This is a genomic window from Spirosoma foliorum (assembly GCF_014117325.1).
GTDB classification, from domain to species: Bacteria; Bacteroidota; Bacteroidia; order Cytophagales; family Spirosomataceae; genus Spirosoma; species Spirosoma foliorum.
This window is the reverse complement of the sequence record NZ_CP059732.1, coordinates 57,672-115,342: the sequence shown is the minus strand read 5'-3', so window position 1 is coordinate 115,342 and position 57,671 is coordinate 57,672. Positions and strand designations below refer to the sequence as shown.

The window sequence follows — 57,671 nt, the reverse complement described above, 5'->3', positions numbered from 1 at the left end:
CTCGAAGATGGTCAGACAGCGCCCGAATTGTTCACCATTGCCCGCTCGTTGGGCCGCGAATTTGTCCTGAAAGCAACCGGGACAGTTATTGAACGGAAGTCTAAAAATCCGAATATTCCAACGGGCGACGTTGAATTGAAAGTGACCTCGCTGGAGGTGTTGAATCCGGCCAAATTGCCACCGTTCCTGATCGAAGATGCTACCGACGGGGGCGATGACCTCCGCATGAAATACCGTTACCTCGATCTTCGCCGGAATCCGGTGCGGAAGAGTCTGGAGCTTCGCCACCGCATGGCTCAGCAAACGCGGTTATTCATGGACGGCCAGAATTTCATTGAAGTTGAAACGCCGGTTCTGATCAAATCGACGCCCGAAGGCGCACGGGATTTTGTGGTGCCAAGCCGCATGAATCCGGGTGAATTTTACGCCCTACCTCAATCACCCCAAACGTTTAAGCAACTGCTGATGGTATCGGGTTTCGACCGGTACTACCAGATTGTGAAGTGTTTCCGTGACGAAGACCTTCGTGCTGACCGCCAGCCTGAATTTACACAAATCGACTGCGAGATGTCGTTCGTGGAGCAGGAAGACATTCTGAACATGTTCGAAGGGCTGGTTCGGCACTTATTCAAAGCCGTAAAAGGTATTGACCTGGACGCTGTGCCTCGCATGACCTATGCCGATGCCATGAAATTCTACGGTTCCGACAAGCCCGACACACGCTTCGATATGAAGTTTGTAGAGCTTAAAGGCACTTTCGACACCGTCGATATGACCTCGGGCAAAGGCTTTGGCGTGTTCGATTCGGCCGAGTTGGTCGTGGGTATCAACGCGCCTGGTTGCGCACACTACACTCGTAAGCAACTGGATGAACTGACCGATTGGATCAAACGTCCACAAGTTGGGGCAAAAGGGCTGATCTACGTTCGCTATAACGAAGATGGAACGCTGAAATCGTCGGTTGATAAGTTTTATTCGGAATCAGATTTGCAGGCATGGGCAACCCATTTTGGTGCCAAGCCCGGCGATTTGATGCTGATCATTTCGGGCGATGCCGCAAAAGCCAGAAAACAGCTGAACGAATTGCGTCTGGAAATGGGTACTCGTCTGGGTCTACGTGATCCAAACGTGTTCAGCACCTTATGGGTACTCGACTTCCCCTTGCTCGAATACGGCGAAGAAGATCAGCGCTGGTTTGCGATGCACCACCCATTCACATCGCCCAAGCCCGAAGATATTCCGCTACTAGACACCGACTTAGGTTCCGTTCGCGCCAATGCGTATGACCTAGTCATTAACGGCACTGAAGTTGGCGGTGGTTCTATTCGGATTTTCAACCGTGATTTACAAGCCCGGATGTTTAGCATTCTGGGCTTCTCGGACGAAGAAGCAAAAGCACAGTTTGGCTTCCTCATGGATGCCTTCGAATACGGTGCTCCTCCACACGGCGGTATTGCCTTCGGTTTCGACCGCTTGTGCTCGCTCTTCGGCGGTGCCGATTCGATCCGCGATTTCATCGCCTTCCCGAAAAACAACTCAGGCCGCGATGTCATGATCGACTCGCCATCGGTAATTAGTCAGGCGCAATTGAACGAGTTAAAAATCGCGACTGTAGCGAAGTAGTTTTTAGTAGCGCGGACATCCTGTCCGCATAGCTGAACCTCATCCATTTAGCTATGCGGACAGGATGTCCGCGCTACTTTTACTCAAACTCCCACTTACTTACCCAAGGGTCGCGCGTTTCTTTCTGAAATCGTTTCAATTTGACCTGCATCCGTGTTAATACCTCTCGGTATTTTGGATTACCGGCCAGATTATGCACCTCTTCGGGGTCGGTTTGCAGGTCGTATAGTTCAAAGCGTGGGCGGTGCAGGTAGGCTTCTACTGTCCGTTTGCCGTAGAATTTCTGCTTTGTCCGAAGAATATCCTGCCATGTGTATGACTGATACAAATCGAGCGCCATTGGGTAGGTTAGCTCATTGGCAATGTTGAAAATCAGCTTATACCGACGTTCGCGAACTACACGCATGGGATAGTACATCGTAATTTCATGCAACGAGTGCGATGCGTAGACTTCATCCCAACCAGCCACCCGCTCCTGTTCAATAATATCCTTAAACGAACGGCCTTGTTTGGCTACTTTGCCAGTTTCAATTCTGGCAAAATCCAGAAGTGTAGGCGTTATATCGACCCACGAGATCATTGCATCCTGGATAAAACCAGGCTTTTGTGGTTTGGGGAGCTTCACTAGCAAAGGCAACCGCATACCCGGTTCGTACAAATTCGTTTTCGAACCCGGAAATGGAGCGCCATTATCTGACAGATAGACAATCAATGTATTGTCGTACTGCCCCGTATCTTTCAGGTACTCAATCAAACGACCAACGCCCTGATCAAGCCGACTGATGGCTTCGTAATATTGAGCCAGTTCGGCCCGGCTAGCTTTTGTGTCCGACATATACGGCGGTACCCGAACCTCTCTCGGCTGATAGAAATGATCGCCTACCTGTGGATAGCCACCCGGTTTATTTCCAAACAAGTTTGGTTTCGATCCGTCAAAAATAGGTTTACCATCAGGCGCTACGGTATTGCTACGGTGCGGATCGTCAGTGGCGAAATACAGGAAGAACGGGCGATCTGACTTTTCCTCCAGAAACGAATAGCATTTCCGCGCCATCTCCACCGGACTCCGTCCAATGGAAGTAGGGTCATTGACGCCACCGGCACCAAGCACCGTCTGAAAATGATACACTTTCTCGGGGGCCACGTGCAGTTTCCCGATGCGTGCAGTTCGATAACCCGCCTGTTCGAGCAAAACGGGTAACGTTCGAACTGTATCGAACGAACTGAAATGATGTACCTGATGCTCCAGGCCATACATGCCATTCGCGTGGTTATGCAGGCCCGTCAGCAATACCGAGCGGCTGGGACTGCAACTAGCTGTAGTACAGAACGCATTCGTAAACCGGGTACCATCGGCGGCTAATTGGTCAATATTGGGGGTCCGGACGGTTGGTTTTGGTGCGTTCTTTTCCCCATAACAACCGAGGGCTTCACGTCCGTGATCATCGGCAACGATCAGGACAATATTTGGGCGCTTTGTATCCTGATGGTGTGTTTTGGCAGGCTGATGCGGATTATCTGTCACTTGGCCCACAAATTCTGGTGGTATGAACGTGTAAACTCCAGTCAGTAAGCCAATAACAACACTGCTAAACATATATTTCATAACAATAGCCAATTAATGTCTTTCTACAGGGCGCTCTGCTGAAAGACAAACTTCTTTTTAATTCGGGAGATTTCCCATACACCTCTTCCTTAAAGAAAACCTTCTCAATGATCACACAAGGATAAGAAGTTATGTAGAGACAAAGCCATTAAAATAAGGAGATAAAACAATAAAGAAAGGCATAAATATTGCTTACTTAATAATTGTTTTTATATACTAAATTATCCGCAAGCCACTTTTCTATGCCCATTTCTACTTGCTGTCGGCTACTCGTTGGCCTATTATTTATTTTCCAATCTTCACTTGTTTATTCCCAAAATCAACCAAGCCCTTCAGAACGCGATACCCTTCGTCGAATTGCCGAGGAAGAACAAAGACGATTGATCGACCCTGCAACTGGCACAGTACCTTATGAACGGCTCGACGAAGCTCGTCGGAAACTAAACAATCAATCGTCAACAGCTAATGGGGGGCCATCGGCTCAGAGTGGTATTCCCGGCATAACCTGGCAGGAACGCGGCCCCAGCAATGCTGGAGGTCGAACTCGCGCCCTTTTATTCGATCTGAATGATCCGGCTCATAAGAAAGTATGGGCGGGTAGCCCGGCAGGTGGCTTATGGTACACCAACGATATTTCCGACGCTTCTGCAACCTGGACATCTGTTAGTGATACATGGGAAAATACCGTTGTAACTGCTCTGGCCGCCGATCCCTCGAATCCACAAGTAATGTACGCCGGAACAGGTGATGGCTATAACTATGTAACAGGTGGGGGCATCTGGAAAACAACGAACGGCGGTACTACCTGGAGCCGGTTAACCAGCACTATTCCGAGTGGTAATTCGCCCAGCATCAACTACAGTTTTGGCTATATCCAGCAGATTATCGTCAACGGTAGTGGTCAGGTATTCGTGGCAACCCGATCAGGAATCGTGCGTTCGGTGGATGGCGGTACTAGTTGGACATATGCCTTAGCGCCCAATCAGGGTATTGGTGCAGGCAGCAATACCAACAACTATTACAACGACTTTGTTACAGACCTGGAACTGGCGACGGATGGCATTCTATACGCGGCCTTCAACCCTAGTCGAATATTCAAATCAACCAGTTCCAGCGGTACTGCTTGGAGTGAAATCACGCCTACTGGCATCACAGGCGAACGTACTGAATTAGCCTTAGCTCCCTCAACAAACGGAGCGAATCAAGTGATTTATGCCGTATCAAGAGCATACAATAATGTGAACTATGGTCAGGATGTAAAGTGGTTTAAGAAAAGTAGTAACGGGGGTACTTCCTGGACCGATGTGCCTATACCAACCTTTAGCTGGAATGATCATTTTACCAGTGGTAACGGGTATTATGCGCTCAATCTGGCTGTCCATCCTACTGATGCAAACACTATTTACGCAGGTGGTTATGACTGGTTAAGATCGATCGATGGCGGTACTACCTGGAGTGGTGCACTGGCTAACAGATACATAAACCAACAAGGCCTCTGGTTTCAGCCAGGCAGCAATATAAACGCAATCTTCGCCGACGATAAAGGCATTCGCTGGTCGACCGATTGGGGCAATAATGCGGTATCAGCGCCAACATTTGTAAATCGGAATACGGGCTATCGGGTGGCTGAAATTAGCTCCGTATCGATGAAAGCGAGTGCGGGCAGTTCTTATCTTTTGGCGGGAGCTCGCGGGTCTGGCTATTTTCAACAAACGACAGCGGGTCTTTCGACAGGGACAATGATCTGGAGCACAAATTACTCCACTGGTATTACCTTTATTGATGATAATGAACCTGATATCCAGATTTTCCAATCCTATGGTCAGTTTTATCGGTATGATGGTGCCAATTTCAGCCAGTTAGTTAGTTTAAATAGCTATTCTTATCCTAACCCATCAGACTACGATAGTCAATCGAATACACTCTACACAACCGACTTTACGAATAATCAAGCTGTCATTCGTAAAGTAGTCGGAATTGGAGGAAGTCCCTCAACGACAACATTAACTCTATCGGGGCTCACCAATTCTCTCACCTATCTTAAGTTAAATACAGATCGAACAGCCCTATTTGCAGGTTCTTATTCCGGTAAGCTTTATAAAATCACGAACCTCAACCAATCTACTCCTACTGTTACAGCTATCGACAACGGAGTATTTTCCCAATACGCAACCCTATCTGGCATTGACGTCGGAGCTACGGATAATGAATTGCTGGTAACGCTTTCGAATTATGGTGTTCAATCCGTTTGGTACACGAACGATGGCGGTAACACTTGGACAGGTAAAGATCAGTCCAATTATGGATTACCTGACGTACCCGTTCGAACAGCCCTATTTAATCCCCAAAATCGAAAACAGGTTTTATTAGGTACTGACGTAGGAATCTGGTCAACCACAGATATTACAGCATCTAATCCCGGCTGGACATTTTCCAGTAGTGGATTAGGAACCCTGCAAGTCAACCAGCTACGCTACCGGGCGTCGGACGGGCGTTTATCAGCAGCCACGAACGGACGAGGTATCTTTTCTTCCGATGCCTTTGCCATTCCGTACATATTGCCTAGTGTTGCCATCACCAACATTTCGAATGCAAATCTCTGTGCCGGAAACACATTTACAGTATCATTCAGCACGACAGGCCCAGCTTTTAGTACGGGCAACAAGTTTGAGGTTTGGCTATCCGATGCCACAGGAAACTTTGCCAACCCAACAAAAATTGGTAGTAATGCCACCAGTCCTATTTCAGCGACCCTACCAAGTGGTTACAGTGCGATGCCCTATGGTACAACTTATCGGGTTAAGATTATTGCCACCAATCCTGATGTTGAGAGTAGTCTGAGTGGTGTCTTAGCTATTGGTAACTTAGGCAGTATCAGTGTTTATGACCACCTTGCTGACTTTCAGGGGTATTATAGTGGTGGAACAATCTGTATAGGAGGCAAAACCACCCTTAAAGCCTATACCTATACCACTAACTATTCGAGTACTACCCCTGCCAGTTACCAGTGGCTATTTAATGGCTCGTCGATTAGTGGTGCCACGTCGGCTACTGTCTCGGCTCAGCAAGCAGGTACCTATGTGGCTACCGTACAGCAGGCTGGTTGTACGATTACCAGTAAGGCGTATACGCTAACAACGTCCTCAAATCCTTATGTTTCGTTTTCTTCACTATCCAATGGAGAACCACAGTGTGATGATCATCCACTAAAGCTTTTCTCAAACTATATTGGTGAAACCGCCAGTTATCAATGGGCTCGGGATGGAATTGATATTGCCGGAGCAACCAGTTATACCTACACGGCCAGCCAGACCGGGAAATATTCGCTTAGAATGACAGATGGTAGCTGTTATTATAGCGTATCGCCTTCCTATATCCAGTTTGGCCGCTCACTTTATGCAAGGGCATCTTTGAATACAATTGGCGACTCACTACTCTGCTCAGCGTCTCCAAATTATAGTATTTCAATGTATGCGTCTATCCCTTCATCAAACGATTATACAGTGCAATGGTATCGAAATGGCCTGATCGTTCCTGGGGCAACTTCTATGTATTATTACGCAACCCAGCCCGGCGCTTACTCTTTTTTACTGAAACAAGGTACCTGTCAAACGTTCAGCAATGCCGTAAGTGTTCGAATGGTTGACCAATTTCAGGCTAGCATTAATTATTCATTTGCCAGTAAATCAGCCTGTCCAGGAGAAGTACGCAATTTGTACACAAGTATCTACAATAATAGTAGCTATCAATGGCAGAAAGACGGAGTAGATATTGCAGGAGCCACGAGTTCGAACTACGGAGCCACTTCATCGGGGAGTTATACCCTGAAGTTAACACGGGGCTCGTGTAGTGCAATATCTGCGCCTGTATCGCTCACATTTAGTAACGCTATCGTGCCCAAAGTAATATATTATTCTTCTACAGCAGAGGGATGTTCTGGAAAAGATATATACGCGTGGGACTCCTATAATTTAAGTGGCTATCAGTTTCAATGGTACAAAAATGGTGTCGTTATAAATAATGCCAGCAGCGACTACTTTTATGCCACTCAATCAGGTGCTTATTCAGTGCGGGTTACTAATGGTAGCTGCACAGGGTTATCAAAAGAGATCTATGTTGATGCTGGTAATGGCAACATAGCCAAACCTGTTATTACCACTTCTCCCGTAACTAGTCAATTGTGTATGAATAATACGTTGCGATTATCCATAAATTCTTACAATGGCACTGTACAATGGAAACGCAATGGTGTTGCTATTGCGGGAGCTACCAGTTATCAATTCTACGCTACTGAATCCGGCTTATATACTGTCTTCAATCAGGACGGCTCCTGCACCGCTGAATCCGACCCCGTTGATATCAGAATTGGTGAACCCACCACCGCTACTATAAGTGGTCTTGCAATAGTTAACAGTGGTCAGTCAACCCTATTGCCCGTTTCCTTCACTGGTCCAGCTCCCTGGTCGTTTACCCTAACAAATGGGCAATCGGTGACGGCGACCTACCAGAATCCAGCGTTTATAGCGGTATCGCCAACCAGCAACACGATTTATCAATTGGCATCGGTAGGAAATGCTTGTGGTACGGGCACCGTATCGGGACAGGCCAGTGTATCGGTAGGGACCAGTAGTGCCGATGTGTCGTTGAATATGGCCGTTAGCAACCGAGTACCAAACGTAGGTGATGTGGTGAGTTATACACTAAGTGCAGCCAATGCTGGTCCACAGGATGCTGTTGGCGTACAGCTTAGCAGCTTGCTTCCAGCGGGGCTTGCGTTTGTCAATTCATCTTCACCTGGACTGAGTGCTGTCAATGGTGTAGTAAGTGCCAGTCTGGGGACGATTCCAGCCAACGGAGTAAGTAGTGTTAGCTTTCAGGTCACGCCAACACAAGCGGGTATCTTTGCAACATCAGCTCAAATCATAGCCAGCCAAACCCCTGACCCCGACAGTCAACCCGGCTCAGGTACAGGCGATGGTCAGGATGATGAGGTCACGGTTGATTTACGCACCCCCAACGGCGGTTCGCTCGTAACGTCAGCCAATCCCAATCAGATGCTGTTGCCCGTTGTTTTGGGCAATCAGCCTGCAACTGATCCCAATAAAATTGATCTAAGTCTAGGCATGTGGGTCGATAAACTGACACCCGCTGCCTCCGATATTATTTCGACAAGCCTGACTGTCAATAACAGGGGAGGCTCATCGGCATCATCAATCATTGTACAAGTTGTTCTGCCTAATGGGTCATTCAACGCACAAAGTCCGGCGGGGTGGATTCAAGTCGATAGCCAGACTTACAAACGGTATATTAACGCCCTGGCAGCTGGGCAGTCAGCAACGGTATCTCTAAAATGGCAACCGTCGGGTAGCGGCACACTAAAAGCACAAATTCTCGATGCTGCCGAAACTGATTCTGATTCCACACCAGGCAATGGCTATGCGAATGGAGAAGATGACGAAGCAGCTGTAACTGTTCGGGCACAATAAGAAATACTCAAAACCGAAGAAGGCTCCGTCGAAACGGAGCCTTCTTCGGTTTATTTGAATTACGAATGGCCCGTAGGGCCTTCACAGCGCAGTGTCGGTAGACTAATAGGTTTAGAGCAGTCAATGTGCCGTAGGTACATAACAATTGTGTACCTACGGCACACCTAGTTTTTGTACAGTGACTTTTTCTACCGACGCTACACTGTGAAGGCCCTACGGGCCACCCATAATCCCGAACTCGCGTTAGATCAAACAGCCTCTCGACTATTCTTTCCGGACAATTTCTTCTAGAAACGCCCGAAACTTATCGGCAAACTCGGGCCGTTTAAGGGCAAACTCAACGGTTGTTTTCAGGAAATCGAGTTTGTTACCAATGTCATGACGCTTCCCTTCGATGCGGTGGGCATACAGGTTTTCGCGTTTCAGCAACAACAGCAGGGCATCGGTCAATTGGATTTCGTTGTTCTTGCCGGCCGGAGTTTGTTCCAGCATCGAGAAGATTTCGGGGGTCAGAATATACCGTCCTGCAATTGCCAGGTTTGACGGAGCGTCTGCAATAGCAGGCTTCTCAACGAGGGTGGTCAATTCCAGAATCCGGTCGCTAATAGAATTTCCTCCCACAATACCGTAGCGATTTACCTTATCGCGAGGGACCTCTTCAACCGCAATCACCGAGCCGCCATATTGGGCGTAGGTGTCGATCAATTGTTGGGTTACGGGAATAACAGAGTCCATGATCGTATCGCCAAGCAACACGGCAAAAGGCTCATTACCAACGTGGTGCTTCGCATACCGAATAGCATCGCCCAGGCCGTTCAGTTCGCGCTGACGAACGTAGTGCAGGTTAGCCATGTCGGAAAGTCGACGCATCTCGTCCAACAATAGCTGATCTTCCTTTTCTTCTAATCGGGTTTCGAGTTCGTGGTTTCGATCGAAGTGGTCTTCGATGGCCCGTTTACCTTTACCCGTAATAATCAGGATATCTTCAATTCCCGAATCAACGGCCTCCTGCACCACATACTGAATGGTCGGGCGGTCGATAATGGGCAACATTTCTTTAGGTTGAGCCTTCGTAGCAGGCAAAAACCGGGTTCCAAATCCGGCAGCGGGAATAACGGCTTTCTTGATCATTTTTGAGTGATTGAGTGATTGAATGACTGAATGATTGAGTGGGTTATGCGCCAGCTAGTCAATCATTCAATCACTCAATCACTCAAAATTAAACTACATAAGGCTTAATAACGCGGGCATTAATTTTCTTGAGTTCAACAAAGAGACGATTCAGCATGGCATCATCGCGGTAGAGGCCGATGATGGAACCACCTGAGCCGGTAAACGACGATGATGCTCCGCAGGCTCGGGCGGTTTCAATCATTTTTCGGTTCCGATCGCTGATGTTATAAATCTGAGAGCGCAGGTCGAAATTACGGTTTACCAGCTCGTTCAACGCTTTGGTATCCTGGTTCATCAGGGCTTCACGTCCCTGACGGGCTACATCGGCAATTGAATTCATCGTTTCGATCACTGTCGTGTCCCCTTTGAGCCATCGAGACCGAACGTCGTTATGCACTTGCCCCGACTGTTTTCCCAGATCGGTATTATAGGCAATGTATAATTTCGGGAGCAGTCGAGGATCAAGTGGCTCGTACTGGCCATAGCCCTGACGCTCTAAAGTGCTGCGGTCAAAATCCATATAAACGCAACCTTCATAGCACTGAATAACCCGATCCTGCAATCCAGCCGTAATACCTAACTCTTCTGCTTCGGTAGCCAGCACCAGGTTTGGCAGTATCGGTTGAGGAATTTCAACGTTGTAAAACTGCATCAGCGCCCGGAACGTAGCCACAATAATGGCGCTGGAACCAGAAAGGCCCACTTGCCGGGGAATGGACGTATTGTACCGGATCGAGAAATTCTGATTAGGCAACCGAATCTGCTCCTTTTCGCAGTATTCAGCAAATTTCTTGATGGCCGCTTTCAGCAACGGAACGCCCCCATGATAGCCGAGCATACTAACAGAATCGCGCAGGTGGTGCAGGCTTCTGAATACGTTAGTATCCTGAAACTGAGGCTCAATATTCAGTTCGGGCGATTGGTAAAGCGTTACCGACGCTCCAAAATTACGGACGGTAATGGCGATTGTCTTACCAAAAAATCCGTCAGACGGGTTGCCGAGCATCCCCGCTCGGGCATAGGCACGGGTTTCGATGAGCAAAATAAAAGACGGACTGACTATCCGCTGGCTTAGCTAAACAATTAAACGACAAGTTTACGAAAGTTTCCTTAGCATCAGTTCAGGAAGACCAGATTCTAGGGTTGTATTGATTCTATGGACATAAAAAAAGCGACCGGGGTGGTTCCCAATCGCTTTTCAAACGAAGTTATCTCTTGACCTAATTTAGGTCATTCTTTTCAACGCTCGTCTTGTCTTTGTCGTTATATCCTACATTATGAGGATCATAGCCTTTGTTTGGGTCGTCGCCTTCTTCCAGATAGGTCGCATCAGCCCGATGTAGCAGCGCATCGTCGGAAGGGTTTTCGGCCACTTCGCTCAGTTTTTTCGCGGCTTCATCGCTCATCATATGTCCTTTAGGCACTTCAGAAATTGCATCGGCATCAACGTCCCACTCCTGGAAACCGCCCAGGCTTTCAGGAATCGCATCGATTGGCCGACTTCCGCTACGGTTAGCCTCACGACTATCGTGCGTCAGCATCATATTATCACTATCCATGTCCATACCCGACGTTGAGTCTTTATAGACATTTGTTCCAACCCCCTCTGATTCATGCCCATAATCGGACGTGCCATGCTGGTTCGGATCTTTTGAATAGTACTCAGGATCAATTTTATCTGGATCGAATGGTGATGTAGTTGCCATAACGTTAAGTGTTTTTTTACTATAACCAGAAATGGCCGTGGTTGTTTTTGAAGAAGGGAGGAAGGGGAAGAAAGGGAGAAGGGGGACGAGAGGAAAGAAAGAGATAGCGAATCAATCCCCCTTTACTCCCTCTCTTCCCTTTCCTCACTTTCCTCCCTTCTCCCCCTTCAGCTCCTCCAGCAACTGGTCATTAGTTTGCTGAAGTAAGGCCACCCGCTCATTAAGCTGAAAAAGCAGGAACTCCACATTCCGTAGTCGTTCCTCGGTCGTGATGGCTGCCGAAGGCGAATTAAGTGTCTTAAACATAAGTCCCTCCCCCCGTAGCAGCCAGTCGCCATTAACCTGTGGGAAGGCGATCAATATCTTTTCCAGGGTGTCGTAACGTGGCTTTAGCCGACCGTGCAAAATGTGGTATACTTTTTCGCCCCGATGTTCGCCCAACTGTCGGGCAAATTCGAGGACACTAATATTTAGCGAATCAATTAATTCTTGAAGGCGCAAATGAATTGTCATAATGAGCGGAGGGATACGGGACAGAGGGCATTGGGAGATGGCTACTAAAAGCTTATGCTATTTTACACAAAAACAGGTAAATATTTAGCAAATATCTTCCAAAAAGGCTTTGTTAATTACACAAAAATATGTATTTTTAACTCTATAAACAGGGGGCCTAAAAAGGCAAAAGGGACCGCAAAATGGGTCCCCTGCTTGAACAGTAAACAACAAATACTAATGAACACACAAAACAAAAGCCAAATCGAGACAAATCAAAGCGATAGCGCTCCGAAACTGGATCAAAAAATTCATGAATTGACAACTGAGGTGGTCAATCCGAGTGTTGTACGACGCTATAAATACCTCGAAGGACACCCTCGCCAGTATCGATTCGACGCTAAAGAAGGTGTGTTCAACATCAATGGTACCGAAAAATTAGGCCGTACGCTGACTTTTCAACCCATCGCCTGGCGCATTTTTACGGATAACATCCTGAATATGGGCACCAAAAACTGGGCAGAAATTTTCTTTATCGACGATAAAAACTGTGTGTCGGCGCTGCTTTTCCACGGCTATTCGGTCGATAATATTTTCCGCCTGATCGAACCGCTCTACTACGACGACCTTACCCTGGCCGATGTGGTCATTACGGCCGTTGCAGAAAAGAAAGAATACACGAAAGTCCAGCCTAAAGGTGTTTACTACATCGCTACCTTCTCGTACAAAATTGGCGATCCACAGAAAACTGCCGAACTGAAGCAGTTTGCGCAAGATGTGAAAATCTTCCGACAAGAAACGCTTACGGATATCGCCAACATTAAAACGGCTATGAACTACTACAACCCTTTCGTTAATCTGGCCGACGAGCCAGAGTTATTATCGGCGGGTTAATCAAGCGTTTGGTGTTTTTAAGTGCTTAGGCGTATTCATTTTGATCGTGAATACGCCTAAGCGCGTTCATGTATACAACTTTTTGTGTTTATGCAGACCTCCCCTATTTCGATACAAACGGTTCAATCACAACCTTTATACACACAAGGCGACTTTTATCGGGCACTGCCACGGGTGTCGAACTCGGATTTAACCCGCCTGAAAGAAGAGCATCTAGGCTATTGGTCTACGCCTTCAACCCGGTTTATAGCCGAAAAGACCAAAGTATTTGGCCGAGCGTTTCACCAGCATTTACTGGAGCCCGAAACCGTTGGCACTGTGTTATCTCAATTTTTGCCGGATATGATCGACTCGTCAAACCAGGTCGATGCAAATACGCTGGCTCCTGCTCAGGCAAAACAACTCCAGACACTCATGCATACGATTCGGCAGGATGCTTTCTGCCGTCGGTATCTGCGTCAGTCCGAGAGGGAGCGCGTTGTTTTGTCAACCGAACCCACAACGGGTATTGCCTGTAAAGCCCGTTTAGATTTGGTATACACCAGCCCTAAACGTCGGAATGCGCTGATCATCGATCTGAAAACAACGTCTGCCCGAACACAGGCGCAGTTTCTGGAATCGTGCTATACCTACGATTACGATCGGCAGGCCGCTTTTTATGTAGACAATCTGCGTCATGCCGACAATGGTGAGTGGGACACAACCCGCCAGTTTCGGTTTGTATTTATTGGCATCATGAAACAGCGTCCTCACAAGCTTTTTGCGGTCGATGCTACGTCTATTCCCGGCTTTCTGGATTATGGGCGCAAAAAATACCGTTTCTGGCTGCGTAAGTGGCAGGAAGAACAAACCCGACCGGATCTTGTGCCTTCTGCCTGGAGTATGAGTGCGTAATAATCGTTTATGGTATAAGGTTTACGGTGGTCCGGCGCTCAGGCTACAACACTGCTTACATCGGCCTACCGTAAACTTTACACCATAAACCCAATACCTTACATCGTTATGAACGCTTCTATAATCACCCTTACCACATCTGAACTCAATTTCAATTGGGGCACTGATGGGCTAGTACTTTGGATTGAGGAATTAGATAGAGTGGACAATGTAGCTGATCAGCTAAGTGATGTGATGGATCGGATCGCTTTTGCTATTGAGCTACAAACGGGCTGGGATCATCGTACGGATGGCAACACACTGCATCCGCTTTATGGTTATCGCTTGCTACTACGCGACGCATCGGGCCGCTGGAATGCCATCAAAACGGATGAAACTGGGCATTTCGCAGGCTTTATCCCGCTCGAAGAAATGGATTACGAACAGGCTTATGACAAAGTCATGTGGCTTGATTGAGTGATTTCGAATGATTGGGTTTAACTAACCCAATCATTTATCCCGTAGGGATCAAACAGCGAAGCGTTGGTAGATCAGGTAATTTGAGACCCTAGACCCTATTCAGCGTGCCGTCAGGTACGCAAATCGTCTCGTATGGCTCTGGCCACTCGGCTGGCGGCACGAAGGAGGTTGGCGCGAATCTTTTGCTACCGACGCTACGCTGTTAAGCCCCTAACGGGGCGAAAAGTACTCGCACTTAGTTATACCGACGGCCCTCGTCAATTGAATGACTGCCTGAATTCCAGTGGCGATAGGTTCGTCTTGGTTTTAAAGAGCTTACTGAATGACGCCAGGTGCTCAAACCCAAGTTCGTACGCAATTTCACTGACAGACAAATTCGTAGTCGATAACTTCTCCTTGGCTAGTTCGATCAGCTTATCATGCAGATGCTGCTGGGTACTTAGGCCCGTCAGTGACTTGAGCAGCCCACTCAAATAATTGGGCGATACATGCAACTCATCAGCAATGTAGGCAACCGTTGGCAAGCCCTGTTCGGCTAAAGCGCCACTGCTAAAGTATTGGCTCAACAGCTCTTCCAAACGGGTCAATATCTGGTGGCTCGATACCTTACGGGTAATAAACTGGCGTTGGTAGAATCGATCAGCGTAAGTCAATAGCAATTCCAACTGGGCAATAATCACGCTCTGACTGAACCGATCAATATTGGTATGGTACTCCTGCTCCATGTATTTGGCTATTCCCGTCAGCATCGATTCTTCTTTCTCCGAAAGATGCAGCGCTTCGTTGACGGCGTAGTCAAAATACGCATACTGTTTGATGGCTTTAGCCAGTGGCGTATTCCACAACAGATCTGGATGGAATAAAATCATCCATCCAGAAGGGTTATGTACCTGATTCTTTTCAAATTCTACGGTCAGCACCTGACCGGGTGCCATAAAATGTAACACGCCATCCTCAAAGTCGTGCGGCTGTTGCCCATACACCATTTTGACGTGAAAGTTCTTCTTCAAGGAGATCGAGTAAAAATCAAATACTCGCGTGAAGGAGCCTTCTGCCAACGGGCGTCTCAACGTTTCAAGATCGATAACGCTGATAAGTGGATGTTCCGGCCGTGGCAAACCTGCCATACGGTGAAACTCGCTAATGGTCTTGACGCGGATGAGCTGCCTGTTCATGGTATCACAAGATAAAGCAATTAACTAAAATAGACACTGCCTGCAAGATCATCGAGCAGTGATGGACCCACAGGATGCCAGTCCAAGCGCTCCTGAGTGATTTGGCTAGAGGCCGGGCAATCTACAGCCGCAAAGGCAGCAAACCAGCCGAAATGCGCCGGTGCCTCTTCGGGTGATATGGATACGGTTGGAATATTTAGTTTTTTCCCTATCGCTTCGGCAATGGCTCTCAAGGTAATGGCCTCATCACCAACGGCATGGTATCTGGCTCCTGCTTCGCCATGCTCCAGAGCCAGGCGGTACAAATGAGCGGCATCCAGACGGTGCACCGCATTCCAGCGATTGAGTCCTTCGCCAATGTACGCAGCTACGCCTTTCTGGCGGGCAATGTTAATAAGAATCGGGATAAAACCATGCGCATCGCCTTCGCCATGAACGGATGGAGATAGCCGGATAGCTGTGGCACGCACGCCTTGTACAGCAAAGGCCAGACCGGCAGATTCTGAAACGCGTGGAAATCTTGCAGGGTCAGGCTGGTTGCTCATGTCTTCGGTGGCCAGGACGCCAGGACGTACTAATGCAGTACCCGACGTAACAATAAATGGTCGGTTTGAACTAGCCAATACCGCGCCCATGGTTTCGATAGCAATGCGATCTATTTCGCAAACTTCTTCAAACCGAGAAAAGTCGTGGACAAATCCTGCATGAATTACGCCATCTGCACCAGTTGCGCCGTCGCGCAAACTATCCAGGTCCTGCAAATCTCCCCGATGAACCCTGGCACCCGCTGCCAGAAGTTTATTGGCAGAGGCTTCGGAACGGGCCAGGCCTACTATGCTGTGACCAGCACCGATCAATTCGTTAACAATAGCAGAGCCAACAAATCCTGAGGCTCCCGTGACAAATACGTTCATATCCTTTTGTTTTTAGTAAGACAAAGGTCCGTCGACGTACGCTGATCTATTTTGCCGTATCTCCTATTTGTTTAGTCAAATCGTAGCGATACTAAAAAGCGAACCCGCTCCCTACAACTTATCTTTCTCCTTCACGCAACCTTTAGCCGTTGATTTACATCTTTACCAAAAAGTCAAACAACATTAAGAAAACATCCATGAAAACCTTCGTTACATCCCTATTACTCGCGGTGGTTGCTATGGCGCCCACATTGGCCCAGTCGACTATTGATGCGAAAGATATTATCGCCAAAATCAACCGTAAAGAAGCTGTTTCTTACCAGAACGTGACCGTTACCGGCGATCTGGATCTGACCAACTTAGCTAACCGGAAAGAGATACGGGAAGGAAGCTGGAAAGGCGATTCGCATGAATTTTTAAGCGTAGTTGACGTGCCGCTTACGTTCAAAAACTGCACCTTCAAAGGCAAATTCCTGGCTTATCACACTGACGAACAGGATGGTAAGCGGATTTTCAATACCAACAATACGGTTTACAACGCCGATTTTACCGAAGCCGTAACCATTGAAGGCTGCACGTTCCAAGACGATGCGGCATTCAAATATTCGCGATTCACGCAGCGGGCTATTTTCACCAACAATACCTTTAGCGAAGAAGCCATCTTTAAGTATACCAAGTTCCGTAACGCAGCCGATTTCAACAGTTCGACCTTCCGGAGCTATGCCGATTTCAAGTACACCAACTTCGATGAATCGTCCTCTTTTCAGAAAGTATCGTTTCAACGGTCCGCTGATTTTAAATACACCAAGTTCGATGAAGTAACCGATTTCCGTCAGGCGCGTTTTTCAGGTAATGCCGATTTCAAATACACGCATCTGCCACGTGGTACCAACTTCGACGATGTTCGCTTCGAAGGCTCCACCGATTTTAAATACACGACACTCGACGGCCGTAAATTCTCACCAAGCCGATAGTTTTAGCCAGACCTATAAGGTTTTGAAAACCTTATAGGTCTATAATTGTGTTTATCAGAACGTTACCACCAATTACTCAACGTTTTGAAACGCACAACCAAAATTATACTCGCAATAATCATTCTGCTGGTTATTGCCCGCCTACTACTACCCTATTTCGTACTTCGGTACGTCAATAAAACGCTGGCCAATATGGGCGGCTATACAGGTCATGTCAAAGACATTGATATTCAATTGATTCGGGGCGCTTACCAGCTCGATGATCTTCGCATCCGAAAAATAAACGGCAAGATTAAAGAACCCTTTTTATACATTCCCAAAACAGATCTATCAATCGAATGGAAGTCGCTGCTAAAAGGCCGATTAGTTAGCGAAGTGGAATGTTACGAACCCGAAATCAACTTCGCTTTCAGTAACAATGCAGCCAGCAATCAGACCGGTGCCGAGGTCGACTGGACGGCCTATCTGAAAAAACTGCTGCCGATTAATATCAACCGATTTGCAGTTGTGAATGGTAAGGTGAAGCTAACCAGCCTGATAACCCAACCTCGGGCCGATTTATCCTTGCAGCGGTTTCAGGGAGAAATTAAAAATATCCGCAACGTTGAAGAAAAGAATAAACTACTCCCCTCGCCGGTTGTAGCTTCCGGTGACGTGCTTGGCTATGGCGGAACGATGAATTTTTCGGCCAATATGAATTTGCTGAAAGTTGTTCCTGACTTAGATTACAATCTTCGTTTCAGCGATCTCCAGCTTGTTAAGCTTAACCCCCTTGCCCGCCAGTACGCCAATCTCGATTTTGAGCGAGGTACTGTAAGCGTATATAGCGAGATGGCCATGCTCAACAAAAAACTCAATGGCTACATCAAACCCCTTACCAAGGGCATGCAAATTTTCAAAATGAACGAGCATGACAATCGATCTGTAGGCCGTTTTTTCACCGAACTCATTGCGCAGGTTGGTACCGATGTGCTTAAAAATCAGAAACACGACCAGGTTGCTACACGTATTCCCTTAAACGGAACGATCGATAACATTGAAACAGCTATTTGGCCAACTATTTTCGGTGTTCTACGCAATGCGTACATTCAAGCATTTCGGGGCGAATTTGACAATAACATCACCGTAAAAGACGCCTTAAAGAGTCTTAAAGATGATTTTAAAGCCAAGCGAGAAGAACGGAAGACTGAACGAAAAGAAAAACGAGCCGAGCGAAAAGCCAAACGCCAGGAAAAACGAGCCGAGCGAAAGGCCGAACGTCAGAAGAAAAAATAAAATAGTCTAATCAGCCCTGTAAGGGCGTCCTGTCAATAGCTACGGCACTTCGGGTTATGGACAATCCTCTGTTTTCTATTAACCGACCACTCCTAACGGAGTTTTGAAGGATATCAAAACCTCGCTTTCCCAAAGGTTTTGAGCAACCTCACACGTCAGGTTTGAGAACCTGACGCCACAACAAACACAGACGCTACCGAACGGTATCAACACGCGTAGCTCCTCCCCGACGCAGTGAATCAGGAGCCAATCGCCGTTGGTTACGGTTTTTAGGCGTCAGGGTATCAGTTTTATTTTTCTTGAGTTTAGGCCGGGTCGGATTAGCCTGACGTGTATCTGTTGTTGAGGCCGGTTGCTGGACAGCCGAAGATTGATCACTTTGGGCAAAAGCACTTCCCCAACTAAGGCTTCCTAATAAAGCAGTAAGCAAGAATATCCGTTTCATAGTATCGTTGAGTTTGTATCTTTATGTAACGATCCTGGTCAAGGTTCGGTTAGAATTATTACCATCATCCGGTTGAAACCAACCAAAATCAATCAGGTGATATGGAATTTAATCGGTTTACGCATCTAGGCAGTAAGCAGCCCTCAACCTATGTTTCTGAAACTGTTTCGTAAGCCTAAACCCTCGCCCGACCGCTACCGCAGCGATACTGCTGATTATGTAGCGGCTTATCGTGCCACGGGCGATCTAACCATTTTAGGGGAGCTCTATGAGCAGCACATGGAACTGATTTATGCCGTGTGCTTCAACTACCTGCGCGATGAAGATGAGGCTAAAGATGCGGTCATGAATCTGTTCGAACAGCTTGTAACCGACTTGCGTCGGCATGACGTACAGCAGTTTGGCCCCTGGTTGCATAGTGTAGCCCGCAATTACTGCCTGATGCAACTGCGTAAAAATCAGGCGCATCCTAAAACAGAGCTGGTTACTAATGCCACAGGTGAAGTAGAGGACGAACCAATGCTCAATTTACGAAGTGATGACGCAGATACGCTGGAGCTGGAGGAAGATCTTACCCGTATGGAATCCTGCCTGAAAACACTTCCCACCGAACAACAAACCTGCCTGACCTTGTTTTATATGGATCGAAAAAGCTATACAGAAGTAGCCGAACTGACTGGTTATGACCTAAAACAAGTGAAAAGTTATTTGCAAAATGGTCGGCGAAATTTGAAAATTTGTATGAGTAAACAAAGCTTATGAACGACCAACTAACATTTGACGAATTAAGGGCTTATCAGTCCGGTCGGCTAAGCGGACCGGCTCGGCACCGCGTTGAGCGGTTGTTGCTGGAAAACCCATTTTATGCTGATGCACTGGCCGGTCTGGAAGCGATGCAGAAAACGGCGACCAACGTATCGAGCGGTACAATGGCCGAGCAAATGGCTGACTTGCGCGATGCACTTCATCAGCGAATTCATGAGTCGGCCAATAAAAAACGGCTCTGGCCACTCTGGATTGCCACCACCACAGCCGCCATTCTGTTTATGCTGGCCATGGCGATCTACTTTATCTTTTTTGCGCCTAAATACTCCGTCAAACCTAAACCTGCTGTGCCAGCTAAAACGACTGTATTTCAGACTAAACCTGCCAATTCGATAGATCAGCCATTTAGTGTTTATAACCCCTCCTAATCGACTCAGCAGGTTATTTTTTAGAATAAAAATGCGTAAAGTCTTTTAACAAAATAAAACATTTGCCAAACCTAAGACGTTAAGCGGACATATCAACTTATTGCTTTTACCATGTTTCGCTCAAATTCACTACGCTCCGCTATTCTTTCATTTGTTCTTGTTTCTAGCTGTTTATCAAGCCTTTTCGCACAGCAACGCTTTAGCGTTGGGCCACGTGTTGGCTTGAATTTATCTAATTATTGGGGCGATGCCGATTATATGAAATTCACCCCAGGCCTGTCGGCGGGTGCCTTTGTTATGTATAGTTCGCTGAATCATTTCGGTATTTCTGCCGACTTCCTGTATTCGCAACGGGGCACGAGCTACAACGACAATACGAAGAAGTTTATTCAACGCGTCAATTACCTGGAAATTCCGGTTGTTGCCCGCTATTTCCTGACGCTCTCGGGTAATTTCCGACCCAATCTGTTCGTAGGTCCTTCGTTGGGCATCAAAATGAATGCAAAGCGCCTTAAAGGCGACTATCTTCAGGGAACGGGCCCTGTTCTGAATGGAGAAAACAGTGAAGATTTCAATAATCTGGATTTAGGGGCAACTGGTGGCTTTCAACTTAACTGGGGAACGGGTAGCCGTCAGCACTTTCTGATCGACGCTCGGTATACACTAGGCTTAACTGATGTGCAAACCAACTTGCCCAACGTCTGGAACCGACGTAGCTCACTGCAAAACTCGACATTCACCATAGCCCTAGGGTATAGCTTCGGCGTTGGCAAAGAATACCCAAGTCGCTACAAAAGATAATTACGAATTATGGTGCACGTTTTTTTGCCGAAGCAAGCTAACGTAAATCGTAAATCAAACTTCGTAAATCCCACATACGCCCTCGTCATTTCACCTTTTACGGGAGTGGCGAGGGCGTTTTTTTGTATTTTTGACACTTCACGACCCCAATTTATTTGACTCATGCCCATTTGTCGGTCTCTTCTTGTTGGTTTATTAAGCGTTTTATTGTCCATACCGGCTTTGGCGCAAACGACATCGCCCACTTTTCTTACACTTAATGCGCGCCAGAGCTGCTGGGTCGATTCGGTATTTACCAATATGACGCCCGACGAGCGAATTGCCCAGTTGATTATGGTAGCGGGCTATTCAAATCGGAAACCCGGTTACGAAGACTCGCTCGTGACCCTCGTCCAGAAAAACAAACTGGGTGGTGTCGTTATGTTTCAGGGTGGACCTATGCGTCAGGCTCGCTTAACCAATCGGCTGCAAGCCAACTCGAAAGTCCCGCTCCTGATTGCAATGGATGCCGAATGGGGCATTGCCATGCGGCTGGACAGTACGGTTCGCTATCCGTACCAAATGACACTTGGAGCGATGCAGGGCGCGGGTTCTGATTCGCTGATTTATCAGATGGGCGCTCATTTGGCAAAGCAGGCGCGCCGATTGGGTATGCACGTCAACTTTGCCCCATCGGTAGATGTCAACAATAACCCGAACAACCCCGTCATTAACTTCCGGTCGTTCGGGGAAAATAAATACGATGTGGCCCGTAAAGCACTCGCGTATATGCGTGGTATGCAGGACAATCAGTTGTTAACCAGCCTCAAACACTTTCCAGGGCATGGCGATACGGGTACCGATTCGCATTACGACCTGCCCCTAATTACCAAAAGCCGCGCTCAACTCGACTCTCTTGAGTTGTATCCGTTCAAGCAATTGATCAATGCGGGCGCTGCCGGGGTGATGATTGCCCATTTGAGTATTCCTGCGCTCGACACAACCCGGAATCGTCCCTCTACACTTTCACCAGCCATCGTTACCAACCTGCTCAAAAATGAATTGGGTTTTCAGGGATTGGTCTTTTCCGACGCCATGAATATGAAAGGCGTAACAAAATATTTTCCATCGGGCCGGGCCGACGAACTGGGGTTGGAAGCAGGTATGGACGTTTTAGAGTTTACCGAAGATGTTCCGGCTGCTCTTTCGTTAATCAAACAGGCTGTAGCCGATGGCCGGATGTCGCAGGCTTCGCTCGATGCCCGTTGCCTGAAAGTCCTGAAAGCCAAAGCCTGGGTCGGGCTGGATCAGTACAAACCTATTGTTCTGGAGAATCTGGTGAGCGATCTTAATCCGGTTCAGGATGAACTACTCAATCGTAAACTCACCGAAGCCAGTCTGACCGTCCTCAAAAACGAGCGGAATCTGTTGCCGCTCCAACGGCTGGATACGCTTCGAATCGCATCGGTAGCAATTGAAAGCGATAAAGTCACAGCGTTCCAGGAAATGGCGGGCAACTATACCCTGATTCGCCATTTTAACATAACCTCTAAAACACCGGATTCGACGCTGGCACAGGTACGGGATTCGCTCAAAAACTACAATCTGATTCTGGTCGATGTTCATTTGAACAATATCCGTCCGGCAGTCAAATATGGTCTGCAAAGTAAAACGGCTGGCTTACTTGGCGAATTGGTCGCCACCGGAAAGGCGGTTGTTACGGTATTCGGAAATGTTTACGCACTGGATAAATTGACCTTCCCGATGGACACCGCTCAACCAAGCCGGAACATCGAACAGGCGCGGGCCATTGTGATGCCTTATCAGCTAACTACGTATACCGAAGAGTTGTCGGCCCAGTTGATTTTTGGGGCCATTGGGGCATCAGGTAAATTACCCGTAACGGTTAACCAACGCTTCCGAATCGGCGATGGCATCAACATTCAACCCATCGGGCGGCTCAAGTACACAATTCCTGAAGAAGTTGGTATCGATAGCCGCTACCTGGCACAGCAGGTCGATTCGTTGGTGAATGTTGGACTAAGCCAGAAAGCATTTCCGGGTTGCGTGGTACAAATGGCCCGAAACGGCAAAGTCATTTTCCGCAAAGCGTACGGCAAACATACCTACGATGCCTCTTTAGGAGCCGAACCGTTGCCTGTTCAGCTGGATGATCTGTATGACATGGCATCGGTAACGAAGGTCAGCACGTCAACCCCGGCATTGATGCGTCTGGTCGATGAAGGCAAATTCAACCTCGACGGCAAAATGGCCGACTACCTGCCTAGCTTCAAAAAATCGAACAAAGCGGATTTGGTCTGGCGCGATGTGCTGACTCACCAGGCCCGTCTGAAAGCCTGGATTCCGTTCTGGATGGACACCAAAAATCCCGACGGGACCTGGAAACCGAAAACTTTTAAAGCCGAAGAATCAGGTCGCTATCCGATTGAAGTGACCGATAGTTTGTACGAATTCAAGCGATACCCCAAAACGATTTTCCAGCAAATCCGCGATTCACCACTGAACGCCAAGAAAGAGTATGTGTATTCGGACCTTTCGTTCATCCTTTACCCGCAGATCGTGAAGCGGATTACGGGTGTCGATTTTGAAGATTACATTAAAACGACCTTCTATAAACCGCTGGGTGCCACTACGCTTACCTTCCTGCCCCGACGGTATTATTCACTCCAACGCATCGTTCCGACGGAATACGATTCGTTGTTCCGAAAAACGCTCATCTGGGGGCGCGTGCATGATGAAGGCGCAGCAATGCTCAATGGCTTATCGGGCCACGCGGGTTTGTTCGGTTCGGCCAATGATTTGATGAAGGTATACGAGATGTATCGTCAGAAAGGTAGCTATGGTGGCCAGCAATTCATTTCGCAGAAAACGATGGCCGAGTTTACGCGATATCAGTTTCCAGAGTTAGGCAACCGTCGTGGGCTGGGCTTTGATAAACCATCCTTTACCTACACTGGCAATGCGCCAAAATCGGCAACAAAAGCCAGTTTCGGGCACTCGGGCTTTACGGGCACGTTTGTTTGGGTTGAACCCGATCCGGCCTATAACCTAACCTACGTCTTTTTGTGCAACCGAGTTTACCCAACCCGAAATAATCCGAAGCTTGGGAATCTGAATACCCGCACCAATATCGTTGAAGCATTGTATCAGGCAACAAAACGTGGACTGCAATGAAAGACCATCTGATTCAATTACTGAACTACGAACTCTGGGCTAATCTGCGAGTAATCAGCGCCCTCGAAAAAATTCAAAACCCACCCGCACGCGCCCTTGCCGTTATGGGTCATATTCTATCGGCCCAGCACGTCTGGCTGGGCCGCATCACGAAGGAGTCGGTTTTTGTCTCTATCTGGGAGGACATTCCGGTTAGCTGGATGGCTGAAACAGCCGAACGCCAACATAGGCAGTTAACAAGTTATCTCGAAGGATTACCGGAACTGGATTTAGCGAAACCCATTGCCTATGCTAACTCACAAGGCGTTGACTATCAAAATACAGTGACGGAGATTTTGACGCACACGAGTCACCACGCGGCCTATCACCGAGGACAGGTTGTCCAGCTAATCCGCCCTATGGTCAACGAAGCGCCGGTAACCGATTACATCGTCTGGAAGCGGGAAGCTTTTAATTAATTGATTTTTAACCCCTTACCATTAAATTGACGATATAAGCCAAACTCATTGTGTTCATAGTTAGTTAATAGTAACAACCAAGAGCCTCACTGTTACTCATTCACGCACGTTTAGTCTTATGAAGTTGTCGTCAAAAAGCTGGGGCAAACTACTTTTTCTGGTAGCGGCAGTGCTCTCTTTGGCGGCAGGCGGGTTGTATTATATACTGATCAACAACCTGAAAGACATAATCACCTACGCGATTGACAAAGAGACTAAAGGTGGGTACACCTTCCAGACCAAGAATTTAAGTCTGTCAATCCTGAATAAAACCGTGTCGATTGATGGCCTACTCTTCGCCCGAAAAGACACGACGAATGTACCGGCGTACTACACGGTAAAAATTCCCCAGTCTTATCTGTCCATCGAATCATGGCGGGAGCTACTGATACACAAGAAACTTCTGGTCGATAGTTTTTCGGTTTCGAAGCCCGAGATTGTCATTCACGATTATAAGGTTCACTCGAAAAGCCACAACCAGACTCGTTTTCATACGTCGAGCATTCTCGAAAACCTGCAGAAAACGCTGGATCATTTACACGCGAAATCCTTTAACGTTCAGAGTGGATCGTTCGCACTGATCAAACGAAATTCGGCGGGGCCTTTTGTTATTAAGGACATTAACCTAGTTGTTCACAACTTTTCAAAAATTGATAATGACAACCGACGCATACTTGGCTCCGACCGGATTGAAGTATCGCTGGGTCCTCAGCAATGGGTGCTATCAGACGGAAAAAATACGCTAAGTTTTCGCGGCTTGCGCTTTGCCAGTGCTACGCAATTATTTGAAATTGACTCGGTTCACTTTCGAAAACCGGCTACCGCTCAAAAAGGAGAAATGAGTCTGCGGGCCGAGAAGTTTTTCTTTAACTCAACGCATTTGCCCGCCGTTTACCAAAAAGGAGAATTGTGGCTCGACACGCTCATTTGCGTTCGGCCCATTCTTACGCTGCCTATCGAAAGCCGAAAAGAGCAGATAACCGATACCAGCGGCACCATTCATGCGAACATCAAAACCCTGTTTAAAACGGTAACGATTCGGTATACACAGGTGCAGGATGGTCAGATTTTACTGGCCAACAAACGAAATCCAACATCGCAGAGCGGTACTCGGAAAGCCAACCTGACCATTTATAACCTAGCGCTCAACCAGCAAAACGATCACTCCCTCAGCACCGATAGCGTTAACCTGAGCCTACGGAACATTGCCTTTTTCTCGCCCGATAGCCTGTTCAAAATCAGTGTCGAATCGTTTCAGGTATTGAAGAAAGACCTCATTTTCAGGAATGTGCTGTATGGAACAACGTCTCGTAAAGTAACTGGTAAGGGCCTGACGTTCAAGGCTCCCCTACTCCATCTGCACAACATAGATTTTGAAGATCTAATGCAAAAGCGGCTCGTGGCGTCTGCCGCCGAATTGGTACAACCCAGCATTGTGGTGCTGGCTACGCCCAAAGCTTCCTTACGCCCAAAGCCTTATGTTGCATCGACGACTCCTCCTAAAAAAGTCGATTTATTCAAGACATTACACGGATTGGGCGAACTCCTGCGGGTAAATCATTTCCGGATTATCAATGCCAACGCGCAGTATAAATTAGGGGGCGATGCGCCTATGGAAGTGTCCATGAAGAACATGAACGCGACCGTTTTGCTGAACGATTTTTTAGTGAGCGATTCGCTGATTGACATGAAGCATGCTATTCCAAACCTGACCGTAGCAAATGCACACCTGACCACCAAAAAATTAAACGTTTCCCTGACGAATTACACCCTCTATGGGCAACAGCGCTACAATGGGGTCGATAAAATTCAGATGGACCTCGCCAATGGAAGCGTGCTGACGGCCAATAAAGTGTATTGGGAAGCGTTTGCCTGGGATGCACTTCAACAATCCAAAGACGTTCAGATTGAACTACTCCGGGTGCATGATCTGGCCATCGACATGAAAAGCCCAGTAAAAAAGCGTAGTACCTCGACGAAAAACCACGCTCCCGACCAGATTAAAGAGCACCTGCCACGCATTCACATCGCCCAACTAATGGCTGATCATCTAACGCTGAAGGCTGCTTTATCCAAACAAATTCGGGCTGGTTTTCAGGGCTCATCCATCCGGATCGATAGCCTGACAACGGATACGGGCTATTTTGGCTGGAATCAGATTAGCGGCAAACTGAACGATCTTTATCTAAATCAGCCGGGTGGTAAGCAGGTGTCGATTGCCTCTGTAGACCTCAATAGCCAGCAAATCACGACACTAACCAACCTTCGTTATACAGACAACAGTCCGGGTAAAACGCTCCAGGTTGCTTTACCGAAAATCCGGGTCATTGCGCCGTTCAATTCAACTGACTTTTCAACTATTCGTCTCCAATCGCTGCAACTTGACCAGCCCGAAATAAGTCTACTCACGACTGGTCAACCGAAAACTGAAGGCTCAGGTCCAGCCAATGGGTTTGCTATTCCGTTTACTTTTACCCTTCATGAATTGAGCATCAATGGGGCGAATGTGACCTATATAAATCCCCAAAATGGCGATTCGGTACGTGTTCGAACGGTAGTTGATGTAGAAGGGAAAGGGCTCTATGGTGCCAAACAGGAGGCTTTAACGTTTGCCTCTTTACGTGTGTCGCCGAGCAATATAGCGCTCACAAGTCCCCGACTAAAAACCGTAATCCCAGCAGCCACAGTACAGCTAACGAATGGCAAGGTATCGGCCACACAAGCCGGGAAGCCAATACTGATCGGTGATTTGCAGGCTACGCTGACCGCAAACGATCTGCATCCGGTTCTGAAAGCGAAGCGCAGTAATTTCCCAAGCCTGCTTAGCCTTGGCCACCTTACGGCGACTGTCAATTTTCCGAGTTTCGTCTGGACAGCCGGGAAAAAAATTGCCTGGGCTACCTGGATGAACCATACGAATCTGGCGGTTAACGATGTGCTGCTGAAAAGACCAGGAACGGCTTTCCAGGCTGGCACCCTAACCTGGACTCCCCAAAATGCCCGTTTACAGGTCAATCATTTTCAAATAACGCCCACAATGCCCCAGGAGGAGTTTATGACGCCACCGCATTTTCAGGCCGATTACATTACCGTTAAGGGAGAGGAAGCTCAATTCAACGGGTTAAGCATGGCTCAGTGGCGCCGGGATTCTACGATTTCAATTCATCATGTTGTAGCCAAAAACGTCACGGCCGATATCTCGCGGGATAAGCGCCTACCCGACCCGGACTTTATTCCGGAGAAGCTAATGCCTACGCGGCTCATCCGACGGGTGAACATACCGTTTCACATTGATTCGATTTCGGTCGTCAACAGCAACGTTATTTATCACGAAACCTCCAAACTCACGAATCGGGTGGGAAATGTACCGTTGATGAACATCAATGGCGTTCTGAAAAACATTACCAATCGCCCAAGAAAAACGACCGACAGTTTAGCACTAACTGCCAGCACAAAGTTGCTGGGGTTAAACATTGACCGACTGCAATACCGGGAATCCTACAGCGATTCGCTGGCGGGCTTTCATATGCAGCTCAACACGTCGGGGGTGCGCTTGCCCGAGATGAGTTCGATTACGAACCCAATTATAGCCGCCAATCTGGATGGTGGATACGTGCAGCCCATTATAGCCAGAGTGGTGGGCAATCAATATGCATCAGTGGGCAATATGCGATTCCACTATAAAGACCTAAAAATCAGTCTACTCAGCCCTGCTGACACAACAAAGAAAACCTTCTTGATCCGCGTTAAAAACTTCGTGATTGGCAAAGTTTTACGCAAGAAAAACGAAACGGATTCCAGCATTTTTTACGACCGAGACCCGCAGACGTTTATTTTCGGCTACTGGATCAAAACGATGACGAGTGGCATTCTGACCAGTATTGGCGTTAAAAACAATAAGAAATATCGCGCCAATTACCTGAAATTGAGCCAACAGCATCCGTTACCCGCCTACGAATAAGGGGAGTTTTTATTCGTCTATTTCTTCCTGATTCGCAAGCCTAATTTATGCATGGGGCTATGCACCGGATTGTCATCGCCAAACAAAACACCCCATTGCGCAAACATGTCTGTCCGGTCAAAAATCACTTTCAGAATCGCAATGATGGGCAATGATAAAAACATACCTAATATGCCCGCCATATGTCCGCCAATCACAACCCCAATGATGCTGGTTAAGGCATTGATTTTTACTTTAGAACCAAGCACACGAGGACGCAGGATATTCTGATCCAGAAAATGAACGACGGCCACCACCACAAGCAGTTCAATAATTGGTAACCACTCCTGCGAGGAAGCCAGAATAATAAACAGACCAATCAGCGTTCCCATCACAATACCAACGTAGGGAATCAGATTCAGAAAGGCCAGAATAATGCCAATTAACAGGGCGTGCGGTATTCCCAACAGTTGGAGTGTGCCTCCCAGCAGAATAATGATGAAAGCAATCTGAATCAGTAAGCCAATCAGGTAGCTTTTGATGATCAATTCGGTTTCTCGTAGTGCTTCTTCGACCCGGTCATGGTGTTTGGTCGAGAACCATAAAAACACAAAGCGAATAAGCAGATTTTTGTAAAACAGCAGCAGAAACACGTAAATAGGCATCAGCCCCAGCAACACAAAAACCGACGATAAAGACCCAGCCACCTGCCGCAACAAATCGCCCGTTGCGTTGAGCAGTTTGGCATTTTGCTCGTGAAAAAAATCAAGTTGCTGCTGGATGGAATAATGCGTTTTCTGAACCAGAAACTCGCTTAGCTCGCGCAAGTGCATCAGAAGTGTTTTCTTGATCTGTGGAAAATCGGCGAGTAGCGCGCGAATCTGGATCGAGAAAAACCCCATAATCACCAGACCAGATACCATCATGAGCAAAATGGCCAGTAGAATAGCTATTGAATCGGGAAGGCGGCTCTTTTTAAGGAATCGGTAAACCGGCAACAAAATGATGCTGATAAAAAAGGCCATAATTAGCGGCATAATAACGGCTTTGCCAACCAGCAGTAAGGCCCCGAGCAGGCATAAGCCCAATAATTCAATAGACCGCTTAACCGTTAAAGGTAGTTGATTCACAGACGTATAGAGGCTAAGGTAAACGAATGATTAGTTAACCATCGACATGAATCAATGGTTACGATTATCCCCGATCTACAATTTCGTTATTATCAAATCCGGATCGGCCTTATCTTCGCATTCGCTTTTGGCAGGCAGTGCGGTATGGCCTGTTCGTAAACTCGAAGTCAATTCAGTATGAAGTATTTGCTAATCATTACGTTGTTTGTATCTGGCAGTGCATTCGCACAACTTCGCTTGCCAACCAATGAAACAGGCCAGGTTCAATATCAGGAAATTGTGCGCGTGCCTAATGAAAAATTGCCAGCACGTCAGCTAATGAACCAACTCCACGATTGGGCTGAATTTTATTATGAATCAGAATCAGCAGCCGAACAGCAGTACGATCCAGAGCATAATATTCAGTTCATCAAGTCGGCTTATCACATTGACGATCAGATCGTACGCTACACACTCACGGTTGAAGCTAAGTTTGGTCGCTACCGCGCTACCATCACCGACTTGATTGCCGAAGATAAGGGGATCAGCGTGCCGGTTCGAGCAAGTAGTAGCACAGCTGCCGAACTGGAACGGGCATCGGGGGGCAAAATCACGAATCGGAAATTAATTGAGCAGGCTGCCCAGCAGCAAGCCGAATTATATCGGCAAATCGATAAATCCTGTCGTGGTACGCTGGCCAGTCTGAAACAATATTTAACAACCTTACAGAAATAAGGTCATTAACGGTGCCGGTCTACGCCTACCTGCTCACACCAGGGCAGTACGGGGCAGGTTGAACAATGCGGTAAAGTGCCCGTACAAATGTGTTTACCAAACGGCATCAGCAATCGGTTGATCGCTATCCATTGCTCACGAGGCACTTTCGTTTCCAGAACTTTCAGGGTTTGTTCAGGTTGCTTGGTGTGCACATAGCCCCAGCGGTTTACAACCCGATGTACATGAACATCAACGCTGATAGCGGCTTGCCCGGTGGCTACGCCCAAGGCTAAGTTGGCACACTTCGGCCCAACGCCTTTTAGGGATGTCAGGGTTTCGTACGTAGCGGGCAACTCTCCATTAAATTCATTTACAATCCGCTCGGCAATGCCCAGCATCGTATAGGCTTTCTGATCGGGATAGGTAGTTCCGTACAGCAAGTGAGTTAACGTCGGGACGTCGAGTTGAAGAAGTTGTTCTGGCGTGCGTGCCTTTTCAAACAGCCGCAGTGATACAGGAATCGTTGTTTCGTCGAGCGTTCGGATCGATACAATGCATGAAATCAGTTGCTCGAAGAGGCTGTTGTACCCTCGCTCAAACAGATCGAACATAGCCGCTTTGGGGTAGGGCTTTATGGCCTCCTCAATATGGGCCAGCACAACGTCGAGATCAAAATCTTGTTTCATGTTTCAAGTTCAATGTTTCAGGTTTCAAGTTCCATTTTCTGGAGAGATGCCATAGCCTGGAACTTGAAACCTGAAACATTGAACTTGAAACCACCCCTTAAGTTTAAACTTTCACCACAACCATTTCCACCCGCCGGTTTTCGGCCCGTTCTTTCAGGGTTTTATTGGTGTTGATTGGTCGTGAGGGGCCGTAGCCAACGGTTTCAATGCGGGAAGCAGTAATCCCTTTACTGATCAAGTACCGCTTTACTTCATTGACCCGATTTCGGGAAAGTTCAACATTCGCATCAAATTCCCCCACCGTATCGGTATGCCCTTCCAGACGAATTTGCATCGTTGGGTTCGACTGCATCATCGTTGCCAGTCGATCCAGTTCTGGATATGACTCCGGTTTAAGATCATAGCGGGATACATTGAAATAGATGTTTTTCAGGGTGACTTTAGCCCCCGCTTCAATCGGTACCAGATTAAAATCCCGAGCTACGTCAATGCGGTTGGTCACCAGCGTATCACTTTGACTAAAATAGCCTCTGGCCGAAGCCGTTACAACATAAACACCTCGCCGGTCGATGGCAATTTTGTAGTTGCCTGATGGACTATTGCTCTGGACTGAATCAGCCGGATCATCCCCCGATGCTTCAGCACCGGACAACAATCGGTACGTAACCGTGGCCACAAGGGGCTGTTTTGTTTTGGCGTCCCTTGTGACCCCATTGATTGCCACAGCTACTGGCGTCTGATCTTCCTGCGGCTGAGCGGGTTCGTTCGATTTTGGATTTTCGTCGGGCGTGCCAATCCCAGGCGTTGTGCGGGGTTTATAACGAGGTTGTTGGGGTTTCGCGGGAACAGGTGTCGGCGTTTTTCGTTGCGAATATCTTTCTTTTTTAGGCGGATTAATGATGTGAACACCCCAGAAATTGAAGCATACATACCTATCTCTATCCCGACATTCGTACAGATCGAAGGTGGTGTAGCCCGGATCGATTCGCTCGAAATAAGCCACAAAATCAACGCGTTCACCAGGCCGCACAGGTCGACGGGTTTCTTCCGGGATATTCTCAACCCGAATAAACTTATACGACCGTTCGCCCTGATTGACGTATAAGCGGGACGTTGGCTGAAAACCAATGTTATTCGTCGATTCCATCTGCATCGAACCTCCCCCCGGCTGCGGAATTGCAAACGGCCATGATCGTCTTTGTGAACCGGGTTTTGCGTGCGATTCAAATTTCATGTAAATAATTGTGTACCGATCCGTTAACTCAATACGCTTGATAGTAACATCCTCATCGTTAATGTCATCAATGCGTGGGCTTTCCGTCGTGTATTGTACCTGTGCACGCAAGCCCGTTACGAGTAGCAGAAGGAATAGGGTGAACAGTTTAAATTTCATTGTTTCTGGCGTTTACTGATGTACCTGTAACGATTAGACAACAACTCCTGTTTCACCGTTTAATACCTATTTCAAAAAGTCCGTATTAAGTAATGCCGGATTTAAAAATAGCGCCCTAATTGTATAAATCGCCCCATCAGCTCTATAAGATAGCTCTTAAAGTAACTCCCTTCTATTAATAAATTATACCTATATTAATAAACGTAATTATACTTAAGTAATTTATTCCTTTCCTCCTCTATTTCAAATTAGTCTTAGAAACATCAAATTCGGAAAGTATAATTTTTTCAACAATTAAACTCCCAATAAATTACTATTATATCAATCAAACAGACCAATATTCCAGTATTTTATTCCTAATAAAAATAGATAATGTATTTATTATTCTGATTTTATTAGGATAACGCTTATCATGACTCCATTTAACGTTATTTTAATATAAGATTAAAGATTGTACTTTTGCAATTATCACATCTTGTTTTCATTAACAACATTATGAGAAAACTATTACAAATTAGCTTCCTGCTTCTCTGCACAGCTTGGGGAGCTTACGCCCAAAGTCAGGGGATTTCGGGTAGGGTCACATCGTCAGATGATAACACCGGACTCCCCGGTGTAACGGTCACCGTAAAAGGTAGCACACAGGGAACACTAACCGATGCAACCGGTAATTACCGGCTTACAGTAAGCGGAAATGCCACGCTTGTATTTAGCTTTATCGGGTTTTCAAGTGTCGAAGAGCCTGTCAACAATCGGTCAGTTATTGACGTGCAATTGAAGACGGATGTCCGCAATTTGAACGAAGTAGTTGTTACCGGTTATGGCCAACAGATTAAACGCGACTTAACAGGTAACATTGCCAAAGTTCGGGCAGCCGATATTCAGGATCAGCCCGTAACCACCTTCGATCAGGCGTTACAAGGCAAAGCTGCTGGTGTGCAAATCAACGCTGGTTCGGGTAAACTCGGCCAGGGAATTCAGGTGCGGGTACGGGGGCAATCTTCGGTTTCGGCCTCTAACCAACCCCTCTATGTGGTTGACGGTACGCCCGTTACAACCGACAACTTGAGCTTTAACAGCGCTTCTACGAACCCACTGGCTGACATTAACCCACAGGATATCGAGTCGGTTGATATTCTGAAAGATGCATCGGCTGGCGCTATTTATGGCGCTCGTGCCGCCAATGGTGTAGTGCTGATTACGACCAAGCGCGGTAAAGCTGGCCGGACCAATATTACATTTGGTGCCCAGTACGGTTCGAGCAAACCTACGCACAAACTGCAATTTCTGAATACAGAGCAGTACGTTAAGTTCTACAATCAGGCAGCGGCCAATTCTGACCGGATTGAAGGTCTTGATCCAAGCGATCCAGATTCGTACACATCCTACATGAAAGGATTCTACGATACCCAGGGATTGGGAACGTATGGCACGGCGAATCAGGCAAGTACCAACTGGGGTGACCTGGCCTATCAGGATGCGCCTTACCAACAGTATGACCTTAACCTGAACGGTGGAAACGAAAAAACGACCTTCTACCTGTCGGGTCAACTACTCGATCAGAAAGGAATTCTGGTTGGTAACGCGTTGCAGCGTTATTCGGGTCGTCTTAACCTGGATCATAAAGTATCTGACCGACTGCGGGTCGGTTTCAATACGGGTTTAACCCGCACGTTCAATCAGCGGATTTCGGCGGATAACCAGTTCGACAATCCGATGCAGATGGTTGCCCTGCCGCCAATGACGCCCGCTACAGACCCAACCACAGGTTTACCCGTTGGTACTCCTCCTGGCGATCTGAGCATTCCGGTTTATTACAATCCGCTGATCAACATCGGGAATGCTTACTTCAATACAACGGTTTACCGGAACATCAGCAACGTATACGGTCAACTTCAGATTATCAAAGGGTTATCTTTCCGAACTGAATTTGGTCTGGACGTACTGAATCAGCAGGAAGAACTTTATTACAACAGCAAAACGCAGCGGAACTTCAGTGCACCCCAAGGCATTGGTCAAAACCGTTACGTACGGGTAGAGAACTACACGACCAACAACTTCTTTACCTACAACACGCTATTTGGCCGTAGCCAGCTCGATCTGACCGTGGGGATGTCGTACCAACAGTCGCAGCAAAAAACCAACTTTACCGAAGGTCGTGATTTCCCATCAGACGCGTACCGACAGATTGCCAGCGCGGCTCGTAAAACCGACGGTAGCTCCACTCAAACTGATTTCCGGTTCCTATCGTACTTTGCTCGGGCTAACTACAAATTCGCCGATCGCTATCTGTTAGGCCTAAGTGCTCGTGTCGATGGTTCGTCGCGATTTGGTAAAAACAGCCGATATGGGTTCTTCCCGGCCCTTTCGGCAGGTTGGGTATTATCGGAAGAAGATTTCCTGAAGAACAATAGCACAATCAGCTTCCTGAAACTTCGGTCAAGCTACGGACAGACGGGTAATGCTGAAATCCAGAATTTTCCTCAGCTAGGCTTATTTACGGGTGACGCGAGTTATGGTACCTTACCCGGTCAGCGTCCATCGCAATTGGCCAACCCTGATCTGAAATGGGAAACCACCAACCAGTTCGACATAGGCGTTGACTTTGGCATCCTCAATAACCGCATCAACGGGGAAATCGACTATTATAACAAGCAAACGTCGGGACTTCTGTTGAGCGTAAACGTGCCGGGCACAACGGGTTTTGCCACGCAGTTTCGCAACGTAGGCAGTCTGGAAAACAAAGGATTTGAGTTTGTGCTCAACACGGAAAACTTAACCGGTGCTTTCCGCTGGACAACGAGCTTCAACGCGGCTACCAACCAGAACAAGATTACCAACTTACAGTCGCAGATCATTGAAGGGGGTATCAACGCGATGAGCCGCGCCGTTGAAGGCCAGCCACTGGGTGTATTTTTTACGCAGGAGTATGCCGGTGTTGACCCAGCTAATGGCGACGCACTTTGGTATAAAAACACCACAAATGCCGATGGATCGGTTGACCGCTCAACGACGAACACGTACAGCCAGGCACAACGCGTGGTTATGGGTAGTCCACTGCCTAAATGGACGGGTGGTATCACGAACACCTTCAGCTATAAAGGCATTAGCCTGAACGTGTTGTTCAACGGCGTATTTGGAAATAAAATCAACTTCTACGGAGTTGGTCGCTACTCGTCGGCTAACGGCCGTTTTGAAGATAACCAAACGGTCGATCAGTTAGCAGCCTGGACGTCTTCAAACACCAATACGAACGTACCCGAGGCTCGTTTGTACTATAACAACGGTGCCCAATCGTCAAGCCGGTTTATTCTCGATGGTTCGTTTGTTCGACTACGTACGGTTACGTTATCGTATAATCTGCCGAAATCGATCATCAATAAGGCTAAACTTACCAACGTTCGCTTGTTTGTAACGGGTCAGAACCTGCTCACCTTCACAAAATATGCTGGTTGGGACCCCGAAGCTGAATGCCGATTACATTGTATCGAACATTGCGCAGGGGTATGATTTCTACACAGCTCCACAGGCACGTACGATCACAGGTGGTATCAACATCGGTTTCTAACACGCACTTCTGAACGAATTAAGAACGACTTTTCAACGCATTTTTGCTATGAATTTATCCATAAAACATTGGTTATACGCCGGAGCCGTCGGTCTGCTGATTACGGCCTGCGACAACCGCCTGAACGTTGTACCAACTCAAAGTATTGAGCAAAGTCAGGCGTTAAATACCGAACAAGATGTGCAGATTACGTTAGTTGGCACCTATGATGGCCTTAGCGATGTCAATCTGTACGGCGGTGGTATTCAATACATTGGCGATTTAATGGGCGACAACCGAGACGTACTTTTCGGAGGCACGTATGCAACCATCGACGAAATCTGGCGCAAAACGGTCACGACTTCCAATACGGTTACACGCGATTTCTGGCTGGATGGCTACAATGCGATCAACCGGGCCAACAACGTTCTATCGGCTCTGACTAAAGTTGGAGAAGCCAATCGAGGAAATATTGAAGGACAAGCCCGCTTTATTCGGGGTGCATTGTACTTTGAGTTGGTGAAAGCTTTCGGTAAAAGCTGGAACGACGGAAATCCCACGGCAAATCCGGGTGTACCACTGGTTCTAACGCCAACAACGTCGGTAACCGATGCAGATTATCGTGCCCGCAATACGGTTGCGGAAGTCTATGCACAGGCAATAGACGATCTGACTAAAGCCGAGAGTCTGTTACCCGCCACCCAATCGGGAGGCACAGGTTTTGCGACCAAAGGAGCAGCAGCAGCAACTCTTGCTCGTATTTATTTGCAGCAACAAAACTACGCATCAGCTCGCGATGCGGCCAATCGGGTTATCACGTCAGGAACCTACGCCCTGGAAGATAACTTTGCAGATGTGTTTAACGACGCCACTAACGGCTCGGAGATCATTTTCAAAATCATCGTTACCGATCAGGATGGGGCCAATGACATGAACACCTTCTACGCTTCTTCCCCGAATCAGGGTCGTGGTGATGTGCGGGTACAATCGAAATTCAGGGCGCTTTATGCCACTGGCGATGTTCGGGGAACGTTCTTCAACACCGCTGGACAGAACACATTTACCAGCAAATTCAACGATCAATATGGCGATGTGCCAGTGGTTCGATTAGCTGAAATGTACCTAGTCCGTGCTGAAACCAACTTACGTCTGGGTACTTCTGTTGGCGCATCACCGCTTGCTGATGTCAACCTGATTCGCAGCCGGGCAAAAGCTACAGCCCTCACCACGGTTGATCTGGCCGCTATTTTGCTGGAGCGTCGACTTGAATTAGCCTTCGAAGGCCAGCAACTTGCCGATATCAAACGGACGGCGGGCACAGTAGGAACGGTAGCTTATAATGCCAACAACCTGGTTCTGCCAATTCCACAACGGGAGATTGATACCAACAAAAAACTGGTTCAGAACCCAGGGTATTGATAATTGATTCTTGATTTATAAAAAGGGGTGAATCCTTATACTAGATTCACCCCTTTTTGCGTTCTGGCGCGAGCATTCGCTCGTGACTTTAACTTTAGCCAGCATTCGCTGGCATACGGCGAAGCTTAAAAGCGCCAGTGAATACTGGCAGGATTAAAAGGCACGAGCAAATGCTCGCGCCAGTGTCAGAAAACACAACAACCTTTTTCGATCTTAATTTTGTTAAAGGACAAAATACATTTGTATATTCGACAGCATACAACAACGTTTTTTCCCAATGAAAAAGTTAAGTCGATATAACAGTTTTTCAGAACTGAAAGACAGTGCGGAGTCAATCAAAGCGGGTTCGGACAAATCGCTGGAACGGCATGATAAGTTTCAAAGCTTCATAAGTCTTTTGAGGCACGAACCTATTAAAGATAACGCGCCATTAAAGACTAATAGAGTTGTAGAGCAGCGTACTTCAAATGGAATATAATAGGGCCATTCTTGACATATTCGCTATTTTTAATAGCAGTTCCGTAAACTATTTAATCGTAGGTGGCACGGCTGTAGCATACTATGGTTATTCAAGAAAGTCAACCAATAATGCGGGTAAGGCTACAAATAAACCTGATCTTGATTTTTGGTATAACCCCAGCTACGAGAACTATTTTAAGTTACTTAATGCCTTAGAGCAACTCGGAAAGGATGTAACGGAATATAGAGAAGACCCTTCGCCTGATCCTAAAAATTCGTTTTTTAGGTTAGAGTTTGATGATTATACGTTGGATCTTCTCCCTCGTATAAAGGCCCCTTTAAAGTTCAACGCATCTTTTGCAAAAAAGAACATTTCCCAATACGAAGACATCGAGATTCCATTTATAAGCCTAGAAGATTTGATTCAGGACAAAGAGACTTTCCCGCGGCAAAAGGATATAAATGATATTGAGCATTTACGAAAATTTTAGTCGTCTATTCCTTCTGGCGCGAGCATTTACGAATCCCTTCAACTTTAGCCAGCATTCGCTGGTATTCGGCGAAGATGACATGCGTCAGTGAATACTGGCGAAGATTAAAAGGCACGAGCAAATGCTCGCGCCAGAACGCCAGAGTTAACAGACCAGTACTCTGCTTGAGCTTTCATTATCGGCCGAAACGATCTCAAATTAAAGCCAGTGTTCCCTTCAAGGGAGCCAGTAAGAATAGTTGCTTGTACTGCTTTCCCTGAACGGTTCCAGGTTAGTGGTTGCCCTTTTTGGCAGCGTTCAGGTTTCTTCCTGGTTGCCTGTAGAAAATAGGCATTGCCTTGTCCGAAAATCGTAACGTTTCCATCGGGTGTTGCACAAACAGCCGTTTTTTCATTCATGCCGATACCTCGTGGTTGTATCTTCCAATCTGTTGCAGCCCGCGCCATAAACACCACGTGTCGTCCCTGTCGATTGCGGGCGCTGTAATGCATATCCGTAATAATATTGGCTAAGAGCGGGTGCGTCAAAAAATCATTTCGGCGCATAGCCACGCGTTTATCGTAAGGATCGGCTAAGGCTTCTTCAGACGTCACGCTTCCTTCCAGAGCTGAAAAATAGGTTTGCCCCAGAATCCCACAACCAGCGCTAGTGCCTCCCATAACAGCCCCTGCCCGAATACGCTCATTCAGGGCATCGGCAACGGGCGTTCCTTGCCAGAAGTTAACATAATTCTCCTGATCGCCACCAGCAAAAAAGATCGCTTCGGCCTGACGGATTTTACGAATGATGGCTGGATTACTTGCTAACTCTCGCTTATCCAGCAATATTGTTTCTACCGAATTAACCGATTCGCCCAGCGTTTTATAGAGATACTCGTTGTAGCCGTCTTTACCCGATGCCCGAAGAATCAGTACATCGCCCCCACCCGACCGACGTAAAAACCACCGCATCGCGGCATCCACATCGGTACTACCGCCGGCCAGCAAAACCCCGCCTAAGGGCTGGCTTTTCACATCCGATGTATCGCCCACAATCCAGGATGTATAGGCGTATTGATAAGCCGTCGAATTGGCGGGTTTCGATGTGGATGAGAAATAAGTTAGATAAACTAAGCTAACCAATATCACTAGGCCAGCTACTGAAGGATTAATCATAAAACATACAAGCAAAGGGTTAGGCAAACTAGTGCTTTGCCAAAATAGATTCTGTTGATTCTGTCGGATTCTATTGATGATAGTCTACTGGTAATCAATGCCTAATCCATTAAGTAGAATCAAAAAAATCTCTAGAATCTAAATTGGATAAGTACTCGTAGATTGTTACGTTAATTAGTAGACTCCATAATTGTACTATTCTCCACATTAAGTTTTACGTAATGGCGTTTGAGTTTTTGGCGAGCTTGATCCGCGTCATAGCGTTCATAAAAACTACCTGCCTGATGGGTATTCAAATTGTCTTGGAGCACATGAAGGCACTCTGCTTGGGGATAATGATTAACCTTCTACATACCGTTGACCCGTGTCCAGGTCGTAAGCTAACAGAATCACAGCCGCTCCCTTTCGTTCATATGCACAGGCTTCTTTAGCCGCTTTACCGGGCTTTACGGGCAGGGGAGCCATCAACTCGTATCACCGAAGCGACACAAGCGAGGCTTGTTGAACTCAGCCGGACGAGCGTAGAAATCGAGTACGGCTTCCAGTTTAGCCACATAGTGCCCTTCTAGTTTACTAATGCACCACTGTTGTTTGAGCCAAGGCTTACGTTAATTTTTTTTTAGCTGTTCGCCGACCGTTTTATACGAAATGGATTCCACTAAGCGGTCAGCCAACAACCGCAAAGTCCATCGACTTCGCCCTTCTGGCGCTTGACTACAGGCTAGCGCTGTCAAATGAGCCTGAGCGGCTTTGTCAAACTTACTGGGCTGGCCAGGTCTGGGTTTTTCACTCAATGCACTCCTCAAGCCTTCGGCCAGGTAACGTTTTCGCAGATTATAGACCGTGGCTTCACTAACCGGCAGCAACGTTGCGATTTGGCTGGGCGTCTTACCCTGATGAAGTTGGAGTAGCACCTGAGCCCGATGCAGGCTACGGACCGTATGGGTTCCTTTAGCTAACTTGCTCTAATTGAATTACTTCAGCGTCGGGCAAGGCAAAGAGTAGGTTTGAGCGAGCCATCAGCAGAAAAAGTTAAAAATGGCAGTTTATTACGAAGATAACTATAAAAATTAACGTAACAGACTACTAGTTTTGGCTATCAGCTAAGCGAATTATTAGGAAATAAAAAAAGTTACCTATACATTTGAATAATCTAATATAAGAATATTAAATTATAACATGGATAGCCCATTACATACCTATAAGGCTGAGTTCTTTAAAACCCTGGGACATCCCCTCCGACTGGCCATTCTGGACGCGCTCCGGGTAGGTCCCCTGTCAGTTACCGAATTACAAACCGTCACCAAAGCCGATCAGTCGATGCTCTCTCAGCATCTGGGCCGACTACGCCATATGAATTTCGTTACCCCTCGCCGGGAGGGGACAACCATTTTCTATCAGGTGCAGGATCAGCAGGTGTATCAATTCCTGGATTTAGCCCGACTGATTTATGGCCGCCAACTCAAACGCTCGGAAGCGATTCTATCTGAATTGGAGCAAAATCAATAGCCTACCGATGGTAGTTGGAAACCTATTTGATCTGTGTTAACCATGAATGGGCAGCCACTTTTCTCTTCCGATACATTGCGCATACCAGAGACCCGACAACGGTCTACAGCCTTTGTGGAGCAGGATGTTCTCCAGGACTTAAAACACTACCTACCTACGCAGGCACCGCTAAAAGATTTTGTGCATCATAATCCTCTACACGGCTTTCAACATCAGCCATTTGATGGAGCTATCCAGCAGGCAGCCGAGTGGTTGGGGTATCGAATTTTATTTTCCCTGGAAGAGTTCAGAGCCTTATTTACAACCCACCGAATCTCGGAGGCTGTACTGGATGGGCTGCTACTGGAACGCAAAGGTGCGCACGAACTGCCCATCTGGAAGTTTAAACTACTTCGAAAAAACTATCCTCCGCTGCCCACTCCTCGAATCGGACAACTGCGGGCTCACTGGAAACAAAAGTATCAGCTGGATTTGGATGCACGGGTTCACCCCATCCTGTTTCGATTATTGTGTGGCTTTCTGGATCAGGGAATTGCCGTGGATGCTTTCCCTTATCGGCATCTGGATTTCCTGTCGGCAATCCGGGCGCTAGAGCAGAGCAGTCTGGTCAGCCTGTTCCGTTCCCAACGCGTTCGTCGTCTCTTCCGCTCGAACACCTGCACCATTACTAATTTACTCACTCTGCTGGTTGGCCAGGAATCGCTTTATAAACAATACCTCTTTGATCAACAGTTGGCTCACCCTGGCTGGTCAGGCATGGTGGCTGTGATTGAGGATCAACCCCAGTCGTTACTGGACCTCAGACGCATTACGCTGCAACAAGTCATTCTACTCGAATTATTGCTGGAGATCGATGCGCTGGATGCGCAATTCGGCGAGCGTTGGCAACCGTTAGGCCAGCCCCCTCTCGACCAAGCCATCGACTTGTTTAGCCCCGTCATTCCGACGGAGCAGTGGGAAGTTCTTTACCTTTGGCAACAGGCTTATGAATGGAGTTATTACGATCAGGTACTGGCTGGGATTAAAGCCGCTCCGACAGCCGACAGCCTGGGCTCTTCCAAAAGCTTCCAGGGAATTTTCTGCCTGGATGACCGGGAATGTTCCTTCCGGCGTTACCTGGAAACGCTGGAGCCCGACTGTCAAACCTTTGGGACGCCAGGCCACTTCAATGTTGAGTTTTTCTTTCAACCCCAAAGCGCCAAGACTTATACGAAACGTTGTCCCCCTCCGGTTACTCCTCGTTACCTAATTAAAGGACTCGGTCAGGTCCAGAACCGGCAAACTAGCACTCCCTTTACCAAATCGTCCCAAACCTTACTATGGGGCTTTAGTCATGCATTGGGATTCAGGTCGGCATTACAGCTTTTCCTGTCGGTCGTTCACCCAATGAGGACCTCAGCGATGACTGCTTCCTCCCCTTACAGGCAGTCCGACTCTCGTCTACTGGTGGAGAACACAAGCCTAAAAAAGGAAAATGGCTTACAGCTGGGATTTAACCTCGACGAAATGGTTGAGCGGGTAGCTGGCTTATTAACCAGCATTGGCCTGGTTGAGGAATTTGCCCCGATCGTGTATGTAATTGGGCACGGAGCCAGCAGCGTGAACAATCCGTATTATGCCGATTATGATTGTGGAGCCTGTTCAGGACGGCCCGGATCGATTAATGCCCGGGTAATCTGTATCATGGCGAATGATCCGCGAGTCCGCGAACGATTACGGGACAAGGGTATCGATATTCCTACCGAAACGCAGTTTTTAAGTGGGCTGCATGACACAACCCGTGATGATATTTGTTTTTACGACGAAGCATTGTTGTCGCTAGTCAATACCAAACGCCATCAACAGTACATCGCCTTATTCAAGCAGGCACTGGATCAAAATGCCAAAGAACGCTCCCGACGCTTTGAGTCGATCGATAGTCGGCTGAGTGCCGCCACCATCCATGCCCAGATTCGCAGGCGATCGGTAGCCCTGTTTGAGCCTCGGCCAGAACTCAATCATGCCACCAATGCCATTTGTCTGATTGGTCAACGTAGCCTATCCAGGCATCTGTTTTTAGATCGTCGATCCTTTCTTAATTCCTATGACTATCGGCTCGATCCAAGCGGGCAAGCGTTAGCCCGTATTGTACAGGCGGCTGCGCCCGTTTGTGGTGGTATTAATCTGGAATATTTCTTTTCGCGGGTTGATACCCAGAAACTGGGGGCTGGAAGTAAACTGCCCCATAACATCATGGGCCTGATTGGCGTTGCCAATGGCTTTGATGGCGACTTACGGCCCGGTTTGCCAACCCAAATGACAGAAGTCCACGACCCGCTTCGGCTCTTGATGGTCATTGAACAGACGCCCGATGTCGTTTTAAAGGCAATCCAACAGTCACCCCAGACGTATGAATGGTTTATCAATGAGTGGATTCACCTCGTTGTTGTCAATCCACACACGCGGTCGCTTAGCCGGTTTAGATCGGGCACGTTCCAGCCCTATCAACCCCACCAGAAAAAGGTAGAGGCCATTACCGATTTACCCGCCTTGATAGCCGCCAATCAGACTAGCTTGCCGGTCTATCAGCTCGCTGAACACCTTTAAATTCATGGAACAGCTCCTGCCCTTTTTTATCATCATTCCCCTGTGCGGCCTGTTCATAGGGATCTGGATAGCCCCTTCGAGCGAATCGGCCATTGCCTGGACAGCCATGACCACTCTTGGCCTACATCTACTCTTGACCGTAGTCTTTGTTACATTTTGGGTGTTTCACCAATCGCCAGTGCTCACCCTGACTAGCCTCGAACTGGTCATGACGAAAGGCCACCACTTCAGTCTGGATTTTTATTTTGACCAACTGACCGCAGTCTATTTGCTAGTCGGTGCCTTTCTGATTCTGTTGGTGGTACTGTATTGCCGGTATTATCTCCATCGGGAACCAGGCTATAAGCGGTTCTTTTTGACCACGCTTTTCTTTTATCTGGGTTATGTCCTGATCGTGGTGTCTGGAAATCTGGAAACGCTATTTGCCGGTTGGGAATTGATTGGCCTTTCGTCGGTTTTACTAATTGCTTTCTACAGAGGCCGATACTTACCGGTCAAAAATGCGCTAAAAGTATTCTCGATGTATCGCCTGGCGGATGGGGGGCTCCTGCTAGCCATATGGATGAGCCACCAGGTTTGGCCTGAAACGATCTCCTTTGCCGGGCTGAATCCGTATGAACGGGGGTATGCCCAGCTTCAGACCCTTGGTGGGCCAGGTATGTTCATCTCGCTGATGCTGCTGCTTTCAGCCCTCATCAAGTCGGCTCAGTTTCCTTTCTCGGCGTGGCTACCCCGAGCCATGGAAGGCCCCACGCCTTCGAGTGCTATTTTTTACGGCTCGCTATCGATGCATATCGGCATTTTCCTCCTCTTACGAACGGCTCCGCTTTGGGAAAACCAACTCTCCATTCGGCTCTTGATGGGGGGTATCGGTCTATTAACCTGCCTGATAGCGAGTGGGATTGCCCGTGCCCAGGCTTCTATTAAGAGTCAGCTGGCGTATGCCTCCATTGCTCAGATTGGGATTATGTTCCTGGAAGTAGCCCTAGGCTTTCATACCCTGGCCCTGGTCCATGTTGCGGGACATGCGTTTCTAAGGACTTATCAACTGCTGATATCGCCTTCCATCGTCAGTTATTTAATTCGGGAGCAGACCTACACCTTTACGCCTGTCGCCTTAGCGCCTATCAGCCCATTTCCCAGGCACTTGCGGGATACCTGGTATGTGCTGAGCCTGACGGAATGGAACCTGGATACGCTGCTGTACCGACTACCTCGGGAACTTATTCACAAGCTAGGGCAACCCCTTTCGTTCTTATCTCCAACTTGGGTATTCGGCTTGGGCATACCGCTCTATGGGATCGGTTTACTGGGGGCCTACTATCCCGAAAACGTCCCATCCCCACTCAAACACCCCCTATCGATCATTTTTGCCCTACTTGGGCTACTGTTCGTCGTGCGTTCCTTTAGCCAACAAAAAAATGTTTTTCTAAGTTGGTTAGGAGTGGTGCTGAATCCTTTCTGGATTGCCCTGGCTATTGCCTATAACGAGGAATTTGCGGTTGATCAGGTTCATTTATACCTGAGTGGCATTGTTGTGGCGGGCCTGGCGGGGTATGGCTGCCTTCATATGCTCTATGTAACGGAAGGCGATATACAACTACATACCTATGCTGGTTATGCCTATCCCTATCCCCGATTAGCGTTCGGCTTTTTAGTGTGTTGCCTAGGGGTAGCTGGTTTTCCCATTACCCCAACCTTTTGGGGCGAAGATTTATTGTTCAGCCACATTCATTCAGATCAAACAGGGCTTGCTTTTCTGGTTACACTGAGCTTTATGCTGAATGGCCTTTCGGCCCTTGGCCTGTACGCCCGAATCTTCTTAGGCCCCTGGCCTGACACGCCTTATGGCACGGCCAACCGATCTTCCTAACGGAAATACATTCACCTTTTCTCCGTTTTCAATCCTCATTTAGCTTACTCACAACGACAGCGCATATGGAAATCACCTATCAACAACTCACTCATTTGGTCCTGGCCCAAGGAATCGTTCGTTCCGAAGCCCTGCGACCAACAGCTGACCTCCGAGAAGATCTAGCGTATCGTCCGTCCGACATTTCGGAACTAGCTAGTTTAATGGAACGCGAGCTTCAAGTATCTATACCCTATGAAGACTACCCTCGGCTCACGACACTCTATGAATCGGCCAAATACTTAAAGGAAAGAATTCAAGAGTCCTGACTAAAGCGACCAGCATCATGTATCTTTTTTATTAACTAATCTCCCTCATGAATAACTCCATCTATACTGAGATTCCCGATACTTCCGATTTAACCTATTGGGTCATTAAACGACAAGACGGCCAGCAACGTAGCGTCACATTTGAGCCTAGGGATAAGGAGTTGCATCAACAATTGAAGCGAAAAGCCTGGGCGGCCAAGACAACCCAGGCCCGGAATCGGAAACGCTAAATTAGAAGTCCATGATCCGCTTTAGTTGATGAGCTAATGTGTCTATCCCCATTTGACTTTGTCCACCTTTCAATACACACTACTATTTATGGATCAACTACATGATCTATCTTGCATATCATTCCCTGATAATGAGGATGAGCGGTACTTTCTGGGTTTAATGCCGGTCAATTCTTGTCGGCCTTTTCCTATTTATAAGTTTTCAAATGGTCAGGAACTCTTGGCTTACTTAAACCGCCATAGCGCTATCCGAGCTGATCAGGCAATTTATGGGTTACTCATTATGGACATGGCCATGTCTATAATGAATGGACTCGAAGCGATCCGGCATGTTCGCGCGAATCCAGCTTGGCAACATTTATCCATTTTAATGCTTTCGACAGATGTGTGCTCGGATACCATTAAGCAAGTACTTCAGGAAGGGGCGAATGGCTACGTAGTGAAACGCACTTCATCCAGTCATTATGTTTGGTTGTTCGATGAATTCTTTGCTCATGGACGACAGAAATTAACCGATACGAATAAACTATAAGCCGATAAATCGAGCAGAAAACCTACGCCTTTTCTACTTAACATCATTGCTATATCTACTTGTACCGTGTTAAACTCATTACAAAAGGCGTCCAATAAGGCGGAGATTCTGGTCAATAAGCAGCATTTCTGGAGAGGTTATTAGAAAATTACTAGGCGTTAGTAAGCATCAAGACCATAGATACCGAATTAGCCAAGCCTAAGAATTACTGGCGGTTACGACTATAACCGTAGTAAATCTGTTATAGAGTAAGGATAACCTTTTCAGTACCTATGGCAAACTTTGAAACCATCATTTTTATCCTAGCCATTTTGATAGGATTGTCGGCAATCACCGATAAAATTAAGCTTCCTTACCCAATTCTACTGATTGGAACAGGCTTAGTGATTGGTTTTGTGCCTTTCCTGCCAAATCTGGCATTAGATCCCAACGTAGCGCTGGTTATTTTTCTCCCTCCGTTGCTCTATGATGCAGCCTCTAAAACGGCCTGGCAGGAGTTTACCCGCTCAATTCGACCAATCACTACATTAGCCGTTACACTGGTGTTTTTCACGACAACGGCCGTTGCTGTGGCTGCCCATTACGTGATTCCAGGCTTTAGCTGGCCGCTTGCCTTTGTGCTGGGGGCTATTGTCTCTCCTCCAGACGCCGTTGCCGCCAATAGTATCATTAAAGGTTTAGGACTTAACAAACGGGTTATTGCGATTCTGGAAGGGGAAAGCCTGCTCAACGATGCCTCTGCTCTGGTAGCTTACCGCTATGCCGTGGCCGCTATCATGACTGGTAACTTTGTTCTCTGGGAGGCTAGTCTGCAATTTCTGGTGCTGGCAGGCGGGGGGCTGTTGCTGGGTAGCATACTAGGATGGTTAATGACGCTTGCCCTCCAACGAATCGACAGTGCCACAGTCCAAACCAGTTTAACTCTACTGACCCCCTATCTGGTCTACCTAGCGGCTGAACACATCCATACGTCAGGTATATTAGCCGTCGTTAGTGCTGGACTTGTCATCACACGTCGAACACCAGAAGTGTTTTCCCCACAGGCTCGCCTGGAGTCGCGGGCCGTCTGGGACACCGCTATTTTTTTGCTGGAAGGAGTGGTCTTTATTTTGATTGGCTTGCAATTACCCACCATTGTAGGAGACCTGGGCGGGTATACGACTGAGGAGCTTGTGTTGTATAGCCTGGTGGTGAGTACCGTCACGATTCTCATTCGAATTCTTTGGGTGTTTTTCAGTTCCTATTACCCCAAAGTGTTAGGCTGGTCAGAGCAATCTACCATCACGGGTTCAGGAACCGAGGAACAGGCGAATCAGGTAGACTGGCGAAATGTATTAATTGTGGCCTGGACTGGAACCAGGGGCGTGATTTCCCTGGCCATGGCGTTAGCTCTACCGCTTTCGCTGGCAGGAGGGCAGCTGTTCCCTCAGCGTAACCTGATTCTCTTTTTAGCTTTTGTAATAATCCTATCTACGCTGGTACTTCAGGGGTTGACTTTACCCCTCCTGATTCGGTTGCTGGGGGTGAAATCTCATAACGACCAGGCGCGTGAAGATCAGGCGCTGGAATTACTGCTAGCCAGCCGGGCACTGAGGTATTTGGAAAATGACTTTCCGATAGTTTTATCTGGCTCCTTGAAACAAACCCTGGCCCAGCGGTATCAACTTTTAGTCAAGGAACTTGGTGCTACGCTCCATGAAAGCAAATCGGGCTCAAAACCAGACGAAGAACGCGCTTTAGTGGGTGAGATGCGGTTGGCGGAGCGAACCCTCGGCGAGTTCCAACAAGCCTTGCTAGTGGAGCTGGCCCGAGAAAATCGCTTCAGCGATGAAGTACTACGCACAGCTGAACGGCGATTAGACCTGGAGATGGCCCGGCTGGATGCCTCGGAGCAGGCTGCTGGTAACTAGAACCAATCCCTATGGACTTACCTGTTAGCTTATACTGGACAATAAGCCAAACCGAATTTGTGTAAAAAAGGGAATAAATCTAATGAGCCACAGAAGCAGAAGGAACATAAATCACCGCATCGCAGCATCGACATCGGTACTACCTCCAGCCAGTAAAACCCCGCCTAAGGGTTGGATTTTCACATCCAATGTATCGCCCACAATCCAGGATGTATACGTGAGCTGAGTAGCTGATTTATGTGTTGATTTAACTTTCAGCCAATCCTTAGCTAAGTATATCAAACTACTCAATGTAATAATGCCAGTAACTAGATTATTAATCATGAATGCGTTGAGAAAGTATTAAACAGTGTACTCAAAACATCTTTGTTTGAGCTGGTTTTGAGATTATAAAATCCTAGCCGAAATTAATACACTTTTTCATGAACTATATTTATAAAAAGTCCCTAAAGATTATGCCATTGACGCAAAGCGCAGTTTTAATTTTCTCACTCTTTATGCTGGTCTTAAGTTGCCAGACAAAGCATCTGCCATTCGAGACAAACGTTGCAAGCTGCACTATTCAGTTCCCGATCACCTCACATGAATTACGAAACAGATACCCAAATGCTGTAGAATCGCTTTCTGCCGAATTAACAGATACAACAAGGGATGTTCAGGTTGTCTGGCGATTTAATGATTTGATTCAAGATCCACGAAGTCAACCTTACGGCGTTTTAATCACACTGAGAAATAAAGGCCCTAAAATGGACTCTATACGTACCGCATTCGAGAAGCAATATCATAAGTCCTTTCAACCATTAACACGTCCACAACATCTGGGTAAATATGAATACTATGAGTCAGATTCAACATTAGTCGTGATGGAAATTAATGATGAAGTTCAGTTATCGATAAATCAAAGAAAAGTCTTTCCTCATAATACGGGAAATCAATTTATGAATGATGTCGTGATTTCAATTTGTTATAACCTTGACACAACGAAAAAAGAGCGATTCGCCATGAAACAAGGCGAAATTCGGATCAGAGATTGATATTGAGCAAGAAATTCATGAGTCTCTTATTAAAAAGCAAGGGGCGGATTCTGAAATCCGCCCCTTGCTTTTACTGCTTCACCACTCGTTTTCGGAATACCTGTTCCCCTATACTAATCTCAACAAAATACACACCGGGTGGCGCGGTCCTGAGGTCTATAGTTTGCTCGAAGGTGTCGGTGGTTTTCTGGTGGTTTTGTCGAACTAATTCTGAACCTGTTACTGTACGAATGCCTAACACTAAAGCTCCCCGTAACGCACTGCTGAACGATATGTTCATCTGCCCATCGCTGGGGTTTGGGTTAACCTGCAAGGCCTGTTCCGCCAGCGGTGTTGTGGCGGTTACAGTGCCCGTTCTGACATTGACCGTGATTACTGCCGATGTGCTACACAAATCCGTTCCCGAGCCCGTTACGGTATAGGAAGTAGTTTGCGTTGGAGAAGCTACGACCTGTGCGCCCAGCGTCGAGTTGAGACCCGTACCTGTCCAGGTGAAAATACTGGCTCCACGGGCATTTAAGGTTACAGTCTGGCCAGGGTTGATAAAGACGGACGATGACGCGACCTGTACCGACAGTTTCTGACCAACGCGACCAGCAATATTATGCGCCACGTTCAAACCCAAACTATCGGCGTAACGAAGCCAGTTCCCCTGGCTATTTTGCCGCCAGGAAGTTGCATCCAGCGATTGCCCATTAGCAGTAGTAACCAGTGCAACGGTATCGCCCGATGCGTAGGGAATTAAAATACCAATATGGAAAGGCAAGCCGCTCACCGGAACGTTCTTATCGAACGTAACCGAAGTAGCCCGGTTAGCAGCCACATCGGCCAGAATATCCTTTAACGGTACATCTTTCTGTCCCAGAATAGCGCCAGGACCACCCTGGAAACCGCGTCCGTTCCAGACTGTTACCGTCACAATAGATTCTGTCGATGTCCCTTTCGCAGCTTTGGCAACGCCAAATTTGAGCGTTGCTCCTGCCAGATTCGTGTAACTCAGCTTATTGGCAAAAAACTCAGAAACAGCCTGACTTTTATGGCTATTCTGCCCGGATACGTAACCAGTCCCGTTGGTTTCCCGCAATACGGTAGGCGTGCCATTGAAGTTGGTTATGTCCGTACAAAGTCCCGAATTTAGCACTTCAATGTATTCGGTACGAACCAATGGGTCTGAGGTTCCAAGCGCATTCGATGTGACCAAAGTTACTTTGAATTTACCCGGTTGATTATACGTAACTGTTGGGTTTTGATCAGTCGATGTTGCGGGGGTTCCTCCTTCAAATGTCCAGCTCCAACTAGTAGGAAATCCGTCCGACAAATCGGTAAACTTGAGCTGACCACCCAACAAGACCTGCTGATTATCTACCCGGAAATTCGGAGTTGGTTTCGTGGCTACCTGCGTTCCGCAAACATTGGATGATAATAGACTTAGACGACGAGGGCTAATGGCCATAACCGCCCGGATACGATCTTTTTGATTGAGGGTGAAGATGTTGAAACAGGCATCGTTCGAATAATCCATGTAGTTCTGCACCATGTTCGTAGCACCACAACTTACCCGTCCAACCTGACAGCCGCTACTGGCCGAAGCCTGAGGTGGCGTATCGGCACAAAAATCATCGCCACAGTTGGTATCTCCCCAAATATGGCGGAGCCCCAGCCAGTGCCCCGTTTCGTGGCTTAAGGTACGCCCTAAATTATAAGGGGATTGGAGTACCGGGAAAGTACCTTTTTCCGAACTCCCAAAGGCTTTATAATAGATCACGACGCCATCCGTACTGGCAGGGCCATCGGATGGAATACCGGCCAGACCCGACTGCGTTGGAAATTGGGCATAGCCTAACAACTGCCCGTTTATCGATGGGTCGCTGATATCGACCACCCAGATGTTGTAATATTTATCGGGATTCCAGTAGGTGCTGGGTTTCAATACGCCATCGATATCGTTCTGGGTCCAGTTGGCCCGGCCACCATTGTATCGATCGATACCTGGTTCCGCCATAGGCTGGCCTTGTGGATTAACTACCGCTGGACAGAATTCAATCTCAATATCGGCTCCAACCGGATTGTCGTTGAACCCACGCGTACCCGCCTTCCGACGATAATCTTCATTCAGCACAGCCAGTTGCGATTGTACTTGAGCGAGGCTGATATTACGACCCGAGCCAACCGTCTCACCATTGTGTACAACGTGTATAACCACCGGAATGGTAATGACGGTAGCCGCTGGAGCCCGGCCATTGGCCAGCTGTTTTTTGAACTCAAGCATTTTTTGCTGCAATGCCTGCTCAAATTGATTGAGTGTTCCTAATTGGGGATATTTAACCCGCAACAGGCTATCCATTTCCATAGTAGCACACTGCTCAGCCCGTTTAATAGGCGTTTGAGCGTGCAGCGTCTGGCTCAACAGAACGCATAAAAAAACGTAGAGTAAACGTCGGAACATACGCCTATTTGGTAGTAACCGAATTGAATGTGAACTGATAGCTGGCATTAATATCCGGGAAATAATATTGGACCGTCAACACGGTTGAGGTCAAATTTTTTATTGTCCAAGGATATATACCATTCAAAACTGGTATGTAAAACTGTAAAGTAGCATTCGCATTAACGAGCGTCCAGGTATCGGTCACGTAAATGTCCGGATCACTAGCACTACACTTGGTCGCTCCTTCACTCGCTTCAAACTTATGCTCAGCATCGGCATAAAACGTTAGCAGATCGTCATAAATACAAGGATCGATACCTGTTTGCGCAACGGGTATCACTCCAGATGCCTGACCGTCATCAATAACCTGAAGAGACACCATTTTCCAGGTCTTTTTATCCGTTCCGGTCAGCAGTTGCGAATAAGTAAGCGGCTTAGGTTCTAATTTTTCAGAACATCCTCCCAGAAGCCATCCAACAACACCCGGAATTAGCAATAAACGTATAAACTGTCGCATGGAATTAACAAGTTAATGTGGCTATTGTGGCGTGTAGGTCTGGGTAAATAAAAGCGTTGTATCCCGATACGTTGTAACCGTGTCTCGAATCATGGCAATACGAACTTTAGCCTGAAGATTCAACGTAATTTGGCGGTTACGAGGGTTCCAGGCCCCTGTACCACTAAGAGCCCCGTTGGTTCCAAGTGAAGCGTTAGCTTGCGATGGTACGGTAAGCGAATTATCGCCATTATCGATAAACGTCAGTGTAGGATGCTCAGCATTAAACCCAAACAAGGTGCTATTCCCTACAACCACCAAATTAATCAGGCCTACATTCCAGTTACTTAACAAATATTGCTTACAATCAGTACTGGTAATGCCAATATCAGATGTAGCATAAGTCTTTGTTCCTACACGGCCACTACCCGTATAAGACCCACCCAGCAGACAGTCGTCCTGAATAGTCAGCGTTAATGCTTTCCCGATGATATTCTCCTTTCCAAAGCCAACCTGCAACGTGTTTGGCTGAACACCTGTCAACACAAAAGTCAGCGAAGTCGATTCTAAAATGTTATTCGCATTATTGATCAGCTGCACCATAATATTGCCTTTGCTCGATTTGGCAGGTATCACAACAGTGCCTTTGGTGCCCACAATGGTATATTCCTTGCCTTCGCGAGCAGTTCCGTTCACGGTATAACTAATCGTAATCGGCTGGTCCAACTGCGGCCCCACGTTGTGTACTTCAATGGCAATAGGCTTGCTATAGCTTTCCTTATAGGTCAGTGTCGTATCTGTAAAACGCACAAAATAGGGTCCTTCGAATGTACGATCGATGTCACTCTTCTCACAGGCGAGCAGAACTATGCCAAGAAGCACAACCATTCCAATTAACCCGCTTAGTTTATAGTATCTCATAATTAGTAAAACGCTTTACGAATTAATATCCTGGATTTTGAGAACCCTGCAAGGCAGGGTTACGTAAAATTTCGGCCTGTGGGATTGGCCATAACTCGTAGCGGCTATTCCAGTTGGGCGAAAACGCCGACATCACAGCCTGTGCCCGGCCTGTACGTACCAGATCATACCAGCGGTGCCCTTCAAACGCTAATTCATACCAACGCTCCCGCTCAACAGCCAGCAGTACATCGGCCTGTGCCGCAGCTGTTACCGCAACGCCCTTCGCTCGTGTTCGTAGCACAGTCAAGTCGGCGATGGCTCCGGCTGTACCGGTCAATTTTCCTTGCTGGGCCCGCGCTTCCGCCCGAATCAGGTACATTTCAGCCAGACGAAACACAACGATATTAGCGTTGCCTTCAATAGCTGTCCCATATTTTTTCACCGTCCAGCCATTGTCATTCCCTTGCTGCTTTGTCACATCGAAGGCAATAGTGGCAACACGGGTACCCGATTCTGTAGAATTTAAGGCAATGACAATCTGATCGGATGGAATAACTTCCCGACGGCTGACAAATAAAGTATTTAGTGTAGCCGGATCGTCGTTCTGCGTATAACCAACTTCAAAGATCGACTCAGCCGTAAAATTCACATTGACGATGCTCGTATAGTCTGGCACTAACGTAAATTTACCCGAACTGATCAGAAGTGTTGCGTAACTTTCTGCCTGTGCCCAGTTTTTTTGATAGAGGTAATACCGAGCCAACGCAGCCTGAACGACTCGTTTTGACAAATAAGCGGCTCCAGTCGATGAATCATCAGGCAAATCGGCCAGCGCAGCCGTATAGTCGGCCAGAACAGCGGCCAAAACAGTCGCTTTAGGCGAGCGGGCAATATTTTGATTTGTCGCCTGATTGGTGGTGGTTACCAGCGGAATATCGCCAAAGGTATAAACGCCGTAAAAGTTGGCCAGCCCACGCAAGAAACGCGCTTCGGCGGTTAAGGTTTTTCGGCTATCTGACGTTATACCCGTTACATTGGGCAATCGTTCCAGAATAAAATTGGCGACATAATTGGTTCTGTATACCCCTCCCCAGAATGTCTGCACGTCAGAGTTCGTTGAGGTAATTTGTTTTGTACCGAACTCCTGATAGGATGTAAATGTGCCGTTGTGTTTGATATTATCGGCCGTAAAATCACCGGCAATCACAACGGATGATGTCATCGCACGAAACGCACTGTACAAACCAATCCGAACCAATGGCGCGTCGGCCGCCGTCTTCAATGTCAGATCGTCGATCCGAATATCCGTAGGCGTAGGCTGTAACACATCCTGACAGGAAGTTAGAATGGTTAGTGTAAATATGAAGCAGATTATATAAGACCTCATTGTTGCTGAAATAAAGAATGCTTCCGACTTCGATTTCGGGAACAGAGTAATTAAAACGTTACGGATAAACCGGCAGTCATATTTTTCACCTGAGGCAAGGTATTAAAGTCGATACCTTGAGCAGTTGTTGATCCGTCCAGGGTACTAAGCTCTGGATCTGGGCCCGAGTATTTCGTATACGTCCAGAGGTTGGTAGCAGACACAAACGCTCGCACACTGGCTAATTTTACCCGACTCGTCCATTTTTTATCCAGGGTATACCCTAAGGTTATATTTTTCAGGCGCAGGTACGAACCATCTTCTACAAATCGACTGCTCAGATAGTTGTTATAGGTATTTCCAGATATATAGCGAGGTACGCTGGTAATATCGCCTTCTTTCTGCCATCGTTTCAGCGCATCGGTACTTTGATTAAACCCAAGGGATGCTCCCGTATTGACTGATGTTTGTTTCGTGAGGTTCATCACATGGTTACCATACGAAAACTGAAAGAAAATACTCAAATCAAACCCTTTGTACGATACCCGGTTCGTAAAACCGCCAAAGAGTTTTGGCTGTGCATTGCCAATTACCTGCGCATCATCGGGCGTAATCCGTCCATCGCCATTCTTATCTTCATAAATGGCATTGCCCGTAGCGGGATCAACTCCCAGGAATTTTAATCCCCAGAATGTACCAAGAGGCTGACCTGGCAATACCACGTTTGTTGCCGTAGCGCCACTGGCCTGATAGCCCGCATAAATCGGCTCCGTTGTGGCTAATTCCAGTACTTTGTTCTCATTACGAGACAAGTTCAGGTCTGTACTCCAGCGAAGGCCATTGCTGTTGATATTGACCGTGTTGATGGTCAGCTCAATACCTCGGTTTGAAATCTTACCAATATTACCCTGTACCGTACTGAAGCCCGATGTTAGCGGAATTGGCTGGTTAAATAAAAGCCGATCGGTGAGGTTGTCATAGACATCAAGCGTAGCACTTAATCGCCCGTTGAAGAAAGACGCGTCAAGACCAATGTTGGCTTCCCGAGTCCGCTCCCATTGTAAGTTCGGGTTTGGCAGCGCCGTTGGCCCTAACCCTGATGAGCCGCTGTAGGTAGTTGCTCCCCAGGTTCCCAGGAATTTAAAGTCGCCAATTTGTTCGTTTCCGGTAAAACCGTAACTAGCCCTCAGCTTTAAATCATTCAGGAAACCCGTTTTCGACAAGAATTCTTCTTCTGAGATCCGCCAGGCCACGGAGCCTGAAGGGAAGAATCCAAACTGCTTATTAGGCCCGAAGCGCGAAGATCCATCATATCGGCCAGTTACCGAGACTAAGTACTTCTCTTTGTAATCATATTTAACCTCGCCAAAACCAGAAAAAAGGCCACTGAACACCAATGTAGAGCTTCCCTCATTGACAACCCCAGCCGAAGTAATATAGGTAAAATCATTACTTGGGAAGTATTTCCCGATTACCGATCCACCCCGATTGGTCCGCTTGATTATTTCTACACCACCCAGTGCGCTGATGCGATGCTTCTCGTTAATAAGCGTATTGTAGGTTAATGTATTGGTGCTTGTAAAGTTAGCTACCAGTCGGGTGTCATACTCACCATAACCCTGTTGCCCTATATTAGTCGAGTATCCTCCTGTAGCTGTACCCGTAGGAAAATAAATGTCCTCAATAATGCTGTTGTAATCAACATTGGCTTTCGAGCGAAAGCGTAGGTTAGGCAGAAACTCGTACTGAATATAAACGCCACCCAACATTTTTGTTGTCAAGACTTGTTGCCGGGGCAAAACAGCCTCCCCCACCGGGTTAAAATTAGGAAATCCAGGATAGTTGGCGTCAGATGGGCCATATAACTGACCCTGCTCATTATACGGAGAATAATACGGTAAGCTTCGGGTAGCCCCCGAATAAACGCCATCCAGAAAATTGTCGCCCCCTACTCGGTGGTTGACAGCTCTCGAGATAGTTACGTTTGTACCGAATGACAATTTTGAGGTGGCATTATGATCGATGGACATGGTGCCACTCATTCGGCTAAATCGGTTATTCAGCAAAACGCCTTCCTCATCCCGATAGTTACCACTTAGATAAAAGCGAGTACGCTCATTCCCCCCCTGTGCCGAAACCTGATATTGCTGATAAATTCCTTTCCGCAATACCATGTCCAGCCAGTTTGTATTGACGCCATCGGTAACGCCTTTAATTAATCCCTGCTTATCCGGATCTTCACCAGCGTTGATAACAGCTTCGCGTTGTAACTCCAGCAACTGTGTCGAATTCAACAGGCTCGGGCGTTTAACCAACTCGGTTGTACCCCGTTGTGCTTCTGCTGTAATGATCGTTTTCTGATTAGCTTTCCCCCGCTTTGTTGTAATCAATACAACCCCATTGGCCGCCCGTGACCCGTAAATGGCCTTGGCGGAGGCATCTTTCAACACTTGTATTGACTCGATATCGTTGGGATTCAGCAGGGCTAAAGCATTATCGTTCTGCCCACCATAACCGTCTGTTGACGATAAAGCCCCGCTTTGCACCTGCACACCGTCGACAATGTATAAGGGCCGGTTAGAAGCCGAGATGGAAGTGTTACCCCGAACCCGGACCGAAATCCCACCACCAGGCGTACCCGACGACTGTGTTACCTGCACACCAGCTGCCTGGCCCTGTAGCGCCTGATCAAGACTAGTTACGGGAATGTCTTTGAATTTTTCGGAAGAAATAGATGCGATTGAGCCGGTAATGTCTTTGCGTTGAGTTGTGTTGTAACCGGTTACAACAACTTGACTCA

The 57,671-nt window shown here is 47.4% G+C and carries 43 protein-coding genes and 1 pseudogene (2 of these 44 cut by a window edge); 24 read left to right on the top strand and 20 right to left on the bottom strand.

Annotated elements, in window-relative coordinates; translation table 11 throughout:
• A protein-coding gene (gene aspS / locus H3H32_RS00465; RefSeq protein ID WP_182460737.1) for an aspartate--tRNA ligase crosses the window boundary here: on the top strand, nucleotides 1-1,623 show its 3' portion. Its footprint begins 147 nt before the window's first position; only the last 1,623 of its 1,770 coding nucleotides appear in the window; its start codon lies beyond the left edge, outside the window; it ends in the stop codon at nucleotides 1,621-1,623.
• Between the two features lie 79 nt (nucleotides 1,624-1,702).
• Here aspS and H3H32_RS00460 read toward each other — a convergent pair whose 3' ends face one another.
• Complete coding sequence (locus H3H32_RS00460) at nucleotides 1,703-3,229, bottom strand: sulfatase family protein (RefSeq protein WP_240543614.1); 1,527 nt, start codon at nucleotides 3,227-3,229, stop codon at nucleotides 1,703-1,705.
• Nucleotides 3,230-3,471: 242 nt separating this feature from the next.
• Between H3H32_RS00460 and H3H32_RS00455 the strand changes: the two genes are divergently transcribed.
• Nucleotides 3,472-8,715 carry a DUF11 domain-containing protein gene (locus tag H3H32_RS00455; RefSeq protein ID WP_182460736.1) on the top strand — a complete coding sequence of 1,748 codons (5,244 nt, stop codon included), beginning with the start codon at nucleotides 3,472-3,474 and terminating at the stop codon, nucleotides 8,713-8,715.
• 264 nt (nucleotides 8,716-8,979) lie between these two features.
• On the opposite strand, the gene galU is transcribed toward H3H32_RS00455, so the two are convergent.
• The 4 genes from galU to H3H32_RS00435 all read right to left on the bottom strand — a co-directional run bounded on the left by galU (nucleotide 8,980) and on the right by H3H32_RS00435 (nucleotide 12,107).
• The gene (galU, locus tag H3H32_RS00450; protein ID WP_182460735.1) at nucleotides 8,980-9,846 is read right to left on the bottom strand and encodes a UTP--glucose-1-phosphate uridylyltransferase GalU; all 867 of its coding nucleotides are present in this window, start codon (nucleotides 9,844-9,846) and stop codon (nucleotides 8,980-8,982) included.
• Between the two features lie 88 nt (nucleotides 9,847-9,934).
• Nucleotides 9,935-10,930, bottom strand: a complete 996-nt coding sequence (locus tag H3H32_RS00445; protein ID WP_182460734.1) for a mevalonate kinase family protein — start codon at nucleotides 10,928-10,930, stop codon at nucleotides 9,935-9,937.
• Between the two features lie 178 nt (nucleotides 10,931-11,108).
• The gene (locus tag H3H32_RS00440; protein WP_182460733.1) at nucleotides 11,109-11,594 is read right to left on the bottom strand and encodes a hypothetical protein; all 486 of its coding nucleotides are present in this window, start codon (nucleotides 11,592-11,594) and stop codon (nucleotides 11,109-11,111) included.
• Nucleotides 11,595-11,738: 144 nt separating this feature from the next.
• On the bottom strand, nucleotides 11,739-12,107 hold the full coding sequence (locus H3H32_RS00435; protein ID WP_182460732.1) for a helix-turn-helix transcriptional regulator: 369 nt from the start codon (nucleotides 12,105-12,107) through the stop codon (nucleotides 11,739-11,741).
• Nucleotides 12,108-12,326: 219 nt separating this feature from the next.
• Here H3H32_RS00435 and H3H32_RS00430 point away from each other — a divergent pair, with 219 nt between their 5' ends.
• The 3 genes from H3H32_RS00430 to H3H32_RS00420 all read left to right on the top strand — a co-directional run bounded on the left by H3H32_RS00430 (nucleotide 12,327) and on the right by H3H32_RS00420 (nucleotide 14,330).
• The gene (locus tag H3H32_RS00430; protein WP_182460731.1) at nucleotides 12,327-12,980 is read left to right on the top strand and encodes a hypothetical protein; all 654 of its coding nucleotides are present in this window, start codon (nucleotides 12,327-12,329) and stop codon (nucleotides 12,978-12,980) included.
• A 90-nt stretch (nucleotides 12,981-13,070) separates the two neighbouring features.
• Entirely contained in the window at nucleotides 13,071-13,874 is an 804-nt protein-coding gene (locus H3H32_RS00425; protein ID WP_182460730.1) for a PD-(D/E)XK nuclease-like domain-containing protein, read from the top strand.
• Nucleotides 13,875-13,982: 108 nt separating this feature from the next.
• Complete coding sequence (locus H3H32_RS00420; RefSeq protein WP_182460729.1) at nucleotides 13,983-14,330, top strand: hypothetical protein; 348 nt, start codon at nucleotides 13,983-13,985, stop codon at nucleotides 14,328-14,330.
• Nucleotides 14,331-14,590: 260 nt separating this feature from the next.
• Here H3H32_RS00420 and H3H32_RS00415 read toward each other — a convergent pair whose 3' ends face one another.
• Complete coding sequence (locus H3H32_RS00415) at nucleotides 14,591-15,508, bottom strand: helix-turn-helix domain-containing protein (protein ID WP_182460728.1); 918 nt, start codon at nucleotides 15,506-15,508, stop codon at nucleotides 14,591-14,593.
• A gap of 20 nt (nucleotides 15,509-15,528) precedes the next feature.
• Entirely contained in the window at nucleotides 15,529-16,422 is an 894-nt protein-coding gene (locus H3H32_RS00410) for an SDR family oxidoreductase (RefSeq protein WP_182460727.1), read from the bottom strand.
• Nucleotides 16,423-16,619: 197 nt separating this feature from the next.
• On the opposite strand from H3H32_RS00410, the gene H3H32_RS00405 reads away from it, so the two are divergent.
• Together H3H32_RS00405 and H3H32_RS00400 are read left to right on the top strand one after the other, a co-directional pair.
• Nucleotides 16,620-17,396 (top strand): pentapeptide repeat-containing protein, encoded by a 777-nt coding sequence (locus tag H3H32_RS00405; RefSeq protein WP_182460726.1) that lies wholly within the window; start codon nucleotides 16,620-16,622, stop codon nucleotides 17,394-17,396.
• Nucleotides 17,397-17,480: 84 nt separating this feature from the next.
• Nucleotides 17,481-18,671 (top strand): DUF748 domain-containing protein, encoded by a 1,191-nt coding sequence (locus H3H32_RS00400; RefSeq protein WP_182460725.1) that lies wholly within the window; start codon nucleotides 17,481-17,483, stop codon nucleotides 18,669-18,671.
• A 193-nt stretch (nucleotides 18,672-18,864) separates the two neighbouring features.
• On the opposite strand, the gene H3H32_RS00395 is transcribed toward H3H32_RS00400, so the two are convergent.
• A complete protein-coding gene (locus H3H32_RS00395) occupies nucleotides 18,865-19,116 on the bottom strand; it encodes a hypothetical protein (RefSeq protein ID WP_182460724.1) in 252 nt (83 codons plus the stop codon).
• A 150-nt stretch (nucleotides 19,117-19,266) separates the two neighbouring features.
• On the opposite strand from H3H32_RS00395, the gene H3H32_RS00390 reads away from it, so the two are divergent.
• The 6 genes from H3H32_RS00390 to H3H32_RS00365 all read left to right on the top strand — a co-directional run bounded on the left by H3H32_RS00390 (nucleotide 19,267) and on the right by H3H32_RS00365 (nucleotide 28,742).
• On the top strand, nucleotides 19,267-19,878 hold the full coding sequence (locus H3H32_RS00390) for an RNA polymerase sigma factor (RefSeq protein WP_182460723.1): 612 nt from the start codon (nucleotides 19,267-19,269) through the stop codon (nucleotides 19,876-19,878).
• Complete coding sequence (locus H3H32_RS00385) at nucleotides 19,875-20,309, top strand: anti-sigma factor (protein WP_182460722.1); 435 nt, start codon at nucleotides 19,875-19,877, stop codon at nucleotides 20,307-20,309. Before H3H32_RS00390 ends, H3H32_RS00385 begins: the two co-directional genes overlap by 4 nt.
• Before the next feature lie 111 nt (nucleotides 20,310-20,420).
• The gene (locus tag H3H32_RS00380; RefSeq protein WP_182460721.1) at nucleotides 20,421-21,110 is read left to right on the top strand and encodes a porin family protein; all 690 of its coding nucleotides are present in this window, start codon (nucleotides 20,421-20,423) and stop codon (nucleotides 21,108-21,110) included.
• A 162-nt stretch (nucleotides 21,111-21,272) separates the two neighbouring features.
• Nucleotides 21,273-24,284, top strand: coding sequence for a serine hydrolase domain-containing protein (locus tag H3H32_RS00375; protein WP_182460720.1), 3,012 nt, complete (start codon nucleotides 21,273-21,275; stop codon nucleotides 24,282-24,284).
• On the top strand, nucleotides 24,281-24,742 hold the full coding sequence (locus tag H3H32_RS00370) for a DinB family protein (RefSeq protein ID WP_182460719.1): 462 nt from the start codon (nucleotides 24,281-24,283) through the stop codon (nucleotides 24,740-24,742). The genes H3H32_RS00375 and H3H32_RS00370 overlap by 4 nt, the downstream gene beginning before the upstream one ends.
• Before the next feature lie 118 nt (nucleotides 24,743-24,860).
• Nucleotides 24,861-28,742 carry an AsmA family protein gene (locus tag H3H32_RS00365; RefSeq protein WP_182460718.1) on the top strand — a complete coding sequence of 1,294 codons (3,882 nt, stop codon included), beginning with the start codon at nucleotides 24,861-24,863 and terminating at the stop codon, nucleotides 28,740-28,742.
• A gap of 17 nt (nucleotides 28,743-28,759) precedes the next feature.
• Here H3H32_RS00365 and H3H32_RS00360 read toward each other — a convergent pair whose 3' ends face one another.
• Nucleotides 28,760-29,851: an AI-2E family transporter gene (locus H3H32_RS00360; protein WP_182460717.1), complete on the bottom strand. Its 1,092-nt coding sequence runs from the start codon at nucleotides 29,849-29,851 to the stop codon at nucleotides 28,760-28,762.
• 177 nt (nucleotides 29,852-30,028) lie between these two features.
• Between H3H32_RS00360 and H3H32_RS00355 the strand changes: the two genes are divergently transcribed.
• Nucleotides 30,029-30,565 carry a DUF4468 domain-containing protein gene (locus H3H32_RS00355; protein WP_182460716.1) on the top strand — a complete coding sequence of 179 codons (537 nt, stop codon included), beginning with the start codon at nucleotides 30,029-30,031 and terminating at the stop codon, nucleotides 30,563-30,565.
• Nucleotides 30,566-30,570: 5 nt separating this feature from the next.
• Here the strand turns inward: H3H32_RS00355 and H3H32_RS00350 are convergent, their stop codons facing one another.
• Nucleotides 30,571-31,233 (bottom strand): endonuclease III domain-containing protein, encoded by a 663-nt coding sequence (locus H3H32_RS00350; RefSeq protein WP_182460715.1) that lies wholly within the window; start codon nucleotides 31,231-31,233, stop codon nucleotides 30,571-30,573.
• Nucleotides 31,234-31,336: 103 nt separating this feature from the next.
• Nucleotides 31,337-32,626 carry an OmpA family protein gene (locus tag H3H32_RS00345; RefSeq protein WP_182460714.1) on the bottom strand — a complete coding sequence of 430 codons (1,290 nt, stop codon included), beginning with the start codon at nucleotides 32,624-32,626 and terminating at the stop codon, nucleotides 31,337-31,339.
• A gap of 495 nt (nucleotides 32,627-33,121) precedes the next feature.
• Here H3H32_RS00345 and H3H32_RS00340 point away from each other — a divergent pair.
• From H3H32_RS00340 to H3H32_RS00330, 3 genes and pseudogenes are all read left to right on the top strand, one after another.
• Nucleotides 33,122-36,194 (top strand): annotated as a pseudogene (locus H3H32_RS00340) (SusC/RagA family TonB-linked outer membrane protein).
• Nucleotides 36,195-36,242: 48 nt separating this feature from the next.
• Nucleotides 36,243-37,592, top strand: a complete 1,350-nt coding sequence (locus tag H3H32_RS00335) for a RagB/SusD family nutrient uptake outer membrane protein (RefSeq protein WP_182460713.1) — start codon at nucleotides 36,243-36,245, stop codon at nucleotides 37,590-37,592.
• Between the two features lie 467 nt (nucleotides 37,593-38,059).
• The gene (locus H3H32_RS00330) at nucleotides 38,060-38,542 is read left to right on the top strand and encodes a hypothetical protein (RefSeq protein ID WP_182460712.1); all 483 of its coding nucleotides are present in this window, start codon (nucleotides 38,060-38,062) and stop codon (nucleotides 38,540-38,542) included.
• Between the two features lie 104 nt (nucleotides 38,543-38,646).
• Here the strand turns inward: H3H32_RS00330 and H3H32_RS00325 are convergent, their stop codons facing one another.
• The 3 genes from H3H32_RS00325 to H3H32_RS00320 form a co-directional block, all read right to left on the bottom strand.
• Nucleotides 38,647-39,696 (bottom strand): cyanophycinase, encoded by a 1,050-nt coding sequence (locus tag H3H32_RS00325; RefSeq protein WP_182460711.1) that lies wholly within the window; start codon nucleotides 39,694-39,696, stop codon nucleotides 38,647-38,649.
• A 339-nt stretch (nucleotides 39,697-40,035) separates the two neighbouring features.
• Entirely contained in the window at nucleotides 40,036-40,161 is a 126-nt protein-coding gene (locus H3H32_RS37745) for a hypothetical protein (RefSeq protein WP_256432936.1), read from the bottom strand.
• Between the two features lie 143 nt (nucleotides 40,162-40,304).
• Nucleotides 40,305-40,625: a helix-turn-helix domain-containing protein gene (locus tag H3H32_RS00320; RefSeq protein ID WP_374191865.1), complete on the bottom strand. Its 321-nt coding sequence runs from the start codon at nucleotides 40,623-40,625 to the stop codon at nucleotides 40,305-40,307.
• A gap of 250 nt (nucleotides 40,626-40,875) precedes the next feature.
• On the opposite strand from H3H32_RS00320, the gene H3H32_RS00315 reads away from it, so the two are divergent.
• From H3H32_RS00315 to H3H32_RS00290, 6 genes are all read left to right on the top strand, one after another.
• Nucleotides 40,876-41,205 carry an ArsR/SmtB family transcription factor gene (locus H3H32_RS00315; protein ID WP_182460709.1) on the top strand — a complete coding sequence of 110 codons (330 nt, stop codon included), beginning with the start codon at nucleotides 40,876-40,878 and terminating at the stop codon, nucleotides 41,203-41,205.
• Nucleotides 41,206-41,247: 42 nt separating this feature from the next.
• Nucleotides 41,248-43,791, top strand: coding sequence for a YbcC family protein (locus tag H3H32_RS00310; protein WP_182460708.1), 2,544 nt, complete (start codon nucleotides 41,248-41,250; stop codon nucleotides 43,789-43,791).
• A 4-nt stretch (nucleotides 43,792-43,795) separates the two neighbouring features.
• Entirely contained in the window at nucleotides 43,796-45,664 is a 1,869-nt protein-coding gene (locus H3H32_RS00305) for a proton-conducting transporter transmembrane domain-containing protein (protein ID WP_182460707.1), read from the top strand.
• A 355-nt stretch (nucleotides 45,665-46,019) separates the two neighbouring features.
• Nucleotides 46,020-46,202 carry a hypothetical protein gene (locus H3H32_RS00300; protein ID WP_182460706.1) on the top strand — a complete coding sequence of 61 codons (183 nt, stop codon included), beginning with the start codon at nucleotides 46,020-46,022 and terminating at the stop codon, nucleotides 46,200-46,202.
• Between the two features lie 88 nt (nucleotides 46,203-46,290).
• Complete coding sequence (locus tag H3H32_RS00295) at nucleotides 46,291-46,734, top strand: response regulator (protein ID WP_182460705.1); 444 nt, start codon at nucleotides 46,291-46,293, stop codon at nucleotides 46,732-46,734.
• A gap of 272 nt (nucleotides 46,735-47,006) precedes the next feature.
• Nucleotides 47,007-48,644: a Na+/H+ antiporter gene (locus tag H3H32_RS00290; protein WP_182460704.1), complete on the top strand. Its 1,638-nt coding sequence runs from the start codon at nucleotides 47,007-47,009 to the stop codon at nucleotides 48,642-48,644.
• A gap of 111 nt (nucleotides 48,645-48,755) precedes the next feature.
• Here the strand turns inward: H3H32_RS00290 and H3H32_RS00285 are convergent, their stop codons facing one another.
• A complete protein-coding gene (locus H3H32_RS00285; RefSeq protein WP_182460703.1) occupies nucleotides 48,756-48,968 on the bottom strand; it encodes a hypothetical protein in 213 nt (70 codons plus the stop codon).
• A 98-nt stretch (nucleotides 48,969-49,066) separates the two neighbouring features.
• On the opposite strand from H3H32_RS00285, the gene H3H32_RS00280 reads away from it, so the two are divergent.
• On the top strand, nucleotides 49,067-49,678 hold the full coding sequence (locus tag H3H32_RS00280; RefSeq protein WP_182460702.1) for a hypothetical protein: 612 nt from the start codon (nucleotides 49,067-49,069) through the stop codon (nucleotides 49,676-49,678).
• Between the two features lie 70 nt (nucleotides 49,679-49,748).
• On the opposite strand, the gene H3H32_RS00275 is transcribed toward H3H32_RS00280, so the two are convergent.
• The 5 genes in view from H3H32_RS00275 to H3H32_RS00255 are tightly spaced (at most 50 nt apart) and all read right to left on the bottom strand, a layout consistent with a single transcriptional unit that may run on beyond the window.
• Entirely contained in the window at nucleotides 49,749-52,124 is a 2,376-nt protein-coding gene (locus H3H32_RS00275; RefSeq protein ID WP_182460701.1) for a M43 family zinc metalloprotease, read from the bottom strand.
• A 4-nt stretch (nucleotides 52,125-52,128) separates the two neighbouring features.
• Entirely contained in the window at nucleotides 52,129-52,623 is a 495-nt protein-coding gene (locus H3H32_RS00270) for a hypothetical protein (protein WP_182460700.1), read from the bottom strand.
• Between the two features lie 21 nt (nucleotides 52,624-52,644).
• Nucleotides 52,645-53,523, bottom strand: coding sequence for a Calx-beta domain-containing protein (locus H3H32_RS00265; protein ID WP_182460699.1), 879 nt, complete (start codon nucleotides 53,521-53,523; stop codon nucleotides 52,645-52,647).
• 22 nt (nucleotides 53,524-53,545) lie between these two features.
• Nucleotides 53,546-54,892: a RagB/SusD family nutrient uptake outer membrane protein gene (locus tag H3H32_RS00260; RefSeq protein ID WP_182460698.1), complete on the bottom strand. Its 1,347-nt coding sequence runs from the start codon at nucleotides 54,890-54,892 to the stop codon at nucleotides 53,546-53,548.
• A gap of 50 nt (nucleotides 54,893-54,942) precedes the next feature.
• On the bottom strand, nucleotides 54,943-57,671 hold the 3' portion of the coding sequence (locus tag H3H32_RS00255) for a SusC/RagA family TonB-linked outer membrane protein (RefSeq protein WP_182460697.1). The gene runs 310 nt beyond the window's last position; only the last 2,729 of its 3,039 coding nucleotides appear in the window; its start codon lies beyond the right edge, outside the window; its stop codon occupies nucleotides 54,943-54,945.

Coding starts and splice junctions, on each gene's coding strand:
- H3H32_RS00260 (WP_182460698.1), bottom strand. CDS start 54,892: ATGAGGTCTTATATAATCTGCTTCATATTTACACTAACCATTCTAACT.
- H3H32_RS00410 (WP_182460727.1), bottom strand. CDS start 16,422: ATGAACGTATTTGTCACGGGAGCCTCAGGATTTGTTGGCTCTGCTATT.
- H3H32_RS00270 (WP_182460700.1), bottom strand. CDS start 52,623: ATGCGACAGTTTATACGTTTATTGCTAATTCCGGGTGTTGTTGGATGG.
- H3H32_RS00325 (WP_182460711.1), bottom strand. CDS start 39,696: ATGATTAATCCTTCAGTAGCTGGCCTAGTGATATTGGTTAGCTTAGTT.
- H3H32_RS37745 (WP_256432936.1), bottom strand. CDS start 40,161: ATGGCTCCCCTGCCCGTAAAGCCCGGTAAAGCGGCTAAAGAAGCCTGT.
- H3H32_RS00355 (WP_182460716.1), top strand. CDS start 30,029: ATGAAGTATTTGCTAATCATTACGTTGTTTGTATCTGGCAGTGCATTC.
- H3H32_RS00395 (WP_182460724.1), bottom strand. CDS start 19,116: ATGAAACGGATATTCTTGCTTACTGCTTTATTAGGAAGCCTTAGTTGG.
- H3H32_RS00390 (WP_182460723.1), top strand. CDS start 19,267: ATGTTTCTGAAACTGTTTCGTAAGCCTAAACCCTCGCCCGACCGCTAC.
- H3H32_RS00375 (WP_182460720.1), top strand. CDS start 21,273: ATGCCCATTTGTCGGTCTCTTCTTGTTGGTTTATTAAGCGTTTTATTG.
- H3H32_RS00370 (WP_182460719.1), top strand. CDS start 24,281: ATGAAAGACCATCTGATTCAATTACTGAACTACGAACTCTGGGCTAAT.
- H3H32_RS00300 (WP_182460706.1), top strand. CDS start 46,020: ATGAATAACTCCATCTATACTGAGATTCCCGATACTTCCGATTTAACC.
- H3H32_RS00365 (WP_182460718.1), top strand. CDS start 24,861: ATGAAGTTGTCGTCAAAAAGCTGGGGCAAACTACTTTTTCTGGTAGCG.
- H3H32_RS00385 (WP_182460722.1), top strand. CDS start 19,875: ATGAACGACCAACTAACATTTGACGAATTAAGGGCTTATCAGTCCGGT.
- H3H32_RS00285 (WP_182460703.1), bottom strand. CDS start 48,968: ATGATTAATAATCTAGTTACTGGCATTATTACATTGAGTAGTTTGATA.
- H3H32_RS00425 (WP_182460730.1), top strand. CDS start 13,071: ATGCAGACCTCCCCTATTTCGATACAAACGGTTCAATCACAACCTTTA.
- H3H32_RS00420 (WP_182460729.1), top strand. CDS start 13,983: ATGAACGCTTCTATAATCACCCTTACCACATCTGAACTCAATTTCAAT.
- H3H32_RS00275 (WP_182460701.1), bottom strand. CDS start 52,124: ATGTTCCGACGTTTACTCTACGTTTTTTTATGCGTTCTGTTGAGCCAG.
- H3H32_RS00295 (WP_182460705.1), top strand. CDS start 46,291: ATGGATCAACTACATGATCTATCTTGCATATCATTCCCTGATAATGAG.
- H3H32_RS00265 (WP_182460699.1), bottom strand. CDS start 53,523: ATGAGATACTATAAACTAAGCGGGTTAATTGGAATGGTTGTGCTTCTT.
- galU (WP_182460735.1), bottom strand. CDS start 9,846: ATGATCAAGAAAGCCGTTATTCCCGCTGCCGGATTTGGAACCCGGTTT.
- H3H32_RS00330 (WP_182460712.1), top strand. CDS start 38,060: ATGGAATATAATAGGGCCATTCTTGACATATTCGCTATTTTTAATAGC.
- H3H32_RS00315 (WP_182460709.1), top strand. CDS start 40,876: ATGGATAGCCCATTACATACCTATAAGGCTGAGTTCTTTAAAACCCTG.
- H3H32_RS00280 (WP_182460702.1), top strand. CDS start 49,067: ATGAACTATATTTATAAAAAGTCCCTAAAGATTATGCCATTGACGCAA.
- H3H32_RS00350 (WP_182460715.1), bottom strand. CDS start 31,233: ATGAAACAAGATTTTGATCTCGACGTTGTGCTGGCCCATATTGAGGAG.
- H3H32_RS00405 (WP_182460726.1), top strand. CDS start 16,620: ATGAAAACCTTCGTTACATCCCTATTACTCGCGGTGGTTGCTATGGCG.
- H3H32_RS00460 (WP_240543614.1), bottom strand. CDS start 3,229: ATGAAATATATGTTTAGCAGTGTTGTTATTGGCTTACTGACTGGAGTT.
- H3H32_RS00415 (WP_182460728.1), bottom strand. CDS start 15,508: ATGAACAGGCAGCTCATCCGCGTCAAGACCATTAGCGAGTTTCACCGT.
- H3H32_RS00335 (WP_182460713.1), top strand. CDS start 36,243: ATGAATTTATCCATAAAACATTGGTTATACGCCGGAGCCGTCGGTCTG.
- H3H32_RS00345 (WP_182460714.1), bottom strand. CDS start 32,626: ATGAAATTTAAACTGTTCACCCTATTCCTTCTGCTACTCGTAACGGGC.
- H3H32_RS00305 (WP_182460707.1), top strand. CDS start 43,796: ATGGAACAGCTCCTGCCCTTTTTTATCATCATTCCCCTGTGCGGCCTG.
- H3H32_RS00430 (WP_182460731.1), top strand. CDS start 12,327: ATGAACACACAAAACAAAAGCCAAATCGAGACAAATCAAAGCGATAGC.
- H3H32_RS00440 (WP_182460733.1), bottom strand. CDS start 11,594: ATGGCAACTACATCACCATTCGATCCAGATAAAATTGATCCTGAGTAC.
- H3H32_RS00310 (WP_182460708.1), top strand. CDS start 41,248: ATGAATGGGCAGCCACTTTTCTCTTCCGATACATTGCGCATACCAGAG.
- H3H32_RS00380 (WP_182460721.1), top strand. CDS start 20,421: ATGTTTCGCTCAAATTCACTACGCTCCGCTATTCTTTCATTTGTTCTT.
- H3H32_RS00435 (WP_182460732.1), bottom strand. CDS start 12,107: ATGACAATTCATTTGCGCCTTCAAGAATTAATTGATTCGCTAAATATT.
- H3H32_RS00455 (WP_182460736.1), top strand. CDS start 3,472: ATGCCCATTTCTACTTGCTGTCGGCTACTCGTTGGCCTATTATTTATT.
- H3H32_RS00290 (WP_182460704.1), top strand. CDS start 47,007: ATGGCAAACTTTGAAACCATCATTTTTATCCTAGCCATTTTGATAGGA.